Genomic DNA, 56480 nt, shown 5'->3' with positions numbered 1-56480 from the left:
GCGTGAACAGCCGCATTGCGTTCTGGAACATTTCCATGTTGCGGCGCGTCTGTTCCTCCAGCGCCTTCATCGGCGTCGCCATCTTCATCACGTCCAATGGCGACTTGCCGATGGCGCCCTTCATCTGCTCGCGGAACCGCTCCTGCTCCTTGGAGAAGGCGATCATCGACTGTTCAAGGAAGCTCGGCACGATCATCTGCATCTGGTCGCCGTAGAAAGCGATCAGCTGGCGCAGGAACGGGATCGGCAGCATGTTCTGCCCCTCCTTGTTCTCCAGCTCGAAAATGATCTGGGTCAGCACCGGATGCGTGATGTCGTCCCCGGTCTTGGCGTCCTGAACGGTGAACTCCTCGCCCTTCTTGACCATCTCGGCCAGATCCTCGAGCGTCACATAGGTGCTCGTGCCCGTATTGTAGAGGCGGCGATTGGCGTATTTCTTGATAATGATCGGATCGTCTTTCGCGGCCATCTGCATCCTCCCCGGACACCGGCGCGCCTGAGTAAGCAGCCGGTAACGATTGCGCCCTTTTTGAGGATATGCGCAAAAGCCTCATAATTCCAAGCGGTTTGTGCAGTGCGGGATCACATAATGCTGCATAGCGGGCAAAAATATGCTGCGCAGCAACGGACCAACGACCGCCGCGGCGACGCGCGCTCTGCTTGCGACGCATGCGCGCCATGCCGATTTCCGGTTTGACTTGAGATTGGGAAAGGGCAAGAAAAGTCCTCAACGACAGAACATCAGCTTGAGGTCTGGAGAACAAAATGTCCGATTCCATCGTCATTGCCAGCGCCGCGCGCACGGCCGTCGGTTCCTTCAACGGCGCTTTCGCCGCCACGCCCGCCCATGAACTGGGCGCCATCGTCATCAAGGAATTGCTGTCGCGTGCCGGCGTCGAAGCGGCCGAGGTCGACGAGGTCATCCTCGGACAGGTGCTGACCGCCGCTCAAGGGCAGAACCCGGCCCGGCAGGCCTCGATCATCGCCGGCCTGCCGAAGGAGACCACCGCCTGGGGCCTCAACCAGGTGTGCGGCTCGGGCCTGCGCGCCATTGCGCTCGGCATGCAGCAGATCGCCACCGGCGACGCCAAGGTGATCATTGCCGGCGGCCAGGAATCGATGTCGCTGTCGCCGCACGCCGAGCACCTGCGCGCCGGCGTCAAGATGGGCGACTACAAGATGATCGACACCATGATCAAGGACGGGCTGTGGGATGCCTTCAACGGCTACCACATGGGCAACACCGCCGAAAACGTCGCCCGCCAGTTCCAGATCACCCGCGATGATCAGGACCAGTTCGCGCTGGCCTCGCAGAACAAGGCCGAGGCCGCGCAGAAGGCCGGCAAGTTCAAGGACGAGATCGTCGCCTTCACCATCAAGGGCAGGAAGGGCGACACCGTCGTCGACCAGGACGAATACATCCGCCACGGCGCGACGCTCGACGCCATGACCAAGCTGAAGCCGGCCTTCGACAAGGACGGCACCGTGACCGCCGCCAACGCATCCGGCATCAATGACGGTGCGGCCGGCGCGCTGCTGATGAGCGAAGCGGAAGCCGTCAAGCGCGGCATCACTCCGCTGGCGCGCATCGCGTCCTGGGCAACCGCTGGCGTCGATCCGGCAATCATGGGCACCGGACCCATCCCCGCCTCGCGCAAGGCCCTGGAAAAGGCCGGCTGGTCGGTTGGTGATCTTGACCTTGTCGAGGCCAATGAGGCTTTCGCGGCGCAGGCCTGCGCCGTCAACAAGGACATGGGCTGGGATCCCTCGATCGTCAACGTCAATGGCGGCGCTATCGCCATCGGCCATCCGATCGGCGCCTCGGGCGCCCGCATCTTCAACACCCTGGTTTACGAGATGCGCCGCAGAGGCGCCAAGAAGGGTCTTGCCACCCTGTGCATCGGCGGCGGCATGGGCGTCGCCATGTGCTTGGAAGCGCTCTGACAAATCAACGAACGGGCGGCGTCAATGCACGTCGCCCAAAAGTGCGCAGCGGTTTTGGGAGACCGACATGCATCAAGAAAAAGAGCTAAGCGCAGCGCCTGAATTTACGTCAGGCGACGCGCTTTAGCCGCCCGTTCCATATCCAGTGCCTGCCAAGCCCGCCAACAGGGCGATATCCAAAAGGGGAAAAGCATGACCAAGGTTGCAATCGTCACGGGTGGGTCGCGCGGCATCGGTGCGGCGATCTCGATCGCTTTGAAGACCGCCGGCTATTCGGTCGCCGCGAACTACGCCGGCAACGACGACGCGGCGGCGAAATTCAAGGCCGAGACCGGCATCCCGGTCTACAAATGGTCGGTTGCCGACTATGACGGTTGTGCCGCCGGCATCAAAAAAGTCGAGGCCGACCTCGGCCCGGTCTCGGTGCTGGTCAACAATGCCGGCATCACCCGCGACGCCATGTTCCACAAGATTACGCGTGAGCAGTGGAAAGAGGTGATCGACACCAATTTGTCTGGTGTCTTCAACATGACGCACCCGCTGTGGGGCGGCATGCGTGACCGCAAGTTCGGCCGCGTCATCACCATCTCCTCGATCAATGGCCAGAAGGGCCAGGCCGGTCAGGTCAATTATTCTGCCGCCAAGGCCGGCGACATTGGTTTCTCCAAGGCGCTGGCGCAGGAAGGGGCTCGCGCTGGCATCACCGTCAACGTCATCTGCCCCGGCTACATCGCCACCGAAATGGTCAAGGCGATCGACGAGAAGGTGCTCAACGAGCGCATCCTGCCGCAGATCCCCGTCGGCCGCCTCGGCGAACCGGAAGAGATCGCGCGCTGCGTCGTCTTCCTCGCTTCGGAAGAGGCCGGTTTCATCACCGGCTCGACCCTCACCGCAAACGGCGGCCAGTATTTCGTCTGACACGTCGCCGAGGCCAACGGCCTCGCACTGGCGACAAACGGATCGGGAAACCGGTCCGTTTGCGAATTGACGCTGAGGCCTGTCTTCGCCGCAGCGCAATCCCCAATCCGCAAGGTTAATGGCGGCGGGACCCTCGGTGCGAAACCGGTGGCCAAACCTGTGGATTCCCGGTGCATAAGCTGTTCACAACACCGATATTGGCGGAACAAAAAGGGAAAATACCGCTGGCGCCGGTTTGTCGCCGATTCGTTCCGGGTTTGAGCGGAAGTTAATGTTAATAGGGCCGGAATCGCCTGCGGTTCCTTAATGCCAGATTCAGAAAGATTAACAATTTCACAATGTTGAGCGAAGCGTGTCGCACCGCTTTCTTCGTTTCCTGGCAAAGGTTAACGGCAAAGCTCGCCCTGCATAAAATGGGCCAGTTCGACGATTCAGCATGTGGTGAGACTCATGGTCACAAAATCCATATGTAGCCGTGAACAAAAGCTGAATCTGGAAGAGTCAGCGATTCGTCGCTGATTCGTTCCAGACTCGTTCCATCCGTTAATCAGCGACCGACCGGGAGTTTCACACAGACACCTTCGAGCCGCCGGCGGAACATTCCGCTTTCGCTTCGCGCTCGAAATCCCTATGTGTCGCCTGTCATACGCGCCGTCCGGGGCACGTCCCGACAATGAGAGGCCAGAAAGCCCTATTTCCGAGCCGATGAACATCCAGCCGAAACACACCCAGCCGCTGATCCTGTCGGGCCGCGACGTGACCGCCGTGCTTGGGCCGACCAACACCGGCAAGACCCATCTCGCCATCGAGCGCATGGTGGCGCACGAAACCGGCGTCATCGGCCTGCCGCTCAGGCTGCTGGCGCGCGAGGTCTACAGCCGCGTCTGTGAAAAAGTTGGCGCCCACAAGGTCGCGCTGGTCACCGGCGAGGAGAAGATCCAGCCGCCAGGCGCCAAATACTCGGTCTGCACCGTCGAAGCCATGCCACGCGAGACCGACGCCGCCTTCGTCGCCATCGATGAGGTGCAGCTCGCGGGCGACCTCGAGCGCGGCCACATCTTCACCGACCGCATCCTGCATCTGCGCGGCCGCCAGGAAACGCTGCTCCTCGGCGCGGCCACGATGCACGGCATCCTCCAGCGCCTGCTGAAGGGCGTCTCGGTGGTGAGACGCCCACGGCTGTCGCATCTGGCCTATGCTGGGTCCAAGAAGCTGACCCGCCTGCCCCGGCGCACCGCAATCGTGGCCTTCTCCGCCGACGAGGTCTATGCCATCGCCGAGCTGATCCGGCGCCAGCAGGGTGGAGCGGCCGTCGTGCTCGGTGCGCTCTCGCCCCGCACCCGCAACGCCCAGGTGGCGCTGTTCCAGTCCGGCGATGTCGACTATCTCGTCGCCACCGATGCCATCGGCATGGGCCTCAACCTCGATCTCGACCACGTCGCCTTCGCCCAGAACCGCAAATTCGACGGCTACCAGTATCGCAACCTGACAGCGGCCGAACTCGGCCAGATCGCCGGGCGCGCCGGCCGGCATCTGCGCGACGGCACTTTTGGCGTCACCGGCCAGGTCGATCCGCTTGACGAGGAGCTGGTCAACAAGATCGAGAGCCATGATTTCGATCCGGTGAAGGTGCTGCAGTGGCGCACCGCGCATTTCGACTTTGCCAGCCTCGATGCGCTGAAGCGCTCGATCGAGACCAACGCGCCAGTCGAAGGCTTGACGCGCGCGCTGCCGGCGGTGGATGCCCAGGCGCTCGAATATCTGTCGCGCGACGGGGACATCCGCGCGCTAGCCACAGACGCCAAACGCGTGGCGCTGCTGTGGGAGGCCTGCGCGCTTCCCGATTACCGAAAGATCGCCCCGGCCCAGCATGCCGACCTCATTGCGTCGATCTACATGGACCTCGCCCGGCATGGCCATGTCGACGAGAACTACATGGCCGAGCAGGTGCGCCGCGCCGACACCACCGAGGGCGACATCGACACGCTGTCGCACCGCATAGCCCAGATCCGCACCTGGACATTCGTGTCGAACCGGCCTGACTGGCTGGCCGATCAGGCACACTGGCAGGAAAAGACGCGTGAAATCGAAGACAGATTGTCGGATGCGCTGCATGAGCGGTTGACGAAACGCTTCGTAGACCGCAGGACTTCCGTCCTCATGCGGCGCCTTAGAGAAAATACCATGCCTGAAGCCGAAATTAGTCCTACCGGAACCGTCCTCGTCGAAGGCCACCATGTCGGCGAGTTGCAAGGGTTCCGCTTCACCGCCGACCAGAGCGCCGGCGGCGAAGACGCCAAGGCCGTGCGCACGGCCGCCCAGAAGGCGCTGGCCGCCGAGTTCGAGGCGCGTGCCGAACGCTTCGGCGCCTGCGCCAATGGCGACCTCGCGCTTGGCTCGGACGGCACGCTGCGCTGGATCGGCGCGCCGATCGGCACACTGGTCTCCGGCGAGGATGCGCTGAAGCCGCGCCTCGTGCTTTTGGCCGACGAACAGCTGACCGGGCCGGCGCGCGACAAAGTCGCGGCGCGTGCCGAACGTTTCGTCAATTTCCAGATCGAGTCGCTGTTGAAGCCGCTGGTCGATCTGAAGAATGCCGACCAGATTTCCGGCATCGGCCGCGGCATTGCCTTCCAGCTGGTCGAGAATTTCGGCCTCATCAACCGCCGCGACATCGCCGAGGAGATGAAGTCCCTCGACCAGGAGGGCCGAGCCGCCCTTCGCCGGTTGGGCGTGCGCTTCGGCGCCTACCATGTCTTCGTCCCGGCGCTGATCAAGCCGGCACCCGCCGGGCTGGTGACGCTGCTGTGGGCGCTGAAGAATGACGGTAAGGACAAGCCCGGCTTTGGCGACGTCGTCCATGCGCTGGCGTCGGGCCGCACCTCGGTGGTCATCGACCCGGCCTTCGACAAGGCCTTCTACAAGCTCGCCGGCTACCGCAATCTCGGCCGCCGCGCCGTACGCATCGACATATTGGAGCGGCTGGCCGACCTGATCCGCCCGGCGACCAACTGGAAGCCTGGCCTCGGCCAGCGTCCGGATGGGGCCTATGACGGCCAGTCCTTCATGGTGACGCCGCCGATGATGTCGATCCTTGGCGCCACCGCCGACGACATGGAAGAGATCCTGAAGGGTTTGGGCTATCGCGCCGAGCCGAAGCCGGCGGCGGAAGTCAAGGCACGGATCGAGGCACAGGACAATGCCGCGCGGGAAGCCGCCGCCGCCAAGCTCGCGGCGGAGGAAGCCGCACGCGCAAAGGCCGCCGAAGGCGCGGCTACGGATGTTGCAGCGGAAGCGTCCGTCGAAGGTTCGGAACCTGCGTCTGATATGGCCATCGCTGTGGATCCGGCATCCGAAACCCCTGCCGCCGATACCGTTGAAGCCGAGCCCGCCGCGGAAGAGCCCGTGGCCGCACCAGTTGAGGCAACGCACGAAGAAGCTCCGACAGCCGAGGCCGTGGTTGAGTTGCCTGCCGAGCCCGCACAGGCAGAATCTGCGGAGATCGTAGAAAACCAGCCTGTTGCCGCCGCCGAAAGCGCCGACGCCCTTACCTCCCCCTCGATGGGGGAGGTCGCGGCGCGAAGCGACGCGGGCGGGGGTGACAGCGCCGACGATGCCGGCAGTGCTGAAAGCGCTGGCGCTGTCCCCACCCCGGCGCTGCGCGCCGACCCTCCCCAAGAGGGGGAGGGTGAGACCGCCGAGGCCGCGCCGGAAGCCGAAGCGCCCAAGCCGATCCTGCTGTGGCGGCAGGCTCGCTTCGACCAGCGCCCGCGTCATCGTGAGGGCCGCGGCAATCGCCCGCAAAATGGGCAGGCGCGGGGCCGGCGCGATGCACCGGCGAGTGCCGCCGCACAGACACCAGGCGCACCTGGCGAGCGCCCTGCCCATGAAGGGCGGCGTGACGGCGCCGGCAAGCCGCGCTTCGATCGTTCCAAGTTCAAGCCCAAGCCGCAGGGCGAAGGCGAACAGCGCCGTGACAGCCGTCCGCAGGGCGAGCGTCCCGACCGCCGCGAGGGCCGACCGGACTGGAAGGGCGGCAGGCCGGAAGGCAAGAGCGGTGCCGACGGGAACAGGGGCGGCAAGCCCGCCTTCCAGCCGAAGCCGCGCGAGGAGCGTCCGGTCCGCTTCGATCCGGACTCGCCCTTCGCCAAGCTCGCCGCCTTGCGCGACCAACTGAAGAAATAAGCTCGGCGCCGCGATGGTTGCTGAAGGTCGCCAGCGCATCGACAAATGGCTGTTCTTCTCGCGCGTGGTAAAATCGCGCTCGCTGGCGGCCAAGCTGGTCGTCGCCGGCCGCGTGCGGATCAATCGCGACAAAGCAGCGCAGGCCTCCGATCTGGTCAAGCCCGGCGATGTGCTGACCATCACGCTCGACCAGCGCATTTTCGTCTGGAAGGTGCTCGGCGCGGGTGTGCGGCGCGGCCCGGCAGAAGAGGCCCGCACCCTCTATGAGGACATGTCGCCACCGCCCGCACCGAAGGGCGAGGCGCTTCCGGATGCGATTCCGGCGCTGCGCGAGGCCGGTAGCGGCCGTCCGACCAAAAGAGAGCGCCGCCAGACCGACCGCTTGCTTGGCGAGGATTGAGGCTTGCCGCCGGGAGCGCGGTTGGCGGTTTTCGGGCGCGACGGACGCAGGACGGAACGGAACCCGGCAAACAGACGCTCCGCGAGACGTCACCGCCCCCTGCTGTGCTCCGCAGTCTGGAATTTCATTCCGAAAACCCCGGCCCAAGCGGGTATGGCCGCCCTTGCAAGCGGCGGGCAAAGGCGTTACGTGACGGAAAAAGCCCAATAAAGCTGGGACGTTCCGGAGCCGACCGATGACCTATGTCGTGACCGACAATTGCATCAAATGCAAATACATGGATTGCATCGAGGTCTGTCCGGTCGACTGTTTCTACGAAGGCGAGAACATGCTCGTCATTCATCCCGACGAGTGTATCGACTGCGGGGTCTGCGAGCCGGAATGCCCCGCCGACGCGATCAAGCCCGACACCGAGCCCGGTCTCGACAAATGGCTGCAGATCAACACCGAATATGCCGAGAAATGGCCTAACATCACCGCCAAGAAGGAACCGCCGGTCGACGCCAAGACCTTCGACGGCGAGGCCGGCAAGTTCGAGAAATATTTCTCCGCCGAACCTGGCGAAGGCGACTGACAGCGCTACTGTTCAGACTGGTATGACGCTGCGTAAGAGGCACGGCACATGAACCGCCTTGACAGGCGGCGGTGATCTGTGGGCTTCGCTTGCGTAGCAAAACCTTGATTCTTCCGACTTTTTGTGTTACATCAGCGAACCATGCCGGTGACACAACGTCGATTTATGGCGCAGACGCCCCAAATCACTGAAAGGTGAAAATCCCAATCCGGACCAGAGCGATCTGGGCCAGGCGGTCGCAATCGTGCGGTTTGCCGGTCCCAGCCTTTCCGGTGGGTTCATCTGTTGTGCGGCTAATGATCGGGATTTCCCGGTCACACCAGTTCGGGCCGGCAGGACGCCGGTTCCACAACAAGGAGTTCAGGGCGTAATGGCAACGATCACCCCGCAGAAAAAGCCCACTGGAGCACGTCACGGTTTCAAGACCGGCGAGTACATCGTCTATCCGGCGCACGGCGTCGGCCAGATCATCTCGATCGACGAGCAGGAAGTGGCCGGGCACAAGCTGGAACTGTTCGTCATCGACTTCCAGAAGGACAAGATGCGCCTGAAGGTGCCGGTCGCCAAGGCGACCTCCATCGGCATGCGCAAGCTGTCGGAAGAGGATTATGTCGAGCGCGCGCTGAAGGTCGTGCAGGGCCGCGCCCGCGTCAAGCGCACCATGTGGTCGCGCCGCGCCCAGGAATACGATGCCAAGATCAACTCGGGCGACCTGATCTCGATCTCGGAAGTCGTGCGCGACCTCTATCGCGCCGACAACCAGCCGGAGCAGTCCTATTCCGAACGCCAGCTCTACGAGGCGGCGCTCGACCGCATGGCCCGCGAGATCGCGGCTGTCAACCGCATGTCGGAAACCGAAGCCGTCCGCCTGATCGAGGTCAATCTCAACAAGGGCCCTAAGCGCGGCGCCAAGGCCGACAATGAGGAAGCCGAGCAGGAAGAAGCTGCCTGAGCCTTTTCGCCTTTGAATTCGAAAAACCCGGCCTCGCGCCGGGTTTTTTGTTGCGGGGCGTCAGAGGGCGTCTGATCTGCGGAAATCTCTCGCCTAACCCTCGCCTCCGCCTTCCCTCTCCGCCTCCTGCTTCAGCGTGGCGATGAACCGCTTGGTCCGCTCACGCTCCGGATTGCCGAACAGTACAGCCGCCGGCCCCTTTTCGACCACAACACCGGCGTCGAGGAAAACCACTTCCCGCGCGATCTTGGAAGCCAAGCGCAAATCATGCGTCGCCATCACCATGGTCGTGCCCTCGCTGGCAAGCTGGCCGAGCACATCGACCACCTCCTGCGCCAGTTCCGGATCGAGGGCCGAGGTCGGCTCGTCGCACAGCAGCACTTTCGGCGACGGGGCCAGCGCCCGGGCGATCGCCACGCGCTGCTGCTGGCCGCCTGACAGCGTCGCCGGCCAGGCATCGGCCTTGTGCGCCATCCCCACCTTTTCCAGCAGGGCAAGTGCTCGTTCACGCGCCTGCTCGGGCGACCATTTGAGCACCGTCACCAGTCCTTCCATGACATTCTCGATGGCGGTGCGGTGCGGAAACAGCTGAAAATTCTGGAACACCATACCGGTCTGCAGGCGCAGGCGTCTTATGTCCGCGGCCGGCACCTTGACGCCCGGACGGAACGCGAGAGACTCGTCGCCGATCCGCACCGTGCCCGATGTCGGGATCTCCAGAAGGTTGATGCAGCGCAAGAGCGTGCTCTTGCCGCCGCCCGACGGGCCGACAAGCGCGGTAACGCTGCCTTCGGCGATGGCGACCGTTACCCCCTTCAGCACCAGATTGTCGCCGAAGCGCTTTTCGATGTCGGTGAGGCTGATCATGAGCGTGCCTCCAGGAAGCCGCCATAGCGGTTGAGCCGTTCTTCCAGCCGCGTCTGCAGGGCAGACAGCACCGAACTCATCGCCAGATAGAGGATCGCCGCCTCGACATAGAGGATCAGCGGCTCATAGGTGGTGGCGACGATGCGCTGCGCCGCCTGGAACATCTCCGGCACGGTGATGGCGGCGGCCAGCGAGGTATCCTTGACCAGCGAGATGAAGGTGTTGGAGAGCGGCGGTACCGCGACGCGGCCGGCTTGCGGCAGGATGGTGCGCCGCATCGCCTGGCTCCAGGTCATGCCGATCGAATAGGCGGCCTCCCACTGGCCCTTCGGCACCGAGCCGATGGCCGCGCGGATGATCTCCGACGTATAAGCGCCGATATTGAGCGTGAAGCCGATCAATGCCGCCGTGAAGGCGTCGAGCAGGATGCCGACCGACGGCAGGCCATAGAAGATCAGGAACAGCTGCACCAGAAGCGGCGTGCCGCGGAAGATCCAGACATAGAACCGCACCAGCGCGACCAGCGGCCTCGGCCCGAACAGCCGGCCGAGTGCCGCGCCGAGGCCGACTGTCAGGCCAAGGACGAAGGACAGTAGCGTCAACGGCACGGTGAAGATCAAGGCGGCCCAGAGCAGCGAAGGCAGTGACTCCAGCATCAGTTGCAGCCAGTGCAGCACGAAAGACCCTCCAGACCAGAGCAATTCCAGGAAAAGTGCGTGGCGGTTTTCCGTCCGGAATTGCGAAGAAACAAAGAGTTAGAGCGGATCAACGATTCTATCAAACGCTGAACCGCTCCAGATGCATGTCGCCCAAAGGTGACCCCGGTTTTGGGGGAACGACATGCATATAGACAAAGACCTGAAGCGCGTCGCATGAATCCGTTTCGGCGCGACGCGCTTTAGACGAGGCAGTGTGACCGAAGTGCGAATGCAGGCGCCATACCACGACAAAAGCGGCGAGCCGTCAAAGACGGCCCGCCGCGCTGGATGGGTTGCGGGACCGAACCGGCCCCGCTGCGTGATTTACTTCGAAACGTCCTGGCCGAAATAGGTGTCGGCGATCTTCTGATAGGTGCCGTCGGCCTTGATGTCGGCCAGCGCCTTATTGATGGCCGCGACCAGCTCGGGATCGCCCTTGCGCACGATGACGCCGGAATAATCGGCGTTTTCCTCTTGCGCTGCGATCTTCACATTGGCGTCGGGCTTGTGCTTCTTGAAGTCGAGGAAGGACAGGCTGTCGTTGATGGTGGCGTCGGCACGGCCGGTCAGAAGCAGCTGGATCGACTGGTCGAAGCCATCGGTGCCGACAAGCTCTGCGCCATTCGCCTCGGCCAGCTTGCCGAAATTGGAGGTCAGCGACTGCGCCGACTTCTTGCCCTTGAGATCGGCGAAAGTCTTGATGTCGGTGTTGTCGCCGCGCACGATCAGCACCGCCTTGGAGGCGATGTAGGGATCGGAGAAATCGTACTTGGCCTTGCGCGCATCGGTGATGCCGACCTCGTTGATGACGGCGTCGTAGCGCTTGACGTCGAGACCGGCGATCAGCCCGTCCCACTTACCTTCGAGGAACTCGACCTTGACTCCGAGCTTTTCCCCGATCGCCTTGGCGATTTCGACGTCGAAGCCGACCAGCGCGCCGGACGCATCATGATAGGTGAAGGGCGCATAGGTGCCTTCCGTCCCGATCTTGATGACGCCAGCCTGCTTGATCTGGTCGAGATTGGCACCGGCATGGCCCGATGCGACGGCCAGGGCCTGCAGCGTTCCAGCGACGATAAGCGACTTGAGCCATTTCATTTTTCTGTGATCCCATCCTTGGCCTGATGTCAGGCATGTTGTGAGGGCTGAAAAATGCCAGATGTCAGCAGAAAGAATAAGGAATCGAATTTCAAAAACAACGAATTTCCGAAACCATATTCTCCAAAATGGATTTCTTCGCGCATTCAAAAGGGCAACTGTGCTGAAATCGCGCGCGCAGGATAGCTTCGCTGCCCGCGCCAGCGGAACCTTTCTCGCGCGTGGCAGTTTTGGCTGTTGTAGGGCACGACGCAGCGATTTCAACCCGGCGCCTACAAGCAGACGTCATTCGCATCGCCTGAGCCAGGGAGCGCCTCATGATGGAAGACACGGCAGGACGGATAATGGTCCGCGCGGCAATGAAGGCTCCTTACCTCGAACGGGACGAAGAGCATCGGCTGGCCTTGCTCTGGAAGGAGGACAACGACCAGAATGCGTTGCACTGCATAACCGTGGCCCATATGCGGCTGGTCATTTCCATGGCCTCCAAATTCCGCCATTACGGCCTGCCGCTCGGCGATTTGATCCAGGAAGGGCATGTCGGCCTACTGGAAGCCGCCGCCCGCTTCGAGCCGGAACGGGAGGTGCGGTTTTCGACCTATGCGACCTGGTGGATTCGCGCCTCGATGCAGGACTACATTCTGCGCAATTGGTCGATCGTGCGTGGCGGCACGAGTTCGGCGCAAAAGGCGCTGTTCTTCAATCTCAGGCGTTTGCGTGCCCGTCTGGCAAACGGCGCCGAGCCGCTTTCCAACGAAACCCTCTATCGCGAAGTATCGGTGGCGCTCGGCGTTTCCGAAGCTGACGTGGCGATGATGGATTCGCGGCTGTCGGCGCCGGATTCCTCGCTCAACGTGCCGCTTGCCGATGATTCGGGCGCCACCGAACGGATGGATTTCCTGGTTTCGGACGACCCGCTGCCCGACGAGATCGTCGGCGACAAGATCGACGTCGCGCGCCGCTCGCTCTGGCTGAAAGCCGCTCTCGCCGCCCTCAACGCCCGCGAACTGCGCATCATCGAGGAAAGGCGGCTGACCGACGAGGGCGCGACGCTCGAGGCACTCGGTGAGACACTCGGCATCTCCAAGGAACGCGTCCGCCAGATCGAGGCGCGCGCCATGGAAAAGCTCAAAGTCGCGCTGGTGAAGCAGAATCCGGAATTTCTGGCGACAGCAGCCTAAAGCAAAGGGCGTAGCGGTTTTCCGTTCGGAACTGCGTAGAAACCAAACGCTGAACCGCTCTAAGATCCCGGCAACAACGGGCTACTTGTCGGTGACAATCTTGACCTTGTCACCGGCCGAGACCGCGGCCCCCGGCGACAACGCATTGAGCACCCGGAACAGGTCGAGCTTGCGATCGACGCCCACCATTTGCGCGGCAAGCGAGCCCATGGTCTGTCCGGGCTGCACGGTGAGCACGCGGATATGCAGCGGCTTGAGCGCCGCCTTTTCCGCGGCACTCAGGGTCCGGAACGACCCGCTGACCGACCGCGCCACCGTATCCAGCGAAGTGCTGGCCGAAGGGGCCGCTGTCAGCAGCCGATAGACCTGGCCGCCGGCACGGATCACCGCGATGTCGAACTGCCAGCCTTGCGCGCCGGCATGCGCGGTCGCGGCGTCATTGCCGTTGATCGTTTCCTGCTTGACGGTGCTGTCGTCAAGGCCAGCCACCCAGCCGCTTCTGATGTAGTCGGTCAAGGAGCGGTTCTTGTCGATCGAAACGCCATCGAAGCGGATCGCTATGTCGCCTGGTCCGGTCGCCGTCACCGCCGCCGCCGAATTGTCAATAATGAAGCCATCCGGCACCGTGAACGACACGCCGAGGCCCGGATGCAGGAAGGTCTCGCCCCGCACATAGCCTTCCTCCGGCGTGTCGCCATAGAGCAGGCCGTCTATGCCGGCGAGGAAGGAATCGCGGTCGCGCGTGCCCACACCCGGCGCGCCGAACTGGCGGGCGTGGCGCTGCGCCAGGTCGATGCGCTGCGGCGTGTTGGGATGCGTGGCCAGGAAATCCAGACTGGCGTCGGTGGCACCGCTGATCGAACGGAAATCGGTGTAGGCCGACATCGACTGCAGGAATCGGCCGGCGGCGTAAGGGTCATAGCCGGCCTCGCCGATCGACTTGATGCCGATGGCGTCTGCTTCCAACTCCTGGTTGCGCGAGAACTGCGCCAGCCGGAGCTTGCCACGGATGAGTGCCGCCTTGGCGGTCGGGCTGTCGCCAAGCACATCCGAGACCACCTTTGTCGCCAAGCCTTCCTCGGCCTCCAGCTGCTGGCGTTGCAAGCCGTGATTGGCTGTGACGTGGCCCATCTCATGGGCGATGACAGCGGCGAGCTCGGACGAATCATTAGCCAGCGCCAGCAGGCCGCGTGTGACGTAGAGATAGCCGCCCGGCAACGCGAAGGCGTTGACATTGGGCGAATTGAGGATGGTGATGCGATAGGTCTGGGTCGGGTTCGCCGACACCACGGTCAGATTGCCGACGACCTTGGCGACCATGCGCTCGAGTTTGGGATCGGAATATTCGCCGCCATAGGTCGCTAGGATGCGCGGATGCTGTGCCTTGGCCAGTTCGGCAAGCTTGTTGTTGGCGGCGACATTGTCGACCGTGATCGGCTTGTCGGATGGTTGGAAGCCGGATTCCTGGACTTCCGGAGGCGTGAACATCTGGCAGCTTGCCAAGGCCACGGCAAAGCCGGCCAGCGCCAGAAAGCGCACCAGCGGATTCCTTCTTGGTCTGTCAACGCCGATCGCCAGAACGGCTTCCTTTCAGGTCCCGGCGCATGACCACGAAAATCGGAGGCGATCTTCGGAACGTGTCATGCGCAAAAAACAAACTGCTACACCATCCGTCACGCGTCCCTCGAGGCGCGCGGCGGATGGTGTAGGCAAATCACGGCGTGTGCCGGACCAGTAGGGCGGACCTAGCCACACTACTTTGACCATGGCAAGCAAGCGCCCCATCGCCCTGAGCTGGTTTGACCGTAAATTATGTCCGCTTCCGGGCAATATCTCGTGATACGGCATCCCCAGCACCTGAACCGATGTAGCGTCGGAATGCCTCCGGACCAGCCCCGGCAAAGAAATCGTCCGCCTTGCCGGTCGCCGCAACAGCGCCATTGTCCAGAAACACCACATTCTGGCCGATGCGCCGGGCATCCTGCGGCTGGTGCGTCACGAACAGCACCGTCATCCCACGTTCGGCATGAACCCCGGCAACCAGGTCGAGCATGTCGTCGCGCAAGGCCGGCCCGAGCGAAGCGAACGGTTCATCGAGCAACAGCACTGGGCGGTCGCGCACCAGCACGCGCGCCAGGGCAACGCGCTGCCGTTCGCCACCGGAAAGTTCGCGCGGCAACCGCTTCTCCTTGCCGGCAAGACCGGTGCGCAGAAGCGCCTCCGCGATATCAGTGCGGTCGGCCTCGGTCAGCCGCAGCGACGGCGAGCGGCCGAGCCCGACATTCTGCTCGACGGAAAGATGGGCAAACAGATTGTTCTCCTGGAACACCATCGACACCGGCCGCGCCGAGGGTGGCTGGGCGCTGACATCCGTCCCACCGATCAGCACCCGGCCGGACCGGGGTGTCTCGAACCCGGCGACCAGGTTGAGCAACGTCGACTTCCCCGAGCCGCTCGGTCCCATGATGGCGATGATCTTTGTCGCGGCGAAATCAACATCGAAAACGAGCGGCGCTTCGCCATAACTGAACGATACCTTGTCCAGCCGCACCGAAGCGCCTCTTTCAAGCCTGCTGGCCGCCCCGTCAGGCATCCCGGTTCTTCTCCCTGCCCATCCAGTGGGCCGCCATGACCAGAGCCAGGCAGACGAGGCCGAGCAGCAGCGCTAGGCCGGCGGCATCCTCGGTACGATAGCTGCCCATGCGCGCCAGGAGAAGGTAGGGCAAGGTCTGCACGGAATCACTGCCGAACAGCGCGATGACCCCGAGATCGCCGAGCGACAGCGCCATGGCGAAGGCAAAGGCGGTGGCGAGCGGACGCCGCAGCGATGGCCAGTCGATCAGCCGCAGCCTGGTCCAGCCGAAAATCCCAAGTTGCGCGCAGAGCCGTTCGTGGCGTTCGCTCCCCGCATCATAGGCGGGGCGGACGGCGCGCAGCGCGAAAGGCATCGCCATAACCGCATTGACGGTGACGACCATGACCGGAGCGATGGCGAAGACATCGCCGGCATGGCGCAGCAGCAGGAACCAGCCGGCGCCGATGACGATCGGCGGCACGACCAGGACAAACCCCGCGCCGGTATCCGTGGCATATTCGAGCACTGTTCTTGGTCCGGCGCGGCGATCCAGCGCCAGCGCCCGGCGCGCCATGGTCAGGGCCAGCGACAGCATCACCGAAAGCAGGGCCGACAGGAAGGCCAGCGCAGCACTGGTCAGTGTCGCCTGCCGGACAGTGGCCTCGCCGGCCAGCTGGCCGAGATCGGCGCCAAGTCCGGCGACCACGGTGGCCGCCATGGGCCCGACAACGAACAGCAGCGCCAGCGCGATGAACGCTCCATTCAGCCACGCCTCGGTGGCCTTGACCGAGACATAGCGGCGCGGCGCGACCGGCAGGTTGGTGTCGCCGACGACATTGGCGCCGAGCCGCGTCAGCGCCAGCACGATGATGAAGGTCAAGCCGATCTGCAGCAATGTCAGTGCAACGGCTCGCGCGGGATCGAAATCGAAGCGCAATGCCTGGTAGATGCCGACCTCCAGCGTCGTCGCCGCCGGTCCGCCGCCAAGCGTCAGCACGATGGTGAAGGATGTGATGCAGAGCATGAAGACCAGCCCGGCGACGCCGGGCAAGGCGGCGCGCAGCGTCGGCCATTCGATCAGCCGGAATGCCGGCCCCGCGCCCATGCCGAGCTGGTTCGCCAGCCGCCATTGGTCGGCCTGTATGGTCTGCAGCGCTTCGAGGAACAGCCGCACGCCGAGCGGCAGGTTGAAGAAGACATGGGCGACCAGAATGCCTGAGAGCCCGTAGATGCCCGGCCAGCCCTGGCCGCCGACCGCGCTGAATAGACCGGCGAAATAGCCGGCGCGGCCGTAGAGCGCCAGGATGCCGAGTGCCGCGACGATCGCCGGAAGCGCCAGCGGCACGGCGAAGAGCTGCAGGATGAAGGCGCGGCCGAAAAAGCGCGGATGCCGCGACAGCGCCCGCGCCACGAACAATGCCGGGAGGACCGAAAGAAGCGTCGAGAGGCCTGCCTGCCACAGCGTGAAGCGCACGACGCGCAGCAGATAGGGATCGAAGGCTGCCCAGGCGCCCGAAAGGTCACCGGCGCCTTCGACGAGCAGGCCGGCAAACGCGCCACCGATCAAAAGGGCGATTGCCATAAGCGCGATGACGCCGGCGGTGACGCGGGGATCAGAAGACGCGCGTTGCATGCTGGGCCGTCAGTTTTAGGATCGCGACACTTACATCGCGACACTTACAGAGAATTGCGATCCTTCGCGCCCCCCTTCTGTCCGGCAGGACAGAGGGGGGCACCGTAGAGCGGTTATCTTCGATCAGTTTGTCTCAAACTACTTGCTCACCACCGCCAGCCATTCATCCACCCAGGCCTTGCGGTTGGCGGCGACCTCCTCGGGGCTGAACAGCAAGGTCTTGGTCGGCTTGACCAGCTTGTCGAAGGCCGGGTTGAGCGGCTTGTCGGTCTTGCCGGCCGGGAACATCCAGTTGGTCTCGGGGATGGCGTCCTGGAACTTCGGCCCGATCATGAAGGCCATGAACTTTTCCGCCAGCGGGTTCTTGGCTCCGGTCGTGGTGATGCCGGCTACCTCGATCTGGAGATATTCACCCTCATCGAATGAGGCCGCCTGGTAGCGCTCGGTCTTCTCTGCGACCATGTGGTAGGCCGGCGAGGTGGTGTAGGACAGCACCATTGGCGCCTCACCCTTGGTGAACAGGCCATAGGCTTCGCTCCAGCCCGGCGTCACGGTCAACACCTTCGTCTTGAGCTTGGCCCAGGCTTCCGGCGCCTTGTCGCCATAGACCGACTTCACCCACAACAGCAGGCCGAGCCCGGGCGTCGAGGTGCGCGGATCCTGGATGACGATCTTGTCGTCGGCGCTGCCTTCGACCAGCTCCTTCAGGCTCTTGGGCGGCGTCTTGAGCTTCTGCGTGTCATAGACGACAGCGAAATAGCCGTAGTCGAACGGGACAAAAGTATCGTCGCTCCAGCCGCCAGGCACATTGATACCGGTCACCGCGCCATGTGGCGCGAACAGGCCCGAAGCCTTGGCATCGGCGGTGAGATTGGTATCGAGGCCGAGCACGATATCGGCCTTGGTGGATGCCCCTTCGAGCTTGACGCGGTTGAGCAGGGCCACGCCGTCGGCGACCGAAACGAATTCGACATCACAGCCGCATTCGGCCTCGAATTCCTTCTTCACCACCGGGCCAGGACCCCAGTCGGCTGTGAAGCTCTCATAGGTGTAGACGGTGAGCTTGTCCTTGGCCACGGCCGGGCCGGACAGCACCACAACCATGGCTGTGCAAAGAGAATATAAAAGCGTGCGCATCGGCGCCTCCTTTCGTTCACGTGACAAGGAATTGAGGCGTCGGACTGTCCGAAACGTCTAATCCCTCCGCCGGTACAAACCGGATCAGGTTCAGCGGGTTGGCGAGACTGCCTCTCAGCCGGTCCGCGAACATCGCAGCCGGCACCCCGTTAGAGCGTTTCGACACATAGGCCCGGCCGCCGAACCGCGCAAGTGGGAGTTTGCCGCCTTCCGTTTCCCGTGCCGGGCTGGTAAGGGCGACGGGATATGAGCACATTCACCATCCTGCTTGGCGGCGATCTCATCCGCACGCCCCGGCTCGACCGCCAGGTCGAAGGCTCGCGCGTCATCGCCGCCGACGCCGGCATCGGCCATGCACGGATGCTGGGCGTTGTGCCGGAACTGTGGGTAGGCGACTTCGATTCGGTTCCGGCCGATCTGCCCGCCAACCTCGCCGCTGTGACCCGCCAAACCTTCCCGGCGGAGAAGGACAAGACCGACGGCGAACTCGCGATCGCGGCGGCACTCGAGCGCGGGGCAACCCGCCTTGTGCTGGTGGGCGCCTTCGGCGGCAAGCGGGCCGATCACGCCTTCCTGCATCTGGCGCTCGGCCTACGCCTGGCCGAGGCGGGAACCGACGTGCTTTTGACCAGCGGGGCCCAGGAAGGCGTCCCCCTGCTCAACGGAGCGGCTGGCTTCGACTACGACGACGGCACGCTGTTTTCGATCCTTGGCTTTTCCGAACTGGCTGGCCTGACCGTCACCGGCGCCAAATGGCCGCTCAACCAGGTCGAAGTGGCTTTCGGATCGTCACTGACCATCTCCAACGAGGTCAACGGCCGCCTCGAAATCGCGCTTGGCCGCGGCCGAGCGCTGCTGCTCGCCCATCCCTATCCCTTGCCCGAAAGCTGACATGGCCCCGCCTCTTCTCAATCTCGACGGGATAAAACTGACCTTCGGCGGCACGCCGCTGCTCGACGGCGCCGCCTTGACCGCTTCGGCCGGCGACAAGATCGCGCTGGTCGGCCGCAACGGATCGGGTAAATCGACGCTGCTCAAGATCGCCGCCGGCCTCATTGAGCCCCAGGACGGCGAGGTGTTCCGCCAGCCTTCGGCGACTGTCCGCTATCTGCCGCAGATGCCCGACATGGAAGGTTTTGCCACCGTGCGGGCCTATGTCGAGGCCGGGCTCGGGCCTGCCGACGATCCCTACCGCGCCAGCTACCTGATGGAGCATCTCGGCCTGTCGGGCGAGGAGCGGCCGGGCGACCTGTCCGGCGGCGAGGCCAGACGCGCCGCCCTTGCCCGCGTCATGGCGCCGGAACCTGATATTCTACTGCTTGATGAGCCGACCAACCATCTCGATCTGTCGGTCATCGAATGGCTGGAAGAGGAACTCGTCCGCACCTCCTCGGCGCTCATCGTCATCTCGCACGACCGCCGCTTTCTCGAGCGCGTGTCGCGCGCCACTGTCTGGCTCGACCGTGGCCAGACCCGCAGGCTGGACAAGGGTTTTGGCTATTTCGAGGAATGGCGCGACCTGGTGCTGGAAGAGGAAGAGCGCGAGCAGCACAAGCTCGGCCGCCAGATCGTGCGCGAGGAGCACTGGCTGCGCTACGGCGTGACGGCGCGGCGCAAGCGCAACATGCGCCGGCTGGGCGAGTTGCAGACCATGCGCCAGCGCTTTCGCGGCCATCGCGGCGCCGAAGGCACTGCGACCATGGTGGCGAGCGACGCCGCCGAATCCGGCAAGCTGGTGATCGAGGCGAAAAACATCGAGAAGAGTTTTGATGATCTCACCGTGGTCAAGGGATTCTCGACCCGCATCCAGCGCGGCGACCGCGTCGGCCTTGTCGGGCCGAACGGCGCCGGCAAGACGACGCTTCTGAAGATGCTGACCGGCGAATTGGCGCCGGATGCGGGCTCGGTACGGCTCGGCACCAATCTGGAAATCGCCACGCTCGACCAAAAGCGCGAAGCGGTCGATCCGCAGGAGACGCTGGCGCAATATCTCACCGACGGCCGCGGCGAAAACCTGGTCATCAACGGCGAACAGCGCCATGTCGTCTCCTACATGAAGGATTTCCTGTTCAAGCCGGAGCAGGCGCGCACCCCGGTGCGCGAGCTTTCCGGCGGCGAGCGGGCGCGGCTGATCCTGGCGCGCGTGCTGGCCCGGCCGGCGAACCTCCTGGTGCTCGATGAGCCGACCAACGATCTCGACATGGAGACGCTGGAACTGCTGCAGGAACTGGTCGCGGGTTTTGCCGGCACCGTCATCCTCGTCAGCCACGACCGCGACTTCCTCGACCGCACCGTCACCAGCATCGTCGCGCCGGACGGCGGCGGCCGCTGGGTCGAATATGCCGGCGGTTATTCCGACATGCTGGCCCAGCGCGGCGGCACCAGGCTCGACGACCGCAAGGCGCGGGCCAAGGCCGAGCCCGGCGAAGCGTCGGCACTGGGCAAGAGCGAGCCGGCAACGCCAAAGGGACCGGCGAAGAAACTGTCGTTCAAACAGAAATTCGCGCTCGACTCGTTGCCCAAGAAGATCGAGGCCGTGACCGCATCGATCTCGCGGCTGGAGAACCATATTGCCGATCCGGCCTATTACGAACGTGATCCGGCCTCGTTCCAGAAGACCATCGCCGCCCTCGACAAGGAGCGTGCGACGCTCGCCGCGCTCGAGGAAGAATGGCTGGAACTGGAGATGCTGCGCGAGGAGATGGAGGGTTAGGCAACCTGCAACCTGACCCTTGATTGTTGCTTCCGCACGAGAGTGCGCATACATTATGCGCATGTCGCGGAGGCTATTATGCGCAAGATTGCTTTGAATGCGATCCGTCAGCCAGCAAACCTGTCGATCGACTCGAACCTCATGAGGGAAGCCAAAGGGCTTGACGTGAATGTCTCGCGCGCCGCGGAAGCTGGCATCGCGGAAGCGGTGGCGGCCGAAAAAACGCGACTGTGGAAGCTTGAGAACCGCGCCACGATTGATGCGTGGAACGATTACGTCGAAAAGCACGGCATTCCGTTGGAAGAATATCGGCAGTTCTGATGGCTCGCCATGACGTCTTTGCCGGTCGCGTCGAAGGCAGCTATTTGCTGGACGTTCAATCCGATCTGCTCGACAACTTCAAGACGCGGGCGGTCGTCCCGCTTCTCCCGGTCGCGACGGTGCCGCCGCCGATGCGAAAACTTCATCCGATTTTCGAGATCAATGGCCGAAAACTGGTAATGGCGACTCACCTGATCGCCACCGTTCCAGCGAGCGAACTGGGTGAAAGTCGGATGAACCTGACAAAGCACCACGACGACATTATCGCCGCGCTCGACATGCTATTTCAGGGTTTCTGAACGAAGGCGACGATTACGGATCCCGGCCCTCTCAACCCGCTGTCTTGGCCTGCCAGGCCTTGATCGCCTCGTCGAACACCTTCTCGCCGGGAATGCCCTTTTCCATGGTCAGCAGCGCCCGCCGTCCGGTCTTGTAGACCACCGGCACGTCGATCCAGTCCTGGCCGCGCAGCAAGGTCATGTTGGCGTCCTCGTCGGCCTTGGTGTCGTTGAGCGCGACGAGGAAGAAGCCGTCGGCGATCTTGGCCGGAATTCCGATCAGCGGACTGCCGGCGTCCTGCTCCGAACTCTTCATGGCGACGCGCAATATGTTGTCGACGCCACCACCTTCGAAGCCGTCGGGCGTCAGGAAGATCATCTCGATGATGTGACTGGCCGGCAGCGTCCGGTCGGTGTTGCGGCGGATGGTCATGCGCAACTGGATATCCTTGCCCGGGATGGTCGCCTCAGCGCGGATTGCCGGCTCGGGCGGCAGGTCGCCGCCGGGCGATTCCTGCACCAGCGACCAGACGATGCTGCCGGGTTCGGCCGAACCCTGCGCGGTGCTGGTGCGCTCCTCATAGAAGATCGCCTTCTGGCCGACCGGCACCGAGGCTTGCGCCGGAGCGGGAGCGGGAGCGGGAGCCGCTGGTGTCGTGCCCGCCGGTGCCGGCGGCGTGGCGGCGGCATTGGCCGGGGCCGCGGGTGCGGTTCCGTTGGCGGGGGGTGTCGCGGGCGCGGTGCCGCCCGCGGGTGGAGTTGCGGCAGGCGCCGCCGCGGCGGGCGCGCCAGTGATCGGGGGCGGACTGACCGGTGGCGGTATTGCCGGCGGCGGCGTTGCCGGCGGCGGCGTCGTCAGCGCGGCGACGGATTCACCCTCGCCTACGCCGCTTTGTCCTCCGGCCGGGCCAGGGTCGGTTTCGCCGCCTCCAGGCGTCAATCGTTGCGTGAATTTCGTCCCTTCGGCGCCTGTCGCGGGCGCCGGTGGCGGCGCGACGTCGGTCGCCGGCTTGGCCGGCTTGGCCGGCGCCGATTTCACCGGCTCGATCTTGGCAACAACCTTGCTGCCGCCCAGGCCCAGCATCTTGCCGAAGGCGTCCTTGTTCAGCCAAATGCCATAGCCACCGCCAGCAATGACCAGCAACGCGACGACGGCGGCGATCAGCCCGCCATAGCTGCGCTTGCGCTCGGCCGGGCGCGGACGCTGGAAGGTGTCAGCCTCCGCCGGTTCCTCGTCGTTCGGGAAGACATCGGCGTGCTCGTCGTTCTGGTCCGCGTCCAGGACAGGCAGGGCATGGTCGGCAAGGTTCGGGTCGGCAAGGTTCGGGGCTGCTGATTGCGCCGGTAGGGGCTTTTGCCAGCTTGGCTCGGCCTTGGCGGCGGGTGGTGGCGCGGGCCGCTCGGGCGGTGGCGCGGGGCGATAAGGCTCCGGCCTGGCGGCGGGCGGCGCCGGTCGGACGGGCTCCGCCTTCGCCGGCTGGCGCGTGTGACTCGGTTGATTCTTGTTGCGGTCGATGGAGGAAAAGATGTGTTCCAGCTCGGCGAGCGGGTCCGTTTCCGGCACGCTTTTGGCGTAGTCGCGTTCGACGCTCGCAATGGCGTCCTCCAGCGTGCGCTTCTGCTTGGCTATTGCCTCGGCGGCGAGCGGCGGCGAATAATCCGCAAGCTTCTTCACCAGCATGGCACGCACGCTGTCGTAGATGCGCGTACGCTTGTCAGGCGTCTCGTCGCCGTGCCTGTCGAGCGCCTTTTTCAGAACAGCAACGAAATCTGCCATGCTTCAGTCGACCTGTATTTTTGCTCCCGCGCCGGCCCCCGCAAATCAGCCGCGATGTCCGGAAAGGCTTCAGAAACTAGTCTTGAAACGGGTCGGTCACAAGTATCGTGTCGTCCCGTTCCGGGCTGGTGGAGAGGAGTGCGACCGGCGCGCCGATCAACTCCTCGATATAACGGACATACTTGACCGCCTGGGCCGGCAGATCGTTCCAGCTGCGCGCGCCGGCGGTGGTGCCTTTCCACCCCTCCAGCGTCTCGTAGACCGGTTCGACGCGGGCCTGCGCGCCCTGGCTGGCCGGCAGATAATCGATCATCTCGCCGTCGAGCCGGTAGCCGGTGCAGACTTTGATCTCGTCCAGCCCGTCGAGCACGTCGAGCTTGGTCAGCGCGATGCCTTTGATGCCGTTGACGGCGACGGCCTGGCGCACCAGCACCGCGTCGAACCAGCCGCAGCGGCGCTTGCGCCCGGTGACGACGCCGAATTCGTGACCGCGCGTGCCGAGGAACTCGCCGATCTCGTTCTTCTGTTCGGTTGGGAACGGACCTTCGCCAACGCGCGTCGTGTAGGCCTTGGTGATGCCGAGCACATAGCCGATGGCGCTAGGCCCGACGCCGGAGCCGGCGGCCGCCTGCCCGGCCACGGTGTTGGACGAAGTGACGAAGGGATAGGTGCCGTGGTCGATATCGAGCAGCGTGCCTTGCGCACCCTCGAACAGGATGCGCTCGCCGGCGCGGCGCTTGTCGTCCAGCACTTTCCAGACACGGTCCATATAGGGCAGGATCTCGTCGGCGACCGACGTCAATTCACTCATGATCGCCTCATGCGTGACTTCGGCATGGCCAAGCCCGCGGCGCAGCGCATTGTGGTGCGTCAGCAACCTGTCGACCTTCAGGGGCAGTGTTTCCAAATCCGCCAGATCCATCACCCGAACCGCGCGCCGGCCCACCTTGTCCTCATAGGCGGGGCCGATACCGCGGCGGGTCGTGCCAATCTTCGTCCCGGAATTTGAGGCGGCGTCCTCGCGGAATCCATCCAGCTCCCGGTGCAGCGACAGGATAAGCGCTGTGTTTTCGGCTATTTTCAGGCGATCGGGCGTCACTTCGACGCCCTGTGCCTTGAGCTTGGCGACTTCGGCCACGAAAGCGTGCGGATCGAAGACCACGCCATTGCCGATGATGGACAGCTTGCCCTGCCGCACGACACCGGACGGCAATAGCGACAGCTTGTAGACCTTGCCGTCGACGACCAGCGTGTGGCCGGCATTGTGGCCGCCCTGAAAACGCACCACGACGTCAGCACGCTCCGACAGCCAGTCGACGATCTTGCCCTTGCCTTCGTCGCCCCACTGCGAGCCGACGACCACCACATTGGCCATGTTTCTTTTCCCTTGAGACGCCGCCGAGCGGCTTGGATATGGTTCGAAACGACAGGCCTCTATAGCGTCAAGACCTCGCGAGCGCGACCTTTCTTTGCCGCCGAAAATGCCCTGAGGCACAACAATTTTCGGCTTTGACATCATTTACTTGGACCGACCGGGGCAATAGGCCGACAAACACCGCGGCGCATCCGCCGCGGCCGGAATGCCGCCATGCATCGAAGCGCCTACATATTCCTGCTGCTCACCACCTTGCTGTGGGGCGGCAATTCGGTGGCCGGCAAGCTGGCTGTCGATCATGTCTCGCCGATGACGCTGGTCTTCCTGCGTTGGGTGCTGGCGGTAGCGATCCTGCTGCCGATCGGCTGGCGGACAATCCGGGAGGACTGGCCGGTGGTGCGCCGGCACTGGCTCGTCCTGGCGGCGCTGGGCGCCAGCGGCTTCACTCTGTTCAACACCATCTTCTACACGGCGCTCAACTACACGACGGCGATCAACGTTTCGATCGAACAGGCGGCGATGCCGATCCTGATCATGACAGCCAATTTCATCTTCTTCCGCCTGCGCGTAAGCTGGGCGCAGATTGCTGGCGTCGTGCTGACCATCGCCGGCGTGATCCTGACCGCCTGCCATGGCGACCCGCGCCGGCTGCTGACGCTGGAGCTCAATTTCGGCGACGCCATCATGCTGGTCGCCGTCATCCTCTACAGCGGCTATTCGGTCGGCCTGCGCCTGAAGCCGGTGATGCGTTGGCAGAGCCTGATGCTGTCCCTGTCGGTCGCGGCGCTGATCACCTCGCTGCCCTTTGTCCTGTGGGAAATAGCCGCCGGCAAGGTCATCGTGCCCGATGCGCGCGGCTGGACAGTCATCGTCTACACCGCGATCGGCGCCTCGGTCATCTCGCAGATCCTCTACATCAGGGGCAACGAGCTGATCGGCGCCAACCGCGCCGGCCTGTTCATCAATCTGGTGCCGATCTTCGGCACGCTGCTTTCGGTGCTGATCGTCGGCGAGACGTTCCAGCTCTATCAGGCATTGGCACTCGTGCTCGTGCTGGGCGGCATCGCGCTTGCCGAATATAGCGGGCGAAGGATGGCCGTGCCGGCCCGCCGGTAAAGTGCTACCGCACCAATTCCTTGCGCACCGCCGCAATATCGTCGGATGAGACCGCCGGAGCGGAATTGCCCCAGCTGCCGCGCACATAGGTCAGCACGTCGGCGACTTCCTGGTCCTTCAGGCGCCATGCGAGCGAAGGCATGGCAGGTGTCGTCGGCGCGCCGGCCGTATGGACAGCCTGGCTTCCGGCGAGAACCACCCGGGCAAGCGTTTCGGGATTGTTTTGCGCCACGATCGAGTTGCCGACGAGCGGCGGGAACAGAGCTCCGGCCCCGGCACCATCGTCACCATGGCAGGCCGAACAATTGTCATGGTAGATCGCCTCGCCCGCGGCCATCCGCGCCTCGTCCGGCTTTGGCGCTTGCGCATTGCCGGTGTCCGAGCCCAGGCTCTTGAGATAGACGGCAACAGCCTTGAGGTCCGGATCCGTCATTTTCGAGGTCGAGTTTTCGACGGCCTCGGCCATCGGACCGGACGCGATCGAATGCGCGTTGACGCCGGTCTTGAGGTAGGTAACCAGATCCTCCTGCGACCATTTCCCAAGGCCGGATTGGGCATTGTTGGTGATGTCGGGCGCAAACCAGCCCTGCAGCGACGCCCCTTGCAGAAAACCGCTGTCCTGGTCGGCTCCGAGGAAGGATTTGGGTGTATGGCAGGTGCCGCAGTGCCCCGCCCCCTGCACGATATAGGCGCCGCGGTTCCATTCCGCCGACTTGGAGGGATCCGGCGTGAAAGTGCTTTCGGTGAAGTTGAGGAGATTCCAGCCCCACATCGCCAGCCGGATGTTCAGGGGAAACGGCAGCTGGTTGGCCTGCACCTTGTTCGGCACCGGCTCGACCGTGGTGAGATAGGCCCAGAGGTCGGAAATGTCCTGCTCGTTCATCTTGGTATAGGCGGGATATGGCATGGCGGGGTAGAGCCGCACGCCATTGTGGCCGATGCCGGTCTTCATCATGTTGCGGAAATCGTCTTCCGACCAATTGCCGATGCCCGTCTCGTGGTCGGGCGTGATGTTGGGCGGCACCAGTGTGCCGAACGGCGTTTCCAGTGGCAGGCCGCCGGCCAGGGGCTTGCCGTCCGGCCTCGTGTGACAACCCGCGCAATCGCCGAGCACGGCCTGGTACTGACCGCGTATGATCTGGTCCGCCTGGTCGGCGGCGATTGCCGGAGCGATCGCCAGGAGTGCCGCGCCGGTGGCGAGGATGGCGGTGAGCGTTCTCATGCCCGCACCAGCGGTGCGCCGGGATTGCGCAGATACTGATTGCGGATGGCGTCGGCGGCACGGAAGGCAAGCGCGCCGACCGTTCCCGTCGGGTTCTTGCCGGCGTTCTGCGGAAAGGCCGACGCGCCGATGACAAAGACGTTCGGCACATCCCAGCTTTGCAGGAAGGTGTTGACCGCGCTTCTCTTCGGGTCGGTCCCCATGATGGCGCCGCCGGTATTGTGGGTGCTCTGATAGGGGACGCTGTCCCAGCCCTTCTTGCGGCGGCCGACGCTGTATTGCTTGCCGCCGAACGCCTTGGCGATGTCCTCCATCCGGTCGCATACATAGTTCGACATCCGGATGTCGTTGTCGGGGAAATCGAACGTCATGCGCATCAGCGGCCGGCCGAAGCGATCCTTGTAGGTCGGGTCGAGATCGAGATAGTTGGTGCGCGTGGCGTAGCTGCTGCCCTGCGAGGAATAGCCGAGCGTGCTCTTGTAACCCTCGACGGTCGCTTTCTTCCACGCCCCGCCCCATTTCGGCGTGCCGGGCAGCGTCGGCCTGGTGCCGATCGGGCGCCCGTTGGTGGGGATGCAGTTGATGCCCGCGCCGCCGACGAAATCCAGCGCACCGTGATCGAAAGCGTCGCCGTTGAAATCGTCGATTGTCTGGCCGAGCGCGCCGGCCGCGATGAACGGATTGAAGTTCTTGTCGTCGAAGAACACCTGCACGCCGGCATTGGTCTGATAGCAGTAATTGCGGCCGACCGTGCCCTCGCCGGTGTTGGGATCATAGATCTTGCCGATGCCGGAGAGCATCATCAGGCGGGCATTGTGCAGCCCGTAGGCGCACAGAAGCACGAGATCAGCCGGCTGGAAGAATTCCTGCCCTGACGTGTCGACATAGGTCACGCCACGCGCCGACTTGCCGCCGGCGGTAAGATCGACATGCAGCACTTCGCTGTCGGTCCGGACCTCGAAATTGGCCTTCTTCATCAGGACGGGGAGGATGGTGGTCTGGGCGCTTGATTTGGAATAATTGGCGCAGCCGAAGCGCTCGCAGAAACCGCAATAGGTGCACTGCCCCATGGTGATGCCGAGCGGATTGACATAGGTGCGAGACATGTTGGCTGACGGCGTCGGGAAAGGATGCAGCCCCATCGACCGGCCGACATCGGCGAACAAGGTCGGCGCGTAGGTCATCTCCATCGGCGGGTTCGGATAGTCCCGCGCCCTCGGATCCTCGAACGGATTGCCGCCTTCCTGCAGTTTGCCTTTGATGTTGCCGGCCTTGCCCGAAATGCCCGCCAAATATTCGAACTGGTCGTAGTAAGGCTCCATTTCGGCGCCGGTCACGCCCCAGTCCTCGACTTGGAGATCCGCGATCCTGGCCGCGCCATAGCGCTTGGTCAGGTTGGTTTTCGTCTGGAAGTCCGAATCCCAGAATCGCCAGGTGTGGCCGTTCCAGTGCACGCCGGCGCCGCCAACCCCGTTGCCGGGCAGGAAGGAACCGAAATCGCGCATCGGCAGCGCTGTCTGCGACGGGTCGTTGCGCATCGTCATCGTTTCGACGGCGGGCTGCAGGAAGAGGTCGCGCCGCACGCTGTAGCGCAATTCGTCCTGTGCATAGCCGATGTTGAAATCGGTGGCCGTGTCGCGCCATGGACCGCGTTCTATGGCCAGCACGTCGAGGCCCTGGTCCGTCAATTCATGCGCAAGGATGGACCCGGTCCAGCCGAGGCCGACGATCACGACATCCTTTCGGGGCAGTATCGTCGTCATGGTCAGCTCCTCTTGCCCAGCCATTCCGGGCTGCCCTCGATGGAGACGGGCGGCCGCGGATAGGGCTGATTGTGCTTGCTGACATGGTCCCGGTAGTCATAGCGCGCGCCGGGGAAGCCGAGCATGCGCCACGACACCATGTCCTTGTTGCCGCCATAGACCGGATCGGCAAAGAACCCTTCCATCGTGTTCTGCAGAAGAAGTCCGAAGAAGCCGGGCCCCTTGACGCCATTGGGCAGTTCGATCTTACCCGCCTCCATGGCCGTCAGGAACGCATCCTGATCGGCCGGCTGCAGTTCTGCGAATGTCTTGCCGTCGCGTTGCTTCAGGAAGGCATCGATGGCGGCGAGGCCGACGCGGTAGCGCTGGGCCGGATTGGCCTCACCCTGATATCCCTGCGTCGGCAATGCGGGCAGGAATGGCCCTTGCGTATAAAGCCGGCTCGAGGTTCCGAACGCGCCCATCAACTGCCTGTCGATATAGACGGCGCAGCCCGCCTCCTTGCCGCCCATGCTGAGATCGTCGGCGGGGATGATGCGGTCGACGATGGCTTCGACAAGAGCCGCTTCCTGCGGTGTGAAAAATTGCCAGCCGCCAGGGACCACCTGCATCGGCGGATCTGACGACAGGGGTGCCCAAGGCAGGGAGCCGGAGAAAGAGCGGGCAAGGCTTGCCGAAGTCGCCGTGACCGTAAACATCGCGACCGATGAAAGGAAAAGGCGCCGATTCAGCCTGACAGTATTGCGATGATCCATCCAAGGCACCTTGACAGCAACGAGCGCGCACCGGAAGTTGCGCGTTAAATCATGACCAAAACCGTTAAGTTCAAGCCAGGCGGGTCGATTGATGACAGCCTGCGGAAAGAAATCCGCATCGTCAAGCAGATCACAAAATCGTTAGATTAGGCCAGGCTTTATGCTTATCGGCGCCGGCTAATATATCAGGAAGTTGAAAAGTAATCCTTGGACCAGGCGCCAAGCTCGCACGGTCAATCACGGCCCGGGAAGGACCGAACTGTGCAGGAATCGGGTAAGGCAGCGTCCGCCGCGGGATGCGGTCCGCCGGCTGAAACCGAGGCTAAACGAAACGTCCCGCGTGCTTGCCCGCACACGGGACGTCTCGTGCGCCTGATTGCGACGGTGTGGGCCTAAACCGCGCTCACGTCGAACTGCAGCCGTTTGGCCGAGTCGATCGACTTGTGCGCCCGCACCTGCTCCAGCACTTTTTCCGGGAACGGCGCGTCGAGATAGAGCAGCGCGATGGCATCACCGCCCGGCCGGTTACGGCCAAGCTGGAAGTTGGCAATGTTGACGTCGTTCTCGCCGCACACGGTGCCAAGCAGGCCGATAATGCCGGGCGCATCGGCATTGGTCGTGTAGAGCATATGTTGGCCGACCTCGGCATCGAGGTTGATGCCTTTGATCTGGATGAAGCGCGGCTTGCCGTCCGAGAAGCAGGTGCCGGCGATCGAGCGCGTCATGTGCTCGGTCTTGACAGTGAGCTTGATGTAGCCGTCGAAGACGCCCGACTTGTCGCGCTTGACCTCGGCGACGATGATGCCGCGCTCCTTCACCATGATCGGCGCCGACACCATGTTGACGTCGGCGACTTGCGGCCGGATCAGGCCGGCGAGTGCGGCACTGATCAGGGCGCGTGTGTTCATCGTCGCGGTCGAGCCGTCAAACAGGATCTCGACCTCCTTGATCGGATCTTCCGTGACCTGGCCGACAAAGGCGCCGAGCACTTCGGCAAGCTTGACGAACGGCTTCAGCCGCGGTGCTTCCTCCGCCGTGATCGACGGCATGTTGATGGCGTTGGAGACGGCGCCCTTGATCAGATAGTCGGCCATCTGTTCGGCAACCTGCAGCGCGACATTTTCCTGTGCTTCCGCCGTCGAGGCGCCGAGATGCGGTGTCGCCACCACATTGTCCATGCCGAACAGGGCGTTCTGCTCCGCCGGTTCGACCTCGAAGACGTCGATGCCGGCGCCCGCCACCTTGCCGCCCTTCAGCGCCGCGACGAGGTCGGCCTCGACGATCAGCCCGCCGCGCGCGCAGTTGATGATGCGCACGCCGTTCTTCATCTTGGCGATGGCGGCGGCGTCGATGATGTTGCGCGTCTTGTCGGTCAGCGGCGTGTGCAGGGTGATGAAATCGGCGCGGGCGAAGAGCTCGTCGAGCTCGACCTTCTCGACGCCGAGCTCCTCGGCGCGGCTGTCCGACAGGAACGGATCGAAGGCGACGACATGCATCTTCAGTCCGACGCCACGTGTGGCGACGATCGAACCGATATTGCCGCAGCCGATGACGCCCAGCGTCTTGCCGGTGATCTCGACGCCCATGAAGCGGTTCTTCTCCCATTTTCCGGCATGGGTCGAGGCGTTGGCCTCCGGAATCTGGCGCGCAAGCGCGAAGATCATCGCAACGGCATGCTCGGCTGTCGTGATCGAATTGCCGAAGGGCGTGTTCATCACGATGATACCCTTGCGGCTGGCCGCCGGGATATCGACATTGTCGACGCCGATGCCGGCGCGGCCGATGACCTTGAGGTTGGTCGCGGCATTGATCAGCTTCTCGGTGACTTTGGTCGCCGAGCGGATGGCGAGACCGTCATACTGGCCGATAACTTCGAGCAGCTTTTCCTTGTCCTTGCCGAGATCGGGCAGATAGTCGACCTCGACGCCGCGATCCTTGAAGATCTGCACGGCGGTGGGAGAGAGTTTGTCGGAAACGAGAACACGGGGCGCCATGGCGGCCTCCTTGAAAATGGGATTGATCCGGGGAATGGGCGGCCCGCGGGCCGCCACCGAAATCTCAGGCAGCCGCTTTCAGCGATGCCTTCTGCGCGGCGAAGGCCCAGTCGAGCCAGGGCAATAGCGCTTCGAGGTCGGACGCCTCGACCGTCGCGCCACACCAGATGCGAAGGCCGGGAGGCGCGTCGCGGTAGGAGCCGATGTCGTAGGCGACGCCTTCCTTGTCGAGCACCGAGACGAGAGCCTTGGCGAACGCCGCCTGCCCGTCCGCGTCAAGCGCTGCGACTTGCCGGTCGGTGAAGGACAGGCATACGGACGTGTTCGACCGCGTCGCGGGCTCAACGGCGAGATGGCCGAGCCATGCGGATTTGTCGACGAAACCGTCGAGAACCGCGGCATTGGCATCCGCCCTGGCGACCAGCGCATCCAGACCGCCGATCGACTTCGCCCATTGAAGGGCATCGAGATAGTCCTCGACGCACAGCATCGACGGCGTGTTGATGGTCTCGCCCTTGAAGATGCCTTCGATCAGCTTGCCGCCCGAGGTCAGGCGGAAGATTTTCGGCAGCGGCCAGGCCGGCTTGTAGGTTTCCAGCCGCGCGACGGCGCGCGGACTGAGGATCAGCATGCCATGCGCGCCTTCGCCGCCCAGCACCTTCTGCCAGGAGAAGGTGGCGACATCGAGTTTTGCGAAATCGAGTCTCTGCGCGAATGCCGCCGAGGTGGCGTCGCAAATGGTCAGGCCCTTACGGTCCGCCGGGATGAAATCGCCGTTCGGCACGCGCACGCCCGATGTGGTGCCATTCCAGGTGAAGACCACGTCGCGGTCGAAATCGATCTTGGACAGGTCCGGCAATTCGCCGTAGCCAGCTTCGATTTTGCGCACATCCGCGAGTTTCAGCTGCTTGACCACGTCGGTGACCCAGCCGGAGCCAAAACTCTCCCAGGCGACCATGTCGACGCCGCGCTCGCCGAGCAGCGACCACAGCGCCATCTCGACCGCGCCGGTGTCCGACGCCGGCACGATGCCGATGCGGTAGCCGGCAGGAACCTGGAGGATTTCCCGTGTCAGCTCGATCGCCTGTTCGAGCTTGGTCTTGCCGATCCTGGCACGGTGGGAACGCCCGAGCGCAGCGTTTTTAAGTGCCTCGACCGACCAGCCGGGGCGTTTTGCGCAAGGACCTGAGGAAAAATTGGGATTTGCCGGACGGAGTCCGGGCTTCGCGGGAGTCGTCATCGTGGTCTATCCTTCCAGATAGTGGCCCCTCGTTGGGGAGGGGTGGCCCACGGACGGCGATATGCGTTCAGGCTTCAGGCGTCAAGGGAAAAGTTTTTGTCGCTGCCAGGATACTGGCACTCTGCGATCAGGATGTCGTGACTTCAAACGCAAACGGCGGACCGCACGGATCCGCCGTCAAAGTCCTGATGCGTCCGGAGCCTACCAGAGGTCGTAGCGCAGCCCGAGCTTGACCTGGTGATTGCTGATCCCCTTGTGAACGGGAAAGGAGGTCAGGCTTGCTGCCGTCACATATTCGGCGCTGGGGGCGGAGAAGTACTGATAGCCCAGGTCGACGGAAACGTTCTTGGTCACCTGATAGGCAAGGCCCGCATTCAACGTATAGGCGAACGAATATTGGGTCTTGTCGTCGCTCTGGACGAAATCGTCGGTGGGGTCGCTATTGTTGGTGAAATAGCTCGCCGAGAGCTTGCGCGTGCTGCGCACGATGCCGACGCCGGCGCCGAGGTAGGGAGTTATCCCGACATAGGTGCCAAGATCGACATAGCCGTTGAGCATGCCCGTGAAGGCGTAATTCGTCAGGGACGCCGAAGCGACGGTCGAAGTTGCCGGCGGCGTTACGATCGCCGTATCGTCATAGCCGATGCCGATCTTGTTGCCGGGCAGATAGCCGAAATTGAGATCGGCGCGCAGATAATCGGTGAAGTGATAGCCGAAGCCGATGCTGGCAAAGACCGGATCTTCCTTGTCGTCGAAGCTGGCAGGCGTAAAGGCGAAATCCTCGTTCTTGAAGCTCTTCTGCGCCAGATACGAAACATCGCCGCGCAGATACCAGCCCGAGCCGACTTCGACCGGCACGTAATCAGGCGCCTGGTCGACATAGATCGGCGGATCGTAGTCGGCGGCGAGTGCCGGTGTCAGTGGCAAAAGGCCGAGTCCGGCAACCGCCAGCACAATACGCGATGTGAGTGTCATGGTCCCGACTCCCGGATTTGGCGCCTGCAATCACGGCGGCCGCCATCGTTTCAGGAAGCATTGTTAACCATAGTGGTTAAGTCACGGTTAAGGCTAACAGAGCGTTAGCGAATTGATTTCGAACGGAAACTTAGCGCACGAACGAAAACCGCCCGGCTGAGCCGGGCGGTTCGTAACCATCAGAGCTGGAAAGTCCTATTTGGTGTAGACCGGCTCGGGTTCGGGCTGGTAGGCCACAACAGGTGCGGCGCACCCGTTGTTGCCGCCGAACTGATAGCGCAGGCCACCGCGCACTTCATGGGTGTTGATGCCACGGTCGAAGCCAGGGCCCGAGCTGGTCACGTCCCACTCGAACATGCGGCCGCCCTGGATATGCGAGAAGCGATAGCCCGCATCGAGGATGATTTTATCGGTCAGGCAGTAGGAAGCGCCGGCCATCAGCGCATAGGCGAAGCGCCAGTTCGATGCTCCGGGATTATGCTCGGTGGTGTTCGGGTCGTAGACATCATCCCACTTGACGCGCGCGCCGCCGATGCCGGCGCCGACATAGGGCGTGATGCCGTGCCAGGTGCCGATATCGACATAGGCGTTGGCGAGCAGCAGCAAGGCGCTCATCTTCGATACTTCGGTTGAAGTCCCGTTGATATCCGAGGTACCGCCGTTGAAGTTCGACTTGAACCAGTAGTCGGCGGTCAGGTCCGTGCGGAAATGATCGTTGATCTTGTAGCCGACGCCGCCGCCGAGCGAGAAACCGCCCTTAAGCCTGCCATAGTCGAAACTCTTGCTGCCCGGCGTGACCGAACAGTTACAGGGGTCGACGGTGTAAGTCATATAGTCGATGCCGCGGACATCGGATTTGTGATAGCCGATATCGCCACGGATGTACCAGCCGCCGACATCGACCGGCTGCTCGTAGACCGGTGGCGGGGCCTCTTCGACCACCGGTTCTGGAAGGTCGGCCGCGAACACCGGCCAGGCCAGGCCCGCGAACAGCGCGGCAAACAAGGCCTTTCTTGCTGTATTGAACATGCTTGTCACCCCTCGGAACCCCGGAGCGCGATCGCGCCCGAATAAGATTGGCTTTCAGGCGTGGATAATGAATTGCAAAGGTTAAAAGCCGTTTAACCCTGTCGATTAACCACGAATCTCTGAAATCCGAGGGAATTCGACGAGGATTTCGAAGCCGGAGGCTGGTTCTCCGGCCAACGAAAAGCCCGCCGGGAGGGCGGGCTTCGATGCAAGCGGAGCGCGTGACGCACTCCGGGCGCACCGGACGCGACGTCCTTCGGGCGCGATTGGGATCAGGCGGCGCTGCGTGTTTCCGAGATCACCTCGACGATGTCGTTGACGACCGCCTCGACCAGTTGTGGATCGTCACCCTCGGCCATGACACGGATCAGCGGCTCGGTGCCGGACGGGCGGATGACCAGCCGCCCGGCCTTGCCGAGACGGTGGCGTGCATCCTCGATGACGGCCTTGACCGGGGCTTCCTCGAGCGGCTTGCCGCCGGCGATGCGGACATTCTTCAGGATCTGCGGCACCGGCTCGAACTTCTTCGACAGTTCGCTGACTGGGCGGCCCTGCCGCTTGATGCAGGCCAGCACCTGCAATGCCGACACCAGCCCGTCACCGGTGGTCGAGAAATCCGACAGCACGATGTGGCCCGACTGTTCGCCGCCGACATTGAGCCCATGCGCGCGCATATGCTCCACCACATAGCGGTCGCCGACCTTGGTGCGGTGCAATTGCAGCTTCATGTCGCCCAGGAAGCGTTCGAGGCCGAGATTGGACATGACGGTCGAGACAACGCCGCCGCCGGCAAGCCGCCCGCTCTGATGCCAGGACTCCGCGATCAGCGCCATGATCTGGTCGCCATCGACGATGGCGCCGTTTTCATCGACGATGACGACGCGGTCGGCATCGCCGTCGAGCGCAATGCCGATGTCGGCGCGCACTTCATGCACTTTCTTCTGCAGTCCGGCCGAATGGGTCGAACCGCATTCCTTGTTGATGTTGAAGCCGTTGGGCTCGACATTGATGGCCACGACCTCGGCGCCGAGTTCCCACAGCGCCTCGGGCGCCACCTTGTAAGCCGCCCCATTGGCGCAATCGACGACGATCCTGAGGCCCGAAAGCGACATCGAGCGCGGCAAGGTGCGCTTGGCGAATTCGATATAACGGTCATGCACGCCATCGACACGCTTGGCGCGGCCAAGCCCGTCCGAATCGGCGAGTGCCAGTTCGATATCCTTGTCGAGCATGCTCTCGATACGTTCTTCGATCTCGTCTGAGAGCTTGTAGCCATCGGGGCCGAACAGCTTGATGCCATTGTCGTAGTAGGGATTGTGTGAAGCCGAGATCATGACGCCGATGTCGGCGCGCAGCGACCGCACCAGCATGGCGACTGCCGGCGTCGGAATCGGGCCGAGCAGGAACACATCCATGCCGGCGGCGCAAAGCCCGGCCACCATCGCATTCTCGATCATGTAGCCGGAAAGCCTGGTGTCCTTACCCAGAACCACACGATGGCGGTGGCTGCCGCGCTGGAATGAAAGGCCGGCGGCCATGCCGACCCGCATGGCCACTTCCGCGGTCATCGGAAACTTGTTGGCGCGCCCGCGAATGCCGTCCGTTCCGAAGTAATTTCCTGCCATGCCAGTCGGTATCCCCGATTGTTCTTATCCGGCACGTCATGCCACAATTGGCCGATGCGCCATGATCACATTGTGTGATTATATGTTACGATCCTTAGAAAATCATTGTTGTGCACCGTACACAACATGGCCGCAACGCAGCATGGCGGCTCTCCGACACCGCAATATACCAGTTTTGCGAGCCATTCGGCGCAAATGCACGCGGAAAACCTTGTTTCGGGCCGGTAAGGGACAATGATTTCATCACCTTATCGGGAAAACCAGCTTCCGCCGATATATACCTCACTTGGCATCTGGCGCAACCGACCGTTGAGCGCTATTGATTTGCTGGGACGTATTAATGGGCTGCAGCAACGGAGAAACGCTATGCTCATCCACCGACTTGCCACTCTGACCGGCCTTGCCGTCGTGACGTTGTTTCTGGCCGCGCCAGCCAACGCACTGACGATGGCCGAGTGCAGCACGAAGTACAACGCCGCCAAGGATGCGGGGACACTTGCCGGGCAGACCTGGAACCAGTTCCGCAAGGCACAGTGCGGCACCGACGCCGCGGCCACCAAGACCGATGCCAAGGCCACCGACACCAAGGCAGCAGACACGAAGACCACCAAACCCGCCGCCGCGACCGCCGACAGCATGGCCAAGGGCCTGACCGCCAAGGAATGCAGCGCCAAGTACCAGGCTGCAAAGTCCGCCGGCACGCTGAACGGCATGAAGTGGAACGACTTCCGCAAGACCGAATGCGCCGCCGGAGCATCGGCTGCCGTCGACACCAAGGCGGCCACCACCAAGCCGGCCGCCACCAAGGCTGCCGCGGCTCCCGCCGCCAGCGGTGGCAAGAGCCTGACCATGGCCGAATGCAGCACCAAGTACCAGGCTGCAAAGACGGCGAATACGCTGAAGGGCATGAAGTGGAACGACTTCCGCAAGAGCGAATGCGGTGCCGGCGCATCCGATGACGAGACCGTGCCAGCTCCCAGCGAGGCAAATTACACCAAGGAACCGGCAACGCCGACTGTCGCCGCGCCGAAGGGCGTGACTTTCCCGACCGCCATCTCGCCGAAATTCGCCACCGAGACCCCGGCCAAGGGTCGCATGCACACCTGCCTTGAACAGTACTACGCCAACAAGGATGCCAAGACGCTTGGCGGCTTGAAGTGGATCCAGAAGGGTGGCGGCTTCTACAGCCTCTGCAATGCCAAGCTGAAGAGCTGATCTCGTTTCGCAACGGTTGACGAAGGCCCGCGGACCGCAAGGTTCGCGGGCTTTTTGTTGGGCTCGAGGTCAATGGGCGCTGCAAGGAAGCGCCGTCGGCGACACTGCCAATCTCACTCCTTTTGGAGGAGATGTCCGGCAGGACAGAGGGGCGCGGGGGATCGCGGCTTCAATCCCGCTTGGGTTCACCTTCGCGCAGGCGGGACCGGTGGTTCGGCGAAACCGCGATTGAGGAAGGAAAAATATGCGTGGTGGAGTCCAAAGCCCGTGGGCGCAAGGCTTTCCTTGACATACCGACGGGACAGCGCCCCTTCTGCCCTGCCGGGGCATCTCCCCTACCAAGGGGCATTGCACGTCACATCGACTTTCACAAATCGCCAACGCCGCGATGCGATTCCCGGACAGCTCTACATCTTCTCCCGCCCCAAAAGCAAAACGCCGCGGTTTGATCCGCGGCGTTTGTCGTGGGTGTTTGCTCTTCCTCAGCTTGACGGCTGCGGCTCCATGCCGCCTTCGGGCTCGGGGCCTTTCTTGCGGCGGCCGCCGGATTTCGGCACCGCCGAGCCACGGCTGGGCGGCGTGTCGTCGCCGAGGTCGCGCGCGGGCTTCTGGCCGGCGATCAGCTGCTTGATCTCGTCGCCCGACAGCGTCTCGTATTCGAGCAAGCCCTGCGCCAGCGCGATCCATTCCTTCTTCTTCTTGGTCAGCACCGACTTGGCCGTCGAATAGGCGTCGTCGATCAGGCGGCGCACTTCGGCGTCGATGATCTGCGCCGTCTCTTCCGAGATGTTCTGCGTGCGCGCCACCGAATGGCCGAGGAACACTTCCTCCTGGTTGTCGCCATAGGCGACATGGCCGAGCTTGTCGGAAAAGCCCCAGCGGGTGACCATGGCGCGCGCCAGCTTGGTCGCCTGCTCGATGTCGGAGGAGGCACCGGACGTGATGTTCTCCTTGCCGAACTTGAACTCCTCGGCGACGCGGCCGCCCATCATGATGGCGAGGCGCGAGATCATGTATTTGTAGCTCATGGAGTAGCGGTCGCCTTCCGGCAACTGCATCACCATGCCCAGCGCGCGGCCGCGCGGAATGATGGTCGCCTTGTGCAGCGGGTCCGCCGACGGCACGTTGAGCGCCAGGATGGCGTGACCCGCCTCGTGATAGGCGGTCAGCTCCTTCTCGGCCTGCGTCATGGCCGACGAGCGGCGCTCCGCGCCCATCATGATCTTGTCCTTGGCGTCCTCGAACTCGGCCATGGTGACGAGGCGCTTGTTGCGCCGCGCCGCCATCAGCGCGGATTCGTTGACGAGATTCATCAGGTCGGCGCCGGAGAAGCCTGGCGTTCCGCGGGCGACGACCTTGAGGTCGACATTGGGCGCCAGCGGCACGTTGCGCACATGCACCTTGAGGATCTTCTCGCGGCCGACGATGTCGGGGTTCGGCACCACCACCTGGCGGTCGAAACGGCCCGGACGCAGCAGCGCCGGATCGAGCACGTCGGGACGGTTGGTGGCGGCGATCAGGATGATGCTCTCGTTGGATTCGAAGCCGTCCATCTCGACCAGCAGCTGGTTCAGCGTCTGCTCGCGCTCGTCATTGCCGCCGCCGAGACCGGCGCCGCGATGGCGTCCGACCGCGTCGATTTCGTCGATGAAGATGATGCAGGGCGCATTCTTCTTGGCCTGGTCGAACATGTCGCGCACGCGGCTCGCGCCGACGCCGACGAACATCTCGACAAAATCCGAACCCGAAATGGTGAAGAACGGCACGTTGGCTTCGCCGGCGACAGAGCGGGCGAGCAGCGTCTTGCCGGTGCCGGGAGGGCCGACCAGCAGCACGCCGCGCGGAATCTTGCCGCCGAGCCGCTGGAACTTCTGCGGATCGCGCAGGAACTCGACGATCTCTTCCAGGTCTTCCTTGGCCTCGTCGACGCCGGCGACGTCCTGGAAGGTGACGCGGCCATGCGCCTCGGTCAGAAGCTTGGCCTTCGACTTGCCAAAACCCATAGCGCGGCCGGATCCGGACTGCATCTGGCGCATGAAGAATATCCAGACGCCGAGGATGAGGATCATCGGCAGCCACGAGATCAGATAGCCGAACAGCGAATTGGAGCCGTCGGTCTCAGGACGCGCATTGATGGTGACGTTCTTGTCCTGCAGCCGCGAGACCAGCGAGGGATCGCCGGGCGAGTAGGTCTGGAAGCCACTGGAATTGTCGGTGTAAGTGCCGTTGATGCGGGCACCCGCAATGGTCACCGTCTTGACCCGGCCCGCCGCGACATCCTGCAGGAATTGCGAATAAGGCACATCGCTCGAAGCCCCGCGCGTCTGCGGCGTCTGGAACAGATTGAACAGGGCGATGAGCAGGACCGCTATGATCGCCCAGAGCGCGAGGTTGCGATAGTTCGGATTCATCAATTGTCCCGTTGGCGTCCGCGGGCGGACACGCATCATGAGAGGAAACTTGGGCCTAACATAGGGAGAGCACTTCCCCTTGCCAAGCATAACAGCACGTGTGGGTTAAGCTTTCGCCCATGATCGGCCTGCACTATGGCCGGCCAATGGCGGCGCTGGAACCGGTGGCGTGCCGATCAGCAAGGCCGCGGCCCGCGCCGGCGCCAGATCGAAAGACGGCAGGAAGCGCGCAAAGGGAGCAATGACCGGCCGCGCCTCAAACCCCGGCGATACCGGCCAGTCCGGCGCCGAACCAGGATTCTCAACGGCTTGCCGCGCTGCGGGCTCGGCCGCCAACGCCGCGCGTATCAGGCTTTGCGGTGTCTCGCCCTCGCCGGTCGCCAGCCGTTTCGCCGCTGCTGCCCCAAGCGGCGCGATCAACAATGCGCCGTTGCCGTCGTGCAACGTGATCTGGCGACGGCCATCCCAGATGGCGGCGTCAAGGACGGTGGCTGCCGGCGGCAAGCCGCGCATCTCGCGGTGCAGGAAGATGCCAGCACGACGGAAATCGACGACGGTCCGCGACAATGTGGCGCAAAGAAATCCAGCCCTAAGCCGGCCGAACAACGCCTCGCTGCGGGCCTTGTCCGGCAGGAAGGCAATCCCGCCTGACGCCGCCAGGAGAATGCGCAAGGCATAGACGGCCGCACGGTCGTCGCCGGCGCACAGCAGAGCCGGATCGAGCCTGATGAGCCCCGTTGCTGGCTGGCTGGCAAAGCGAAGGATGACCTCGGCGGCGGCCAGACCAAGCTGCGTGCGGTCCAAGGCCGCCCGCGCCGCCAGTGCCAGGGCGCTATCCATGCGTTGCGCGCCGGCACCCCCGTCAAGTGCCGCGCGCAGACGCGGCCGTTCGTAGGTCTCGTCGGCATTGGTCGGATCGTCGGCCCAGCCGACATTCTGGCGCCTGAGGAAGTCGCGAAGCGCCGCGCGCCGCGTGCCCAGAAGCGGCCGCACGATCCATTCGCGCCAGTCGTGAAGGGTGGCCGGCGCCATGCCGGCAAGGCCACGGCCCTCCTCGCGGCCCGCTCCCTCTTCACGGGCCAGCCCCTCTTCGCGGGCTTCCCGCATCAGCACTGTCTCGGCCTGGTCGTCGGCGGTATGGCCGGTCACCATCAGGTCGATGCCTTCCCTTCGCGCCGCTTCCGCCAGCAGCCGGTAACGCGCTTCCCGCGCCGCGGCGGGCAGGCCGGTCGATGGCTTGCGCCCGGACCAGACCAGGGTTCGGTGGGCGATGCCGCGTTCCGCGCAAAGCTTCGCCACGGCTTGCGCCTCGGCAGCCGAACCCTGCCGCAGGCCATGGTCGACCGTCACCGCAAGCAGCCTGGCGGACGGCGTGGTTCGGTCGAGATACTGTTTGAGGAGGAGAAGCAGGGCGGTCGAGTCGCTGCCGCCGGACACGGCCGCAACGGCGCCGCTGGTAAAATCGATATGCGAAAGAAGTCTTGTCGAAAGATCAGGCTCCGGATCGAGCATCAGCAGGCAGCCAGGGCCTTCTCCTGCTTGACGCGGTCCTTGAGCGCATTCGAGATATCGGGGTAGCGCTTGCCGACTTCGCTGAAGGTGGCGCAGGCAACATCGTGCTGCTTGAGGCCAACCAGCGACACGCCGAGCTTCAACAGCATGTCGGGAGCCTTTTTGGCCTTGGGATAATCCTTGCTGGCGGCGAGGAAGACCTCGGCGGCGTCACGGTATTTCTGCTGGCCGAGCAGGGATTCACCCAGCCAGTAATGCGCGTCCGCCGTCTTGGCGTCCTTGGGGAAACGAGAGATATGGTCGCGGAACCCCTGCTCGGCGGTGCTGTAATCGCCCGACAGGATAAACTGGTAGGAATTGCGGTAGAGCTCTTCCGGATCTTTTGTCGAAGGCAGTGCGGCAACCACCGTGCCGTTGGGCTTGCCGGACCTGGCCGGAGCGTTGGGGACCGGAGCGCTGGTGGCCGGAGCGGCATCCTGCGCAGGCGCGGTCGCCTGGGTGCTGCCGCCGGCATCGACCACATTGCCGTTCTTGTCGACCGTGATGGTGCCGAAATTCTTTTCCGGCGCGCCCTTTCCAGGGATCACCTTGCCCGGGTCGCCATCGGAGGATTCGACGATGACGTCTTCGACGCTTTGGCCGCCGGACGACTGGCTGGCGGCCCGGTTGCCGGTATCGACCGGCGCCTGCGTGGCCGGTGCCTCGGCCATGCTGTTATCGCCATTGGCGGGTGCCGCCTGCGACTTCTTCTGTCCGGCCGGCTGCCCGCCTTGCGCGCCGCCTTCGAGCTGCTGGAAGCGGAATTCGTTGTCTTCCTGCTGCTTGCGGATCTGCTCCTGCATCTGCAGGATCTGGAAATTGAGCTCTTCGATCTTGCCGTTCATCTGGCGCAATTGGTCCTCGAGGCCGGTCGCGCCCGCGCTGTTCGACTGTTGCGCGAGCTGAACCTGGTCCTGCTGCTTCTTCTCGCCGAAGAGGCTGGGCAGTTCGATGCTGGGCAGATGGAAGGAAAAGCCGCTGTCGGTCGATTGCGCCTTGCCATCAGCCCCCAGGCCGCTAGCCAGGGCGGTGACGCCTGATAGGAGTAGCGCCGCAAGCGTGCCGCTCAGAACCGATCTCAAATGCATGTGCCTCTCGCGTGTGTCGTTAGTCTGTTCGCGCCTTCCAATCGGGGTGGGACCAGCCAAGCGCCCTCGGCTCATAGCAGGGCGCGAGACTTCGGCCAAATTTTGTTTCCGCGGCCCCGATATGAAAAAGGCGGCCTCCCGGCCGCCTTTCCCAAACCTGTGTTGTATTTTTGCCGATCAGGAACCGGCACCGCTGAGCGTGGTGACCGCGCGGCGGTTCTGCGACCAGCAGGAGATGTCGTCGCACACCGCGACCGGACGTTCCTTGCCGTAGGAAATGGTCTTCAGGCGGCTGGCGGAAACGCCCTTGGAAACCAGGAAGTCGCGGGCGGCGGCGGCACGGCGGGCACCGAGCGCCAGATTGTATTCGCGCGTGCCGCGTTCGTCGGCGTGACCTTCGACGACGATGGCATACTGCTTGTACTGGTTCAGCCACTGCGCCTGGCGGGCAAGCGTCGTCTGCGCGTCGGCGCGGATCGAGGACGAGTCCGTATCGAAGAAGATGCGGTCGCCGATGTTGACGGTGAAGTCCTGCGCCGAGCCGGGCGTTGCGGCGCCGGCGCCGTTGAGGCCGAGGTCAGCCGCGCTGTTGGGCGTCTTCTTCGAGGCGCAACCGGCGATGGCGAGCATCGCCACAAGCGCGATCATGACGGGATTTCTGGTCAGTGCTGCGATACGGCCCATGCCGCCTCTCCTTCGCATTCGAGTGATTTCGTTGATGACCCAGTAACCACGTTTGGGTTAACCGGCATTCAAGAAACACGGTTAAAATTTGGTTTAGGCCGCCGTCCGCGACCGTTACGCCCAACGCTGAACCAGGGGCGACATTGCGCGCGGACCCTAGGCGGAAATGCGGCCAAAACGCGACCAAGGCGTGAAAAGGGGCCTTGAAGCCCCTTTTCGACGATGCAGTGTTTCTCTGTGCAACTCATTCCAGCAGCGGCGACCAGGCCGGATCGGACGCAAAGTTCGAGGTCGGGATCGGCTGCTCGTTGCGGCCGGTGAGATCGACCGAAACCAGCTTCGGGCCGCCATTGGAGTCGCGGAAGAACATCAGCACGCGGCCGTTCGGCGCCCAGGTCGGCCCTTCCTGCTGGAAGCCGGAGGACAGGATGCGTTCGCCCGAACCGTCGGTCTTCATGACGCCGATCTGGAATTCGCCGCCGGTCTGCTTGGTGAAGGCGATGAGGTCGCCGCGCGGCGACCACACCGGCGTCGAGTAGACGCCGTCGCCGAAGGAGATGCGAGTCTGGCCCGACCCGTCGGCGCCCATCACATAGATCTGTGCGCGGCCGCCACGGTCGGAGGTGAACACCACCTTGCTGCCATCGGGCGAATAGGACGGCGAGGTGTCGATGGCCGTCGAATTGGTCAGCCTTGTCGTCGAGCGGCTGCGCAGATCCATGGCGAAGATGTTGGAATTGCCGTCGTCGCGCAGCAGGCTCATGATCACCTTCTGGCCGTCGGGCGAGAAGCGCGGCGCGAAGGTCATGCCGGGGAAGTTGCCGACCAGTTCGCGCTGCCCGGTCTCGATCTGCAGGAGATAGACCCGCGGCTGGCCGCTTTCATAGGACATGTAGGTGATTTCCTGCCGGTTCGGCGAGAAGCGCGGCGTCAGCACGATCGACCTGCCGTCCGAGAGGTAGCGCACGTTGGCGCCGTCCTGATCCATGATGGCAAGCCGTTTCTTGCGTGCGTTCTTGGCGCCGGACTCGTCGATGAACACGACACGCGTGTCGAAATAGCCCTTCTCGCCGGTCAGCCGCTCATAGATGGCGTCGGCGATGATGTGGGCGACGCGCCGCTGATTGGCATCATTGGCGAAGAACTGCTCGCCGGCCATCTGCTGGCCGGCGAAGGTGTCCCACAGCCGATACTGGGCGCGGATGCGGCCATCGGCCTCCTTGCTGACGCTGCCGGTGACCAGCGCCTGCGCGTTGATCACCTTCCAGTCGTCGAAGCGGGGGGCCGCGTCCGGGTTGGAAATCTTCTCGATGAAGGCGCTCTTGTCGATCGGTGCGAACAGGCCCGAGCGCTTCAGGTCAGCGGTGACGATCTGGGAAATCTGGGCGCCAAGCGCATCGCCGCCCTGGAAATCCGTGACGGCGATCGGCAGCGGCTCGACATTGCCCTTGTTGACATTGAGCTCGACGAGCGCCCATGCCGGCATGGGAACGACAGCCGTCATGCCCAGCGCCATCGCTGCAATCGTCAGGAGCGGCTTGAGGAAAGATCTCATATCTTCTCGCTTCTCTTCTTTGACTGTGTGGACGCCGGGCCTAGAGGCCGAGCATTTCCCTTGGGTCGAAGGTGACCCTGATGTCTGACCAGATGTCTTGTTTGCCGGCGGGCACCTGCAGGCCGGCCATGTCGCATTTCTGAACCGCGCGCACCGCGCTTTCGTCGAACTGCCGGTTGCCGCTCGATTTCTCGACGGCAGGACGGCCATTGAGCTTGCCGGAGGTGTCCAGATTGAAACGGACGATCACGACGAAATTCTCCGAACCTTCCAGCCCGGCCGGCAAGGTCCAGCAGCCACCCAACTGACTTTCCAAAGCGCCCTGCTCCGACTTCGACAGCTTTTGACCCTGATCCTTGTCGCCGCCGAGCGAAGCCTGCTGGGTCGAGCGCTTGGCGCCGCCGCCGGAGGGCTTCTGCTTGTCCAGCAGGGCCGAGATTTCATTGGCGTTGAACTGCTTGTCGTCGGATTTCGGCTTGGATGACGCTTCCTTGACCGGCTTTTCGGCATCCTTGCGTTCTGGCGCCTTGGCGCTTTCGGCCTGGGCCGGCTGCGGTTGCGGCTTTGGTCGCGCCTGCGGCGCGGGCGCGGAGTCCGGAAGCTGGGCGTCGTCGGGCTGGTCCTTGGCGATCGCCTGGGCGACGGCATCAGGCTTGACCGCGGGCGTCGGCTCGATGGCCGCGGTCTTGTCCGGCGGCGGCGTCGGGGTCGGCTCCTTGGCAGGCGTCGGCTTGGGCTCCGTCTGCTTGACGGGCTCGGGCTTCACCTCTTCCTTGGGCTGCGGCGCCGGCGCCACTTCCGTCGCCGGTATCGGCTTGGGCTTCTCCTGCGGCTTCGGCACATCCTCCGGCTTCGGCTTTTCGGTCGGAGTCGGGGCGGGCGGCGGAGCCGAGGTCATGTCGACGGGCTTCGGCTTGGCTTCGGGCGTTATCGGCTTGTCGGTATCGACGCTGTTTTCGCCGACCTTCTGCGCGTTCGGCACGATGTCCGGACGCTGCGTCGGCAGCGGCGCCGGCTTTTCATGCATCACGGCCTTCTTGTCGCCCTGCAAGGTCTGCGCGATGGCCTCCATCGGCACGATATCGACCGCGACCGACTCGACGTCCGCCGACGGAAGCGCGGCTGGTGCCGACAGCGTGAACAGGCCGAAGGCCAGCACCGCGGCATGCAAGATCACCGATGTGGTGAGGCCGGTCCTCATCGCGCGTCTATTGGTCCTGTTCCTGCAATGAAACCAGGCCCATGTTCTTGTAGCCGGCCGCATTGATGCGGGCCATGACCTTCATGGCGGTGCCATAGTCCGTCGACTTGTCGCCGCGGATGAAGATGCGCTCATCATAGCCGGTCTTGGAGATCGCCTGCAGCTTGGCCACCAGATCGTCCATCGGGATTTCGGTATTCTGAAGGTAGATCTTGCCCGCGGCATCGATCGAGACGGTGATCGGCTGCGTGTCGGCATTCATCGCCTTGGCCTGCGTGTCCGGCAGGTCGACCGGCACGCCGACCGTCAGCATCGGCGCCGCGACCATGAAGATGATCAGCAGCACCAGCATGACGTCGACCATCGGCGTGACGTTGATCTCCGACATCAGCCCATGGTGACGGCCGCGCCGCCGGTGGCCGCGCCCGCCGCGCCCTGCCATGCCTACGGACATACCCATCTTTGTGCTCCTCAGGCCTTCGGCGCGACTTTTTCATCGATTTGGCGCGAGAGTATGGCGGAGAACTCGTCGGAGAACCCTTCCATGCGCACCGCGAGCTTGCTCGCATCCGATGACAGCTTGTTGTAGGCGATGACGGCCGGAATGGCGGCGAGCAGGCCGATGGCCGTCGCCAGCAGCGCCTCGGCGATGCCGGGCGCGACCACCGCAAGGCTGGTGTTCTTGGAACCGGCGATCGCCTGGAACGAGGTCATGATGCCGATGACCGTGCCGAACAGGCCGATGAACGGGGCGGCCGAGCCAGTGGTAGCGAGGAAGCCAAGGCGCCCCTCGAGCTTCTCCATCTCGCGGGTCAGCGCCAGATCCATCGCCTTGTCGATGCGGGTCTGCAGGCCGAGCGGCGACTTGGCGCCTTTCTCGAAGCTCTTTTTCCATTCGCGCATCGCCGCGACGAAAATGGCGCCCATGCCTGATGTCTTGCGGTCGGCGAGCGTGCGGTAGAGCTCTTCCAGCGATTGCCCCGACCAGAAGATCTGCTCGAAACGGTTCAGCGCCAGCCGCATGCGGCCATAGGCAACCAGCTTGTCGACGATGATCGCCCAGGTCCAGACCGAGGCGCAGAGCAGCCCGATCATGACCAGCTTGACCACCCAGCTGGCCTGCATGAACAGCGCCCAAATCGACAATTGCGCGCCCGGTTCGGCGAGTGCGATATTTTCCATCGTAACGTCCTTAAGATTTTCCGGGCGAAGCTGCCGGCTGGCCCCTGGCATCCCTTGTGGTCGGTTCGCACGAAGCTACCGGACACCCCAAACCGTGCCTTTCCCGGCCTTTTCGGGGCAAATATTGGTGAAAGGAAGGCGCTGGATAGCGTCAATCTTCACCACTCTCTTCATGAACCGTTATGGTTAAGGATGGGTTAGTATATAAGGCGCGGCGCATTGCCGCGCCCCAGGGGCAAGGCACTGGCAGTTGTCCGGCCTATCCGCCTGTTCAGCTGTCGGAAACCGCCTTGGGCATGAAGGCCGCGACCCATTCCCTGGGAAAGCGCCTCGGGCGGCCGTTCTCGCCGATGATCGCCGCCTCGACCTTGGCCTCGACCAGCACCTCGTCGCCGCGTTTGAGTTGCTGCGCCATGAAGATGCGCGCGGCGAAAATGGCCTCCGTGCGGGTGTCGATGGTCAGAATGTCGTCGATGCGGGCAGGGATGCGGAAATCGATCTCCATGCGGCGCACCACCCACACGATCTTCTCGCCATGCTTGCCGTCGGCAAGTTCCGTGTGATGCACGCCGGTGAGCCTGAGATAATCGGAGCGGCCACGCTCGAGGAATTCGAGATAGCGTGCGTGGTAGACGACACCGGAGAAATCGGTGTCGGCGTAATAGACCCGCGCCAGCAGCCGGTGGCCGAATGCCGTCAGCGCACCGGAAAGGCCGGCCAGCAGCGCCGCCGATTCACCATGATCGCCCATTGCGCTTCCTTTTTCAGTCGCGGCAAGGCACCTGCTCCGCGCGCGACATGGCATCGGATGGCACTGTTGAGGGCGATGATCAAGACTTTGATACCGCACTGCTCGTGGATACCGCACTGCTCGTGCTGCTGGCCTTGGCCTCGCCGAGCCACGCGGCGACCCTCTCGATGAAGCGCGGCCTCAATCTCGACCTGTGGGTTCCCTGGCCCGGCGAGGGCCAGTGAGGCGACGCCAGTTCGATTCCGTGCTTGGCATCAGCAACCTCTAATTATATCTTCAATCCAGGCAACACATTCGTTCAAGGCTGACGTCGTGACGTGATGGCACGAGGCTTTCGGATCGACCTGTCGCGATAGTTCGGAGCCGTCGTGTTCAAGAAGAGGTGCCCGTCATGACTGTAACGCTGTGGATGGCCGTCTCGCTTAACGGGATGGCCGCGCGCGAGGATCAATCAGAAGACTTCCTGTCGAAGACTGATTGGGAGATGTTTCTCGAGCTCGCTGGCGCCTGTGATGGCATCATTTGGGGCCGCGTAACACACCAGCTTTTCGAACAATCCGTACGCCGTCAGTTTGCGGAACTGCCATTGGTGGTCGTGACGCGGGATAGCATGTTCGCCGCCCAGCCGGGTTCGATCCGCGCATCGTCGCCGCAGGAAGCGGTTGCATTTCTCATGCGGTCTGGGTCGAACAGAATTTTGCTCGCTGGTGGTTCGCAGCTTAACGCCGCATTCGCTCAGGAGGGGCTAATCGACGAAGTGATCCTGGCGATCGAACCTGTTGTCATTGCGAAAGGGATTCCGATGGTAGCGCCGAACGCATCCGATCTTCGTTTGAGTCTCTTGGGAGTAGACGACAGGCGTGGTCCAACGCTGCGCCTGCACTACCGTGTCTTAAAAAGCTGATTCGATATCGTCCGTTTTATCTTGCCAAGCACGAATGGCCTTATGACTGGGGAAGTCTCATCGATAGGAGTTGAGGGAGCGATCTGCGTCTGACAAGCGCCAGTCTAAAACGCGTCGGCGCGAATGGATTCATGCGACGCGCGTTAGATTCTTTGTTTTTATGCATGTCGTTTTCCCAAAACCGGAGGTCACTTTTGGGCGACATGCATTAAGGAACGTCAACCGAGATCGATCTGCAGGATTTCCGGCCGCACGCCGAACCGGACCGGTAATATGCTGAAGCCGAGTCCGCCCGAGACGATCAGGTTGCGGTCGTTCTCGACGACATGGCCGTAGGCATAGCGGTTGCCGAAATCTGACGGCACGACAGGCGAATAGCCGAACAGCCGCACCTGCCCGCCATGGGTATGACCCGACAGGGTCAGCGAAACCCGCCAGGGAACGGTCGGAAAAATATCCGGCTCGTGGGCGAGAAGGATGATCGGAGAACTATCCGCGACCTTGGCCAGCGTGCCGTCGAGATCGTCGAGCCCCTTGAACCCGTCGCCCTTCTTGGCGGGCAGCAGCGCCAGTTGATCGGCGAGACCCGCGATCCAGACGCCAAGTCCGTCCTTCTCCAGGCGCACGACATCGTTCTCGAGCACCGGGATGCCGACCTTCTCCAAGGCCTTGCGCGCGATCGTCGGGCCGGCCCCGGCGCGCTGCGCGAAGCCATCGCTCCACCAGTCGTGATTGCCAAGGATCGACAGCACGCCGAGCGGCGCCTTGAGACCCGACAGCGCTGACGCCCATTGCGAGGGCGTCACCGGTCCCGTCACCAGCGGCATGCCGGCGATGTAGTCGCCAAGCAGCACGATCAGATCCGGCTGCAATGCATTCGCATCGCCGACGAGCGAGGCAATTCGTTCCTGCGTCATCCAGGGTCGGCAGGCATGGATGTCAGCGAGCGCGACGATCCGCAGCTTCAGCCCCGCCGGCCAGTGCGGCGGCGTCAGCGCGTAGCGCTTCACATGTGTCAGCAGCATCGGCTCGATGCCGACCGCATAGACGCCGAGCGCGGCCGCGGTCAGGAACGACCCGCCGATTAAGCGCAGAAACCCGCGTCTGGTTATCATTCTAAGGCCCCGGCACCTGGATTGAAGCGAGATAATCCAAGATTGCGCCGGCAAATCGACGAGGACGCGTAGATTTTGCGCAGGAACGTTCACGGATGCTTGATCCCGGCCTGAAAACCCGCCGGAGCCTATTCTTCCTGGAACAGGTTGATCTGCTGCTGTGTCAGGTCCTTCGGCGCCTCGAGGCCGAGATGGCGCCAGGCATTGGCCGTCAGCATGCGCCCGCGCGGCGTGCGCTGGATGAAACCCTGCTGGATAAGATAAGGCTCGATGATGTCCTCGATGGCGTCGCGCGGCTCGGAAAGACCCGCCGCGATCGTCTCGATGCCGACAGGACCGCCGCCGAAATTACGTGCGATCATGGAGAGATACCGGCGGTCCAGCGCGTCGAGGCCGAGCGCGTCGACCTCGAGCCGTGTCAGCGCCTCGTCGGCGATCAGGCGGTCGACATGGCCATCGCCGGCCACCGAAGCGAAATCGCGCACGCGGCGCAACAACCGTCCGGCAATGCGCGGCGTGCCGCGCGCGCGCCGCGCGATTTCAAGCGCGCCGTCGTCGCCAAGCGGCATCTGCAGGATGCGGGCGCCGCGCCGCACGATCTGCTCCAGCTCCTCGACCGTATAGAAATTGAGCCGCACCGGAATGCCGAAACGGTCGCGCAGCGGATTGGTGAGCAGGCCAAGGCGCGTGGTGGCGGCGACCAGGGTGAAGCGCGCAAGGTCGATCTTGACCGAACGCGCTGCCGGTCCCTCGCCAATGATCAGGTCGAGCTGGAAATCCTCCATCGCCGGATAGAGAATTTCCTCCACCGCCGGGTTCAGCCGATGGATTTCGTCAATGAACAGCACATCGCCTTCTTCGAGATTGGTCAGCAGCGCGGCGAGATCGCCGGCCTTGGCGATGACCGGTCCGGACGTGGAGCGGAAATTGACGCCGAGTTCGCGCGCCATGATCTGCGCCAGCGTCGTCTTGCCGAGACCCGGCGGCCCGACGAACAATACATGGTCGAGCGCCTCCTTGCGGCCCTTGGCGGCCTCGATGAACACTTTGAGGTTGGCCCGCACCGCAGCCTGCCCGACAAAGTCGTCGAGCGTCTGCGGGCGCAGCGTCTGGTCGGCATCCTCGCCGCGTTTTTCCGGAGCAATGAGACGGGGGGAAAGGCTCATCCGGCCTTCCTTGCACAGGGTAGCGCTCCGGACAAGCGACCGCTCACCGCGCCAGTTCCTTCAGCCCGAAGCGGATCAGCTTGGAGGCATCCGCGCCCTCGCCCGCCGTCTTCAGCGCAGCCGACACCGCATTGGCGGCGATGTCGCGGGAATAACCGAGATTGACCAGCGCGGAGACCGCGTCGGTGATCGGCGCTGGCGCCACGCCTTCGCCGAGTTCCTGCTTCAGGCCGATCGTGCCCGAGGCGGCACCTGCAAAAGCGGGCGCCTTGGCCTTCAATTCGGTGACGATGCGTTCCGCCACCTTCTTGCCGACGCCGGGCGCGCGGCTGACCATGGCGATGTCGCGCAACGCGATCGCATTGGCGAGGTCGGCAGGCGCCAGCGTCGACAGGATGGCAAGCGCCACCTTGGCGCCAACGCCCTGCACATTGTTCATCAGGAGCCGGAACCACTCGCGCTCCAGCGCCGACTGGAAACCGTAAAGCCGGATCATGTCTTCGCGCACATAGGTCTCGATGAACAGCACCACCGCTTCGCCGGGCGGAGGCAGCGTGGCCAGCGTGCGCGCCGAACAATAGGCGACATAGCCGACGCCATGCACGTCGACGAGGCAGTGGTCCTCGTCGATCTCGTCCAGCGTCCCCTTGAGCTTGCCGATCATTGGCTATGGCCTCTCATGATGCCAATGCCGCCAACCGGTAGGCGGCACTCTGCCGGTGATGCGCATGGCAGATGGCGATGGCCAGTGCATCCGCCGCGTGTTCGGTATCGAAGATAGCCTTCGGCAGCAGCACTTTCACCATCATGTGGATCTGCTTCTTGTCGCCATGGCCGACGCCGATGACAGCCTTCTTTACCGCGTTGGGCGCATATTCGGCGACGACAAGGCCGGCCCGTGCCGGCACCAGCATGGCGATGCCGCGCGCCTGGCCGAGCTTAAGCGTCGCCACGGCGTCCTTGTTGACGAAGGTCTGTTCGACCGCCGCCTCGTGCGGCATGGCCTGGTGGAGGATCTCGGCAAGCCCGTCATGCAGTTGGCAGAGCCGCGTCGCAAGCGCCGCCTTGTCTTCGGAGCGCACGGTGCCGGACGCGACGAAGCGCAACGAATTGCCGAGGCTCTCGACGATGCCCCAGCCGGTGCGCCTGAGCCCCGGATCGATGCCAATGATGCGAATCGCGTCCCCCATCCGACCAATCTACCCCTTGGGCGGACAGCGATGCCAGCGAAATGTGAACAAACCGGAAACAACGACCAAAGTGAGAGACTGTTTCCCGGGATGGATCAGTTGCGGGCGAAGGCGGTATTGAGCAGGCTGATCTGGTCCGAAACCGGATTGGGCCGGCGAGCCATTGGCTGCATGTCGATCACGGCGCCCGCGCCGTAGATTTCATCATCCATGCGGCGCACCAGCGCCTGCAGGCGCAACGACCGGTTGACGAGGTCGAGGAAATCCTTGGGCAATTCGGCCCAGCCGGCTGCTTCGTCGTGAGCGGAAGCCGTGTCGAGGCGCACCTTGGACTTTTCCGAAGCGACCTGGTCGCGGGTCATCTCGCCGGAATTGGCCGCGCGCTGCAAAAGCAGCCACGAGGCAACCTGCATCAGCCTGGTGGTCAGCCGCATCGATTCGGCCGCGTAGAGCGTGGCTGCCAGCCGAGACAGTTTCTTGGCCTCGACGCGGCCCTTGCCGTCGAGATATTCCGCCGCCTGTTCGACCAGCCCCATGCCTTCCTGGTAGAGCGGTTTGAAGGAGTGCGAAAAAACCCGGCGCTCCGCCAGCTTCACGGTTTTCGCGCTGCCCTTCGAAGGCTCGTTCATTGATACGCCCCTGCACTTGCGACCGGCCGATACGGCTCACTGCCGATACACCCGGGACCCTATATGACTGAAGCTTGAAAATGCGCTTCACCGGGGGTGAAGGCAAGCACATGTTTAACAGAAGGTTAACAGTGATCGGCCGCGCTGGGTGCCGCCGGACGGCGGACAAAAAAAGAGCCGCGGATAAGGCGGCTCTCAGGAGTTTAACAGGGAGGCGTCAAACAAAGTGGCTCCAACCACTCGGTAAGAATCCAGATCACTGGATGCTCATAGTAAACGCCTGTAAAGCTTAATGAACCTTTAACGGCACTGATGTTTTTTGAGCGAATGCCTGGTTCCTGTGCCGTAACAGCACAATTCCAAGGCTCCGCCAGGCACCGGTCAGGCCTTCTTCCAGACCACCGGCAAGGCGATGAAGGCAAACAGCAGCATGCCCGCATAGAAGCCGATCGAGGCGATTCCCAGCAGCGGCTCGATTCCCGGATTTCCGGCAAGCAGGATGTAAAGGCCGATCATCAGCCCGATGCCACTGATCGCTGTCAGCCAGAAATGGACGATGGCGATCGTCTTTTGCCCGGCTGCCGGAAACAGATGATAGAAGAACGCGAAGACCGCCGACATCAGCCAGCCGGCCACCATCACATGGGCGTGGGTCGGCATCTGGCCATGGTCCTCGCTGATCGCCATGTGGATGCCAAGCGCCATGCCGCACAGCGCATAGATGACGGCCAGCGTGAAGAAATTCCGTGCTACCCCTTGCATTTAGTCCCCCGAATTGCCTTTTCCCGAGCTGGGAATGAGTTGATGGTCAGGCGACTTCTGTCGCCACCGGGCTGCCGGCATCGGCGCATTAGCATCGGCAATGTTTCTGGACGATGTCGCGCCTACCCCTCCCGATACTTCTCACAATAACAGAAAGCCGGGCGGCATGTTCGCCCTATCGGCGCTTCTTGCGTTGCCGAAGCTGAAACAGAGCCGGTTTTTCACGACATCGTTCCGAAACAGGCGCGGCGCTAAACGCTTGGCCATCGGAGCGGCGGACGGTCGCGGTGGCGCGCGGCGCCCTTTACCATTGCATTTGCACCTGGGAGAAAAATCATGGACTGGTATTCCATTATCAAATTGCTGCACATTGTTTCGGCGACCCTGTGGGTCGGGGGCGGCTTCACGCTGATGGTGCTGGCGACGCTGGCGGATCGGGCGGGAAACATCCAGGGAACGCTGCAGGCGATGCGCGCCACGGGCGAGTTGGGCAACCGCTTCTTCGCGCCGATGTCGATGCTGACGCTGGCCTTCGGATTGACCATGTGCGGGTTCTGGGTCGGCTTCTCCGAATTGTGGGTCCTGATCGGTCTTGCCGGCTACGCCACGACTTTCTGCATCGGCATGTTCGTCTTCAAGCCGACCGCCGACCGCATGGCCGCGATGATCGCCAGAGATGGCGTCACGCCGGCAGCACTTGCCCATGGCCAGCGCATCCTGCGCGCCGCCCGCTTCGACTATGCGGTGATGCTGGTCATCGTTACCGATATGGTGCTGAAGCCGACCTTGCACGATGTCGCCATCCTGGCGGCTATGGTGCTGGTCCTTGCCGGGGGTGCCGCGCTGGCGCTTGGCCGGCCGCGGCGCATGGTGCCAAGCGCCGCCTGATAGCCGCGGGACGTCTAAGGCAGGCCGGCGATCCCGTCCCACAAAAGCTTCAAAGCCACGACCGCCACCGTCGCGTAGGTGAAGGGATAGAAGATCTCCGGCCGCATGCGCCGCACCAGCCAGGCACCGGCGATCGTCGACAGCGGCGCCAACGGCATCAGCACCGCTGACGCCGTCAGATTGGCGGTATCGAACTGGCCGAGCGCGAAATAGGGGATGAGCTTCAGTGCATTGGTGGCGGCAAAGAAGATTGCGGCGGTACCCGACAGGACCTTGGGATCGAGCCGGATCGGCAAGGCATAGACCTGGAAGGGCGGACCGCCGACATGGGCGACGAAACTGGTGAAGCCGGCGACCGTCCCCCATAGAGCGGCGGCCACCCCGTTGGGTTCGGCCGCATGGTCGGCACCATGGCGAAACTGCAAATATAGCCAGCGCAGCACGAAGATGATGGCGACGCCGCCGACGATGAGCCGCACCGCCTCCTCGGTGACGAGTGCGGCCGTCAGCCAGCCGAGCCCGATGCCGATGACGGCGCCCGGCATCATGTCGACCAGCATCTTGCGGTCATAGACGCCCCACCATGTCCACACCGAGACGATGTCCATCAGGCACAGGATCGGCAAGAGGATGGCGGCCGCCTGCACCGGCGGCATGGTCAGCGCCATCAAGGGCACGCCGACGAAACCGACAGCGCCGCCGAAGCCGCCCTTGGACAGGCCGACGAGAATGACCGCCGGAATGGCGGCCGCGTAGAACCACGGATCGAGAAGCAGGCCTGACATGGGAGGGACTGGTCTGGAGGGAAGGCGCGTCAACGCCTGAATAGCCGAGAATTTTGAGCCGGGCGACCGCAAATGCAAGTAGCGGCCCGCCGGACCGGTGACGCCCTTATGCTTCCGACCGTCCTATCGGCGAGCCGACACCAGCAGGAACATCGGCCGCTCCAGCTCTTCCATCAACTCCGGCCTTGCCGCGGTCTGCGCGTCCGTCGGGCGGAATTCCTCGACATGCGCGATCGTGAATCCGGCCCGGATCAGCGTGTTGAGCGTGGTGCCGATGGTGCGATGATGTTTCACGACGCCTTTGGCCAGCCAGTCGGTCTCGCGAGGGCCTTCGACCAGATACCGGTCGACAGGCCACGTCTTGCGGCCTTCGGCATCGATCGACCAACCGGGATTGGTCGGAGCCATGAAGATCGGGTGTTCGGTCGAAAAGACGAAATGGCCGCCGGGCGACAGGGCCTGATGCACCGTGCCGAACAGGCGTGCAACGTCCTCGACATAGTGCAGGGCAAGCGAGCTGTAGGCCAGATCGAAGCCGTCTTGTGGCAGGCTGAGCTGGTCGAGGTCGGCCCTCGCATAGGTGATGCCGACATCCGGGCCGGCCACCCTCGCCCGGGCCAGCATCTTTTCCGACAGGTCCAGCCCCAGGACCTCCTTGGCTCCATGCTCGTGCGCCCAGCGGCAGAACCAGCCGAAGCCGCAGCCGAGGTCGACGACCCGCAGGCCGCCGACGTCAGGTAGCATCGCGCACAGCGCCGGCCATTCCGCCGCGCCGTCCAGGCCTTCGACCGACCGGCCAAGCTGGCTGTAGCCCGCGAAGAAATCCGGCTGGTCGTAGATATTCTGCGCCATGTCTCCCTCGTTCTTCAGACAATCATCTGATGGACCTGTCGCCCATTTCCACCACGGCCGTGCGGAGTCAAGACCGCGAGGCCGATGCCGCCTCAAGCGGCGGCCGCCGCCGGATCGGCTGCGCCTTGATGATGGCGGTGCTGGTCTCCTCGTCGGCGATACGATCGAAAATGCCGTCGAGGTCGCCGATCGAGCGCGCGAACAGC

General features: G+C 63.5%; 51 protein-coding genes, 1 pseudogene and 1 riboswitch (2 of these 53 cut by a window edge). Of the genes and pseudogenes, 16 read left to right on the top strand and 36 right to left on the bottom strand.

The window, feature by feature from the left end:
- Positions 1-469 carry the 5' portion of a polyhydroxyalkanoate synthesis repressor PhaR gene (phaR, locus tag FJ938_RS14960; protein WP_140608223.1) on the bottom strand. The gene continues 140 nt to the left of window position 1, outside the view, so only the first 469 of its 609 coding nucleotides appear in the window; the start codon lies at positions 467-469; its stop codon lies beyond the left edge, outside the window.
- A 296-nt stretch (positions 470-765) separates the two neighbouring features.
- Here phaR and FJ938_RS14955 point away from each other — a divergent pair, with 296 nt between their 5' ends.
- The 6 genes from FJ938_RS14955 to FJ938_RS14930 all read left to right on the top strand — a co-directional run bounded on the left by FJ938_RS14955 (position 766) and on the right by FJ938_RS14930 (position 8973).
- Positions 766-1944, top strand: a complete 1179-nt coding sequence (locus tag FJ938_RS14955; protein ID WP_140694952.1) for an acetyl-CoA C-acetyltransferase — start codon at positions 766-768, stop codon at positions 1942-1944.
- 192 nt (positions 1945-2136) lie between these two features.
- Positions 2137-2862, top strand: coding sequence for an acetoacetyl-CoA reductase (gene phbB, locus FJ938_RS14950; protein ID WP_140694949.1), 726 nt, complete (start codon positions 2137-2139; stop codon positions 2860-2862).
- A 705-nt stretch (positions 2863-3567) separates the two neighbouring features.
- The gene (locus FJ938_RS14945) at positions 3568-7047 is read left to right on the top strand and encodes a helicase-related protein (RefSeq protein WP_140694946.1); all 3480 of its coding nucleotides are present in this window, start codon (positions 3568-3570) and stop codon (positions 7045-7047) included.
- Positions 7048-7060: 13 nt separating this feature from the next.
- The gene (locus FJ938_RS14940; RefSeq protein ID WP_140694943.1) at positions 7061-7447 is read left to right on the top strand and encodes an RNA-binding S4 domain-containing protein; all 387 of its coding nucleotides are present in this window, start codon (positions 7061-7063) and stop codon (positions 7445-7447) included.
- Positions 7448-7682: 235 nt separating this feature from the next.
- Entirely contained in the window at positions 7683-8021 is a 339-nt protein-coding gene (gene fdxA, locus FJ938_RS14935) for a ferredoxin FdxA (RefSeq protein ID WP_140608235.1), read from the top strand.
- A gap of 370 nt (positions 8022-8391) precedes the next feature.
- Positions 8392-8973, top strand: a complete 582-nt coding sequence (locus FJ938_RS14930) for a CarD family transcriptional regulator (RefSeq protein ID WP_140608237.1) — start codon at positions 8392-8394, stop codon at positions 8971-8973.
- 93 nt (positions 8974-9066) lie between these two features.
- Here FJ938_RS14930 and FJ938_RS14925 read toward each other — a convergent pair whose 3' ends face one another.
- The 3 genes from FJ938_RS14925 to FJ938_RS14910 all read right to left on the bottom strand — a co-directional run bounded on the left by FJ938_RS14925 (position 9067) and on the right by FJ938_RS14910 (position 11636).
- Complete coding sequence (locus tag FJ938_RS14925) at positions 9067-9840, bottom strand: amino acid ABC transporter ATP-binding protein (RefSeq protein WP_140694940.1); 774 nt, start codon at positions 9838-9840, stop codon at positions 9067-9069.
- Positions 9837-10517, bottom strand: coding sequence for an amino acid ABC transporter permease (locus FJ938_RS14920; RefSeq protein ID WP_140608243.1), 681 nt, complete (start codon positions 10515-10517; stop codon positions 9837-9839). The genes FJ938_RS14925 and FJ938_RS14920 overlap by 4 nt, the downstream gene beginning before the upstream one ends.
- 345 nt (positions 10518-10862) lie before the next feature.
- Positions 10863-11636, bottom strand: coding sequence for an amino acid ABC transporter substrate-binding protein (locus FJ938_RS14910; protein WP_140608245.1), 774 nt, complete (start codon positions 11634-11636; stop codon positions 10863-10865).
- A 317-nt stretch (positions 11637-11953) separates the two neighbouring features.
- On the opposite strand from FJ938_RS14910, the gene FJ938_RS14905 reads away from it, so the two are divergent.
- Positions 11954-12817 carry an RNA polymerase factor sigma-32 gene (locus FJ938_RS14905; protein WP_140694934.1) on the top strand — a complete coding sequence of 288 codons (864 nt, stop codon included), beginning with the start codon at positions 11954-11956 and terminating at the stop codon, positions 12815-12817.
- Positions 12818-12898: 81 nt separating this feature from the next.
- On the opposite strand, the gene FJ938_RS14900 is transcribed toward FJ938_RS14905, so the two are convergent.
- The 4 genes from FJ938_RS14900 to thiB form a co-directional block, all read right to left on the bottom strand.
- Positions 12899-14305, bottom strand: coding sequence for a M48 family metalloprotease (locus FJ938_RS14900; RefSeq protein ID WP_246673334.1), 1407 nt, complete (start codon positions 14303-14305; stop codon positions 12899-12901).
- A gap of 322 nt (positions 14306-14627) precedes the next feature.
- Positions 14628-15410 carry a thiamine ABC transporter ATP-binding protein gene (thiQ, locus tag FJ938_RS14895; RefSeq protein ID WP_140694928.1) on the bottom strand — a complete coding sequence of 261 codons (783 nt, stop codon included), beginning with the start codon at positions 15408-15410 and terminating at the stop codon, positions 14628-14630.
- Complete coding sequence (gene thiP, locus FJ938_RS14890; RefSeq protein ID WP_140608253.1) at positions 15403-17025, bottom strand: thiamine/thiamine pyrophosphate ABC transporter permease; 1623 nt, start codon at positions 17023-17025, stop codon at positions 15403-15405. The genes thiQ and thiP overlap by 8 nt, the downstream gene beginning before the upstream one ends.
- Positions 17026-17163: 138 nt before the next feature.
- A complete protein-coding gene (thiB, locus tag FJ938_RS14885) occupies positions 17164-18162 on the bottom strand; it encodes a thiamine ABC transporter substrate binding subunit (RefSeq protein WP_140608255.1) in 999 nt (332 codons plus the stop codon).
- Between the two features lie 44 nt (positions 18163-18206).
- Positions 18207-18321, bottom strand: a riboswitch (TPP riboswitch).
- Between the two features lie 87 nt (positions 18322-18408).
- On the opposite strand from thiB, the gene FJ938_RS14880 reads away from it, so the two are divergent.
- The 4 genes from FJ938_RS14880 (at position 18409) to FJ938_RS14865 (ending at position 21495) form a co-directional block, all read left to right on the top strand.
- Complete coding sequence (locus tag FJ938_RS14880) at positions 18409-19053, top strand: thiamine diphosphokinase (protein WP_140608257.1); 645 nt, start codon at positions 18409-18411, stop codon at positions 19051-19053.
- 1 nt (position 19054) lies between these two features.
- A complete protein-coding gene (locus FJ938_RS14875) occupies positions 19055-20875 on the top strand; it encodes an ABC-F family ATP-binding cassette domain-containing protein (RefSeq protein WP_140694925.1) in 1821 nt (606 codons plus the stop codon).
- A gap of 78 nt (positions 20876-20953) precedes the next feature.
- Complete coding sequence (locus FJ938_RS14870) at positions 20954-21196, top strand: type II toxin-antitoxin system CcdA family antitoxin (RefSeq protein WP_140608261.1); 243 nt, start codon at positions 20954-20956, stop codon at positions 21194-21196.
- Positions 21196-21495, top strand: a complete 300-nt coding sequence (locus FJ938_RS14865) for a CcdB family protein (protein ID WP_140608263.1) — start codon at positions 21196-21198, stop codon at positions 21493-21495. The genes FJ938_RS14870 and FJ938_RS14865 overlap by 1 nt, the downstream gene beginning before the upstream one ends.
- 31 nt (positions 21496-21526) lie before the next feature.
- Here FJ938_RS14865 and FJ938_RS14860 read toward each other — a convergent pair whose 3' ends face one another.
- Both FJ938_RS14860 and FJ938_RS14855 read right to left on the bottom strand, forming a co-directional pair.
- Complete coding sequence (locus FJ938_RS14860; RefSeq protein WP_140694922.1) at positions 21527-23251, bottom strand: hypothetical protein; 1725 nt, start codon at positions 23249-23251, stop codon at positions 21527-21529.
- A gap of 76 nt (positions 23252-23327) precedes the next feature.
- Entirely contained in the window at positions 23328-24626 is a 1299-nt protein-coding gene (locus FJ938_RS14855) for an adenylosuccinate synthase (RefSeq protein ID WP_140608267.1), read from the bottom strand.
- A 213-nt stretch (positions 24627-24839) separates the two neighbouring features.
- Between FJ938_RS14855 and FJ938_RS14850 the strand changes: the two genes are divergently transcribed.
- Positions 24840-25742, top strand: coding sequence for a DMT family transporter (locus FJ938_RS14850; protein WP_140694919.1), 903 nt, complete (start codon positions 24840-24842; stop codon positions 25740-25742).
- A 4-nt stretch (positions 25743-25746) separates the two neighbouring features.
- Here the strand turns inward: FJ938_RS14850 and FJ938_RS14845 are convergent, their stop codons facing one another.
- The 8 genes from FJ938_RS14845 to glmM form a co-directional block, all read right to left on the bottom strand.
- Positions 25747-26964 (bottom strand): cytochrome c, encoded by a 1218-nt coding sequence (locus FJ938_RS14845; RefSeq protein ID WP_140694916.1) that lies wholly within the window; start codon positions 26962-26964, stop codon positions 25747-25749.
- Entirely contained in the window at positions 26961-28727 is a 1767-nt protein-coding gene (locus FJ938_RS14840) for a GMC family oxidoreductase (protein WP_140694913.1), read from the bottom strand. Before FJ938_RS14840 ends, FJ938_RS14845 begins: the two co-directional genes overlap by 4 nt.
- Before the next feature lie 2 nt (positions 28728-28729).
- A complete protein-coding gene (locus FJ938_RS14835) occupies positions 28730-29338 on the bottom strand; it encodes a gluconate 2-dehydrogenase subunit 3 family protein (protein WP_226890429.1) in 609 nt (202 codons plus the stop codon).
- Between the two features lie 536 nt (positions 29339-29874).
- A complete protein-coding gene (gene serA / locus FJ938_RS14830; RefSeq protein WP_140608273.1) occupies positions 29875-31476 on the bottom strand; it encodes a phosphoglycerate dehydrogenase in 1602 nt (533 codons plus the stop codon).
- A gap of 64 nt (positions 31477-31540) precedes the next feature.
- On the bottom strand, positions 31541-32716 hold the full coding sequence (locus tag FJ938_RS14825) for a phosphoserine transaminase (protein WP_140694909.1): 1176 nt from the start codon (positions 32714-32716) through the stop codon (positions 31541-31543).
- 201 nt (positions 32717-32917) lie between these two features.
- Positions 32918-33691: an outer membrane protein gene (locus tag FJ938_RS14820; protein WP_140608276.1), complete on the bottom strand. Its 774-nt coding sequence runs from the start codon at positions 33689-33691 to the stop codon at positions 32918-32920.
- A 195-nt stretch (positions 33692-33886) separates the two neighbouring features.
- Complete coding sequence (locus tag FJ938_RS14815) at positions 33887-34720, bottom strand: outer membrane protein (RefSeq protein ID WP_140608278.1); 834 nt, start codon at positions 34718-34720, stop codon at positions 33887-33889.
- Between the two features lie 272 nt (positions 34721-34992).
- Positions 34993-36345, bottom strand: a complete 1353-nt coding sequence (gene glmM, locus FJ938_RS14810) for a phosphoglucosamine mutase (RefSeq protein WP_140608280.1) — start codon at positions 36343-36345, stop codon at positions 34993-34995.
- Between the two features lie 366 nt (positions 36346-36711).
- On the opposite strand from glmM, the gene FJ938_RS14805 reads away from it, so the two are divergent.
- The gene (locus FJ938_RS14805) at positions 36712-37560 is read left to right on the top strand and encodes a hypothetical protein (RefSeq protein WP_140694906.1); all 849 of its coding nucleotides are present in this window, start codon (positions 36712-36714) and stop codon (positions 37558-37560) included.
- A 482-nt stretch (positions 37561-38042) separates the two neighbouring features.
- Here FJ938_RS14805 and ftsH read toward each other — a convergent pair whose 3' ends face one another.
- The 9 genes from ftsH to ybgC form a co-directional block, all read right to left on the bottom strand.
- Positions 38043-39971, bottom strand: coding sequence for an ATP-dependent zinc metalloprotease FtsH (gene ftsH / locus FJ938_RS14800; protein ID WP_140608284.1), 1929 nt, complete (start codon positions 39969-39971; stop codon positions 38043-38045).
- Between the two features lie 105 nt (positions 39972-40076).
- On the bottom strand, positions 40077-41483 hold the full coding sequence (tilS, locus tag FJ938_RS14795) for a tRNA lysidine(34) synthetase TilS (protein ID WP_140694903.1): 1407 nt from the start codon (positions 41481-41483) through the stop codon (positions 40077-40079).
- Positions 41483-42610 (bottom strand): tol-pal system protein YbgF, encoded by a 1128-nt coding sequence (gene ybgF, locus FJ938_RS14790; RefSeq protein ID WP_140694900.1) that lies wholly within the window; start codon positions 42608-42610, stop codon positions 41483-41485. The genes tilS and ybgF overlap by 1 nt, the downstream gene beginning before the upstream one ends.
- A 177-nt stretch (positions 42611-42787) precedes the next feature.
- Entirely contained in the window at positions 42788-43294 is a 507-nt protein-coding gene (gene pal, locus FJ938_RS14785; protein WP_140694897.1) for a peptidoglycan-associated lipoprotein Pal, read from the bottom strand.
- 244 nt (positions 43295-43538) lie between these two features.
- Entirely contained in the window at positions 43539-44810 is a 1272-nt protein-coding gene (tolB, locus tag FJ938_RS14780; RefSeq protein WP_226890710.1) for a Tol-Pal system beta propeller repeat protein TolB, read from the bottom strand.
- 79 nt (positions 44811-44889) lie between these two features.
- The gene (locus FJ938_RS14775; protein WP_140694894.1) at positions 44890-46050 is read right to left on the bottom strand and encodes a TonB family protein; all 1161 of its coding nucleotides are present in this window, start codon (positions 46048-46050) and stop codon (positions 44890-44892) included.
- 7 nt (positions 46051-46057) lie between these two features.
- Positions 46058-46510, bottom strand: coding sequence for a protein TolR (gene tolR, locus FJ938_RS14770; RefSeq protein WP_140608296.1), 453 nt, complete (start codon positions 46508-46510; stop codon positions 46058-46060).
- Between the two features lie 11 nt (positions 46511-46521).
- Complete coding sequence (gene tolQ / locus FJ938_RS14765; RefSeq protein ID WP_140608298.1) at positions 46522-47232, bottom strand: protein TolQ; 711 nt, start codon at positions 47230-47232, stop codon at positions 46522-46524.
- Positions 47233-47503: 271 nt separating this feature from the next.
- Positions 47504-47983: a tol-pal system-associated acyl-CoA thioesterase gene (ybgC, locus tag FJ938_RS14760; protein WP_140694891.1), complete on the bottom strand. Its 480-nt coding sequence runs from the start codon at positions 47981-47983 to the stop codon at positions 47504-47506.
- On the opposite strand from ybgC, the gene FJ938_RS14755 reads away from it, so the two are divergent.
- Together FJ938_RS14755 and FJ938_RS14750 are read left to right on the top strand one after the other, a co-directional pair.
- Positions 47983-48207 (top strand): hypothetical protein, encoded by a 225-nt coding sequence (locus FJ938_RS14755; protein ID WP_181168777.1) that lies wholly within the window; start codon positions 47983-47985, stop codon positions 48205-48207. The two genes, ybgC and FJ938_RS14755, sit on opposite strands and share 1 nt — an antisense overlap.
- Before the next feature lie 167 nt (positions 48208-48374).
- The gene (locus tag FJ938_RS14750) at positions 48375-48887 is read left to right on the top strand and encodes a dihydrofolate reductase family protein (RefSeq protein ID WP_140694888.1); all 513 of its coding nucleotides are present in this window, start codon (positions 48375-48377) and stop codon (positions 48885-48887) included.
- Positions 48888-49105: 218 nt separating this feature from the next.
- Here FJ938_RS14750 and FJ938_RS14745 read toward each other — a convergent pair whose 3' ends face one another.
- The 6 genes from FJ938_RS14745 to FJ938_RS14720 form a co-directional block, all read right to left on the bottom strand.
- Positions 49106-50002, bottom strand: a complete 897-nt coding sequence (locus FJ938_RS14745; RefSeq protein WP_140694885.1) for a metallophosphoesterase — start codon at positions 50000-50002, stop codon at positions 49106-49108.
- A 128-nt stretch (positions 50003-50130) separates the two neighbouring features.
- On the bottom strand, positions 50131-51168 hold the full coding sequence (gene ruvB / locus FJ938_RS14740) for a Holliday junction branch migration DNA helicase RuvB (RefSeq protein ID WP_140608306.1): 1038 nt from the start codon (positions 51166-51168) through the stop codon (positions 50131-50133).
- Positions 51169-51211: 43 nt separating this feature from the next.
- The gene (ruvA, locus tag FJ938_RS14735) at positions 51212-51832 is read right to left on the bottom strand and encodes a Holliday junction branch migration protein RuvA (RefSeq protein WP_140694882.1); all 621 of its coding nucleotides are present in this window, start codon (positions 51830-51832) and stop codon (positions 51212-51214) included.
- Between the two features lie 13 nt (positions 51833-51845).
- Positions 51846-52358 (bottom strand): crossover junction endodeoxyribonuclease RuvC, encoded by a 513-nt coding sequence (gene ruvC / locus FJ938_RS14730; protein ID WP_140694879.1) that lies wholly within the window; start codon positions 52356-52358, stop codon positions 51846-51848.
- A gap of 95 nt (positions 52359-52453) precedes the next feature.
- Entirely contained in the window at positions 52454-52987 is a 534-nt protein-coding gene (locus FJ938_RS14725; RefSeq protein ID WP_140694876.1) for a DUF1465 family protein, read from the bottom strand.
- Between the two features lie 381 nt (positions 52988-53368).
- Entirely contained in the window at positions 53369-53749 is a 381-nt protein-coding gene (locus FJ938_RS14720; protein WP_140608318.1) for a hypothetical protein, read from the bottom strand.
- Between the two features lie 336 nt (positions 53750-54085).
- On the opposite strand from FJ938_RS14720, the gene FJ938_RS14715 reads away from it, so the two are divergent.
- On the top strand, positions 54086-54637 hold the full coding sequence (locus FJ938_RS14715; RefSeq protein WP_140694873.1) for a DUF2269 family protein: 552 nt from the start codon (positions 54086-54088) through the stop codon (positions 54635-54637).
- A gap of 14 nt (positions 54638-54651) precedes the next feature.
- Here the strand turns inward: FJ938_RS14715 and FJ938_RS14710 are convergent, their stop codons facing one another.
- The 3 genes and pseudogenes from FJ938_RS14710 to FJ938_RS14700 form a co-directional block, all read right to left on the bottom strand.
- On the bottom strand, positions 54652-55422 hold the full coding sequence (locus tag FJ938_RS14710; RefSeq protein WP_140694870.1) for a sulfite exporter TauE/SafE family protein: 771 nt from the start codon (positions 55420-55422) through the stop codon (positions 54652-54654).
- A 123-nt stretch (positions 55423-55545) separates the two neighbouring features.
- On the bottom strand, positions 55546-56274 hold the full coding sequence (locus tag FJ938_RS14705) for a class I SAM-dependent methyltransferase (RefSeq protein WP_140694867.1): 729 nt from the start codon (positions 56272-56274) through the stop codon (positions 55546-55548).
- 67 nt (positions 56275-56341) lie between these two features.
- A pseudogene (locus FJ938_RS14700) lies at positions 56342-56480 on the bottom strand (Lrp/AsnC family transcriptional regulator); its annotated part runs 8 nt beyond the window's last position; the annotation flags it as partial.

This window comes from Mesorhizobium sp. B2-4-14 (assembly GCF_006442155.1).
Lineage (GTDB): Bacteria > Pseudomonadota > Alphaproteobacteria > Rhizobiales > Rhizobiaceae > Mesorhizobium.
The sequence above is the reverse complement of the archived record's forward strand: the minus strand, read 5'-3'. Positions and strand labels throughout refer to the sequence as shown.

Excerpts from the sequence above, each read along its gene's own strand:
- FJ938_RS14955 (WP_140694952.1), top strand. The coding sequence starts at position 766 with ATGTCCGATTCCATCGTCATTGCCAGCGCCGCGCGCACGGCCGTCGGT.
- phbB (WP_140694949.1), top strand. The coding sequence starts at position 2,137 with ATGACCAAGGTTGCAATCGTCACGGGTGGGTCGCGCGGCATCGGTGCG.
- FJ938_RS14945 (WP_140694946.1), top strand. The coding sequence starts at position 3,568 with ATGAACATCCAGCCGAAACACACCCAGCCGCTGATCCTGTCGGGCCGC.
- FJ938_RS14940 (WP_140694943.1), top strand. The coding sequence starts at position 7,061 with ATGGTTGCTGAAGGTCGCCAGCGCATCGACAAATGGCTGTTCTTCTCG.
- fdxA (WP_140608235.1), top strand. The coding sequence starts at position 7,683 with ATGACCTATGTCGTGACCGACAATTGCATCAAATGCAAATACATGGAT.
- FJ938_RS14930 (WP_140608237.1), top strand. The coding sequence starts at position 8,392 with ATGGCAACGATCACCCCGCAGAAAAAGCCCACTGGAGCACGTCACGGT.
- FJ938_RS14925 (WP_140694940.1), bottom strand. The coding sequence starts at position 9,840 with ATGATCAGCCTCACCGACATCGAAAAGCGCTTCGGCGACAATCTGGTG.
- FJ938_RS14910 (WP_140608245.1), bottom strand. The coding sequence starts at position 11,636 with ATGAAATGGCTCAAGTCGCTTATCGTCGCTGGAACGCTGCAGGCCCTG.
- FJ938_RS14905 (WP_140694934.1), top strand. The coding sequence starts at position 11,954 with ATGATGGAAGACACGGCAGGACGGATAATGGTCCGCGCGGCAATGAAG.
- FJ938_RS14900 (WP_246673334.1), bottom strand. The coding sequence starts at position 14,305 with ATGTTCACGCCTCCGGAAGTCCAGGAATCCGGCTTCCAACCATCCGAC.
- thiQ (WP_140694928.1), bottom strand. The coding sequence starts at position 15,410 with ATGCCTGACGGGGCGGCCAGCAGGCTTGAAAGAGGCGCTTCGGTGCGG.
- thiP (WP_140608253.1), bottom strand. The coding sequence starts at position 17,025 with ATGCAACGCGCGTCTTCTGATCCCCGCGTCACCGCCGGCGTCATCGCG.
- thiB (WP_140608255.1), bottom strand. The coding sequence starts at position 18,162 with ATGCGCACGCTTTTATATTCTCTTTGCACAGCCATGGTTGTGGTGCTG.
- FJ938_RS14880 (WP_140608257.1), top strand. The coding sequence starts at position 18,409 with ATGAGCACATTCACCATCCTGCTTGGCGGCGATCTCATCCGCACGCCC.
- FJ938_RS14875 (WP_140694925.1), top strand. The coding sequence starts at position 19,055 with ATGGCCCCGCCTCTTCTCAATCTCGACGGGATAAAACTGACCTTCGGC.
- FJ938_RS14870 (WP_140608261.1), top strand. The coding sequence starts at position 20,954 with ATGCGCAAGATTGCTTTGAATGCGATCCGTCAGCCAGCAAACCTGTCG.
- FJ938_RS14865 (WP_140608263.1), top strand. The coding sequence starts at position 21,196 with ATGGCTCGCCATGACGTCTTTGCCGGTCGCGTCGAAGGCAGCTATTTG.
- FJ938_RS14860 (WP_140694922.1), bottom strand. The coding sequence starts at position 23,251 with ATGGCAGATTTCGTTGCTGTTCTGAAAAAGGCGCTCGACAGGCACGGC.
- FJ938_RS14855 (WP_140608267.1), bottom strand. The coding sequence starts at position 24,626 with ATGGCCAATGTGGTGGTCGTCGGCTCGCAGTGGGGCGACGAAGGCAAG.
- FJ938_RS14850 (WP_140694919.1), top strand. The coding sequence starts at position 24,840 with ATGCATCGAAGCGCCTACATATTCCTGCTGCTCACCACCTTGCTGTGG.
- FJ938_RS14845 (WP_140694916.1), bottom strand. The coding sequence starts at position 26,964 with ATGAGAACGCTCACCGCCATCCTCGCCACCGGCGCGGCACTCCTGGCG.
- FJ938_RS14840 (WP_140694913.1), bottom strand. The coding sequence starts at position 28,727 with ATGACGACGATACTGCCCCGAAAGGATGTCGTGATCGTCGGCCTCGGC.
- FJ938_RS14835 (WP_226890429.1), bottom strand. The coding sequence starts at position 29,338 with ATGCAGGTGGTCCCTGGCGGCTGGCAATTTTTCACACCGCAGGAAGCG.
- serA (WP_140608273.1), bottom strand. The coding sequence starts at position 31,476 with ATGGCGCCCCGTGTTCTCGTTTCCGACAAACTCTCTCCCACCGCCGTG.
- FJ938_RS14825 (WP_140694909.1), bottom strand. The coding sequence starts at position 32,716 with ATGACGACTCCCGCGAAGCCCGGACTCCGTCCGGCAAATCCCAATTTT.
- FJ938_RS14820 (WP_140608276.1), bottom strand. The coding sequence starts at position 33,691 with ATGACACTCACATCGCGTATTGTGCTGGCGGTTGCCGGACTCGGCCTT.
- FJ938_RS14815 (WP_140608278.1), bottom strand. The coding sequence starts at position 34,720 with ATGTTCAATACAGCAAGAAAGGCCTTGTTTGCCGCGCTGTTCGCGGGC.
- glmM (WP_140608280.1), bottom strand. The coding sequence starts at position 36,345 with ATGGCAGGAAATTACTTCGGAACGGACGGCATTCGCGGGCGCGCCAAC.
- FJ938_RS14805 (WP_140694906.1), top strand. The coding sequence starts at position 36,712 with ATGCTCATCCACCGACTTGCCACTCTGACCGGCCTTGCCGTCGTGACG.
- ftsH (WP_140608284.1), bottom strand. The coding sequence starts at position 39,971 with ATGAATCCGAACTATCGCAACCTCGCGCTCTGGGCGATCATAGCGGTC.
- tilS (WP_140694903.1), bottom strand. The coding sequence starts at position 41,483 with ATGCTCGATCCGGAGCCTGATCTTTCGACAAGACTTCTTTCGCATATC.
- ybgF (WP_140694900.1), bottom strand. The coding sequence starts at position 42,610 with ATGCATTTGAGATCGGTTCTGAGCGGCACGCTTGCGGCGCTACTCCTA.
- pal (WP_140694897.1), bottom strand. The coding sequence starts at position 43,294 with ATGGGCCGTATCGCAGCACTGACCAGAAATCCCGTCATGATCGCGCTT.
- tolB (WP_226890710.1), bottom strand. The coding sequence starts at position 44,810 with ATGGCGCTGGGCATGACGGCTGTCGTTCCCATGCCGGCATGGGCGCTC.
- FJ938_RS14775 (WP_140694894.1), bottom strand. The coding sequence starts at position 46,050 with ATGAGGACCGGCCTCACCACATCGGTGATCTTGCATGCCGCGGTGCTG.
- tolR (WP_140608296.1), bottom strand. The coding sequence starts at position 46,510 with ATGGGTATGTCCGTAGGCATGGCAGGGCGCGGCGGGCGCGGCCACCGG.
- tolQ (WP_140608298.1), bottom strand. The coding sequence starts at position 47,232 with ATGGAAAATATCGCACTCGCCGAACCGGGCGCGCAATTGTCGATTTGG.
- ybgC (WP_140694891.1), bottom strand. The coding sequence starts at position 47,983 with ATGGGCGATCATGGTGAATCGGCGGCGCTGCTGGCCGGCCTTTCCGGT.
- FJ938_RS14750 (WP_140694888.1), top strand. The coding sequence starts at position 48,375 with ATGACTGTAACGCTGTGGATGGCCGTCTCGCTTAACGGGATGGCCGCG.
- FJ938_RS14745 (WP_140694885.1), bottom strand. The coding sequence starts at position 50,002 with ATGATAACCAGACGCGGGTTTCTGCGCTTAATCGGCGGGTCGTTCCTG.
- ruvB (WP_140608306.1), bottom strand. The coding sequence starts at position 51,168 with ATGAGCCTTTCCCCCCGTCTCATTGCTCCGGAAAAACGCGGCGAGGAT.
- ruvA (WP_140694882.1), bottom strand. The coding sequence starts at position 51,832 with ATGATCGGCAAGCTCAAGGGGACGCTGGACGAGATCGACGAGGACCAC.
- ruvC (WP_140694879.1), bottom strand. The coding sequence starts at position 52,358 with ATGGGGGACGCGATTCGCATCATTGGCATCGATCCGGGGCTCAGGCGC.
- FJ938_RS14725 (WP_140694876.1), bottom strand. The coding sequence starts at position 52,987 with ATGAACGAGCCTTCGAAGGGCAGCGCGAAAACCGTGAAGCTGGCGGAG.
- FJ938_RS14720 (WP_140608318.1), bottom strand. The coding sequence starts at position 53,749 with ATGCAAGGGGTAGCACGGAATTTCTTCACGCTGGCCGTCATCTATGCG.
- FJ938_RS14715 (WP_140694873.1), top strand. The coding sequence starts at position 54,086 with ATGGACTGGTATTCCATTATCAAATTGCTGCACATTGTTTCGGCGACC.
- FJ938_RS14710 (WP_140694870.1), bottom strand. The coding sequence starts at position 55,422 with ATGTCAGGCCTGCTTCTCGATCCGTGGTTCTACGCGGCCGCCATTCCG.
- FJ938_RS14705 (WP_140694867.1), bottom strand. The coding sequence starts at position 56,274 with ATGGCGCAGAATATCTACGACCAGCCGGATTTCTTCGCGGGCTACAGC.